At 62.6% G+C, this 57,671-nt stretch carries 51 protein-coding genes (1 of these 51 cut by a window edge); 35 read left to right on the forward strand and 16 right to left on the reverse strand.

Annotated features, from left to right (window positions below; all coding sequences use genetic code 11):
* Window positions 1–45 precede the first annotated feature (45 nt).
* The 3 genes from AC50X9_RS05425 (at window position 46) to AC50X9_RS05435 (ending at window position 2,909) form a co-directional block, all read left to right on the forward strand.
* Window positions 46–825: an electron transfer flavoprotein subunit beta/FixA family protein gene (locus AC50X9_RS05425; RefSeq protein ID WP_494891075.1), complete on the forward strand. Its 780-nt coding sequence runs from the start codon at window positions 46–48 to the stop codon at window positions 823–825.
* A 15-nt stretch (window positions 826–840) separates the two neighbouring features.
* The gene (locus tag AC50X9_RS05430) at window positions 841–1,809 is read left to right on the forward strand and encodes an electron transfer flavoprotein subunit alpha/FixB family protein (RefSeq protein ID WP_494891077.1); all 969 of its coding nucleotides are present in this window, start codon (window positions 841–843) and stop codon (window positions 1,807–1,809) included.
* Between the two features lie 158 nt (window positions 1,810–1,967).
* The gene (locus AC50X9_RS05435; protein ID WP_494891079.1) at window positions 1,968–2,909 is read left to right on the forward strand and encodes a cytochrome b/b6 domain-containing protein; all 942 of its coding nucleotides are present in this window, start codon (window positions 1,968–1,970) and stop codon (window positions 2,907–2,909) included.
* A gap of 165 nt (window positions 2,910–3,074) precedes the next feature.
* On the opposite strand, the gene fgd is transcribed toward AC50X9_RS05435, so the two are convergent.
* Window positions 3,075–4,106, reverse strand: coding sequence for a glucose-6-phosphate dehydrogenase (coenzyme-F420) (gene fgd, locus AC50X9_RS05440; RefSeq protein WP_494891081.1), 1,032 nt, complete (start codon window positions 4,104–4,106; stop codon window positions 3,075–3,077).
* A 329-nt stretch (window positions 4,107–4,435) separates the two neighbouring features.
* Between fgd and AC50X9_RS05445 the strand changes: the two genes are divergently transcribed.
* Window positions 4,436–7,027 (forward strand): bifunctional FO biosynthesis protein CofGH, encoded by a 2,592-nt coding sequence (locus AC50X9_RS05445; protein WP_494891083.1) that lies wholly within the window; start codon window positions 4,436–4,438, stop codon window positions 7,025–7,027.
* Window positions 7,028–7,165: 138 nt separating this feature from the next.
* Here AC50X9_RS05445 and AC50X9_RS05450 read toward each other — a convergent pair whose 3' ends face one another.
* From AC50X9_RS05450 to AC50X9_RS05465, 4 genes are read right to left on the reverse strand one after another with little or no spacing between them, the layout of a single operon-like run.
* Entirely contained in the window at window positions 7,166–7,936 is a 771-nt protein-coding gene (locus AC50X9_RS05450; RefSeq protein WP_494891085.1) for an SDR family NAD(P)-dependent oxidoreductase, read from the reverse strand.
* Between the two features lie 39 nt (window positions 7,937–7,975).
* On the reverse strand, window positions 7,976–8,989 hold the full coding sequence (locus AC50X9_RS05455) for an LLM class flavin-dependent oxidoreductase (protein WP_494891090.1): 1,014 nt from the start codon (window positions 8,987–8,989) through the stop codon (window positions 7,976–7,978).
* Between the two features lie 12 nt (window positions 8,990–9,001).
* Window positions 9,002–11,164: an acetate--CoA ligase family protein gene (locus AC50X9_RS05460; RefSeq protein WP_494891093.1), complete on the reverse strand. Its 2,163-nt coding sequence runs from the start codon at window positions 11,162–11,164 to the stop codon at window positions 9,002–9,004.
* Between the two features lie 41 nt (window positions 11,165–11,205).
* Window positions 11,206–13,185, reverse strand: a complete 1,980-nt coding sequence (locus AC50X9_RS05465) for an oxidoreductase (protein ID WP_494891095.1) — start codon at window positions 13,183–13,185, stop codon at window positions 11,206–11,208.
* 243 nt (window positions 13,186–13,428) lie between these two features.
* On the opposite strand from AC50X9_RS05465, the gene AC50X9_RS05470 reads away from it, so the two are divergent.
* The 17 genes from AC50X9_RS05470 (at window position 13,429) to AC50X9_RS05550 (ending at window position 33,343) form a co-directional block, all read left to right on the forward strand.
* Window positions 13,429–14,235: an enoyl-CoA hydratase/isomerase family protein gene (locus tag AC50X9_RS05470; RefSeq protein WP_494891097.1), complete on the forward strand. Its 807-nt coding sequence runs from the start codon at window positions 13,429–13,431 to the stop codon at window positions 14,233–14,235.
* Between the two features lie 250 nt (window positions 14,236–14,485).
* Window positions 14,486–15,646, forward strand: a complete 1,161-nt coding sequence (locus tag AC50X9_RS05475; RefSeq protein ID WP_494891099.1) for an acyl-CoA dehydrogenase family protein — start codon at window positions 14,486–14,488, stop codon at window positions 15,644–15,646.
* Between the two features lie 73 nt (window positions 15,647–15,719).
* On the forward strand, window positions 15,720–16,889 hold the full coding sequence (locus AC50X9_RS05480) for an acyl-CoA dehydrogenase family protein (RefSeq protein WP_494891101.1): 1,170 nt from the start codon (window positions 15,720–15,722) through the stop codon (window positions 16,887–16,889).
* On the forward strand, window positions 16,889–17,692 hold the full coding sequence (locus tag AC50X9_RS05485; RefSeq protein ID WP_494891103.1) for an amidohydrolase family protein: 804 nt from the start codon (window positions 16,889–16,891) through the stop codon (window positions 17,690–17,692). The genes AC50X9_RS05480 and AC50X9_RS05485 overlap by 1 nt, the downstream gene beginning before the upstream one ends.
* A gap of 296 nt (window positions 17,693–17,988) precedes the next feature.
* Window positions 17,989–18,906, forward strand: a complete 918-nt coding sequence (locus AC50X9_RS05490; RefSeq protein ID WP_494891105.1) for an SDR family NAD(P)-dependent oxidoreductase — start codon at window positions 17,989–17,991, stop codon at window positions 18,904–18,906.
* Window positions 18,907–18,949: 43 nt separating this feature from the next.
* Window positions 18,950–19,993 (forward strand): ABC transporter substrate-binding protein, encoded by a 1,044-nt coding sequence (locus tag AC50X9_RS05495; RefSeq protein WP_494891107.1) that lies wholly within the window; start codon window positions 18,950–18,952, stop codon window positions 19,991–19,993.
* 36 nt (window positions 19,994–20,029) lie between these two features.
* Window positions 20,030–21,202: an ABC transporter ATP-binding protein gene (locus tag AC50X9_RS05500; protein WP_494891109.1), complete on the forward strand. Its 1,173-nt coding sequence runs from the start codon at window positions 20,030–20,032 to the stop codon at window positions 21,200–21,202.
* Window positions 21,189–22,940, forward strand: coding sequence for an ABC transporter permease (locus tag AC50X9_RS05505; protein ID WP_494891111.1), 1,752 nt, complete (start codon window positions 21,189–21,191; stop codon window positions 22,938–22,940). Before AC50X9_RS05500 ends, AC50X9_RS05505 begins: the two co-directional genes overlap by 14 nt.
* Window positions 22,941–22,981: 41 nt before the next feature.
* A complete protein-coding gene (locus AC50X9_RS05510) occupies window positions 22,982–23,485 on the forward strand; it encodes a pyridoxamine 5'-phosphate oxidase family protein (RefSeq protein ID WP_494891113.1) in 504 nt (167 codons plus the stop codon).
* A 311-nt stretch (window positions 23,486–23,796) separates the two neighbouring features.
* The gene (locus AC50X9_RS05515) at window positions 23,797–24,606 is read left to right on the forward strand and encodes an SDR family NAD(P)-dependent oxidoreductase (RefSeq protein WP_494891115.1); all 810 of its coding nucleotides are present in this window, start codon (window positions 23,797–23,799) and stop codon (window positions 24,604–24,606) included.
* Window positions 24,607–24,670: 64 nt separating this feature from the next.
* A complete protein-coding gene (locus AC50X9_RS05520) occupies window positions 24,671–25,723 on the forward strand; it encodes an LLM class flavin-dependent oxidoreductase (protein WP_494891121.1) in 1,053 nt (350 codons plus the stop codon).
* The gene (locus AC50X9_RS05525) at window positions 25,720–27,378 is read left to right on the forward strand and encodes an AMP-binding protein (protein WP_494891126.1); all 1,659 of its coding nucleotides are present in this window, start codon (window positions 25,720–25,722) and stop codon (window positions 27,376–27,378) included. Before AC50X9_RS05520 ends, AC50X9_RS05525 begins: the two co-directional genes overlap by 4 nt.
* A 31-nt stretch (window positions 27,379–27,409) precedes the next feature.
* Window positions 27,410–28,576 (forward strand): acyl-CoA dehydrogenase family protein, encoded by a 1,167-nt coding sequence (locus AC50X9_RS05530; RefSeq protein ID WP_494891128.1) that lies wholly within the window; start codon window positions 27,410–27,412, stop codon window positions 28,574–28,576.
* Window positions 28,576–29,466 carry an HpcH/HpaI aldolase/citrate lyase family protein gene (locus tag AC50X9_RS05535; protein ID WP_494891130.1) on the forward strand — a complete coding sequence of 297 codons (891 nt, stop codon included), beginning with the start codon at window positions 28,576–28,578 and terminating at the stop codon, window positions 29,464–29,466. Before AC50X9_RS05530 ends, AC50X9_RS05535 begins: the two co-directional genes overlap by 1 nt.
* Window positions 29,463–29,936 (forward strand): MaoC family dehydratase, encoded by a 474-nt coding sequence (locus AC50X9_RS05540; RefSeq protein ID WP_494891132.1) that lies wholly within the window; start codon window positions 29,463–29,465, stop codon window positions 29,934–29,936. The genes AC50X9_RS05535 and AC50X9_RS05540 overlap by 4 nt, the downstream gene beginning before the upstream one ends.
* On the forward strand, window positions 29,933–31,420 hold the full coding sequence (locus tag AC50X9_RS05545; RefSeq protein ID WP_494891136.1) for an aldehyde dehydrogenase family protein: 1,488 nt from the start codon (window positions 29,933–29,935) through the stop codon (window positions 31,418–31,420). The genes AC50X9_RS05540 and AC50X9_RS05545 overlap by 4 nt, the downstream gene beginning before the upstream one ends.
* Window positions 31,421–31,642: 222 nt before the next feature.
* Window positions 31,643–33,343, forward strand: a complete 1,701-nt coding sequence (locus AC50X9_RS05550) for an FAD-dependent oxidoreductase (protein WP_494891139.1) — start codon at window positions 31,643–31,645, stop codon at window positions 33,341–33,343.
* A gap of 93 nt (window positions 33,344–33,436) precedes the next feature.
* Here the strand turns inward: AC50X9_RS05550 and AC50X9_RS05555 are convergent, their stop codons facing one another.
* Window positions 33,437–35,053, reverse strand: a complete 1,617-nt coding sequence (locus AC50X9_RS05555) for an FAD-dependent oxidoreductase (RefSeq protein ID WP_494891142.1) — start codon at window positions 35,051–35,053, stop codon at window positions 33,437–33,439.
* 355 nt (window positions 35,054–35,408) lie between these two features.
* Here AC50X9_RS05555 and AC50X9_RS05560 point away from each other — a divergent pair, with 355 nt between their 5' ends.
* The 6 genes from AC50X9_RS05560 (at window position 35,409) to AC50X9_RS05585 (ending at window position 40,622) form a co-directional block, all read left to right on the forward strand.
* Window positions 35,409–36,608, forward strand: a complete 1,200-nt coding sequence (locus tag AC50X9_RS05560; protein WP_494891144.1) for an ABC transporter substrate-binding protein — start codon at window positions 35,409–35,411, stop codon at window positions 36,606–36,608.
* A 115-nt stretch (window positions 36,609–36,723) separates the two neighbouring features.
* Window positions 36,724–37,611, forward strand: coding sequence for a branched-chain amino acid ABC transporter permease (locus AC50X9_RS05565; RefSeq protein ID WP_494891146.1), 888 nt, complete (start codon window positions 36,724–36,726; stop codon window positions 37,609–37,611).
* A complete protein-coding gene (locus AC50X9_RS05570; RefSeq protein WP_494891148.1) occupies window positions 37,608–38,564 on the forward strand; it encodes a branched-chain amino acid ABC transporter permease in 957 nt (318 codons plus the stop codon). The genes AC50X9_RS05565 and AC50X9_RS05570 overlap by 4 nt, the downstream gene beginning before the upstream one ends.
* Window positions 38,561–39,355, forward strand: a complete 795-nt coding sequence (locus AC50X9_RS05575) for an ABC transporter ATP-binding protein (RefSeq protein ID WP_494891150.1) — start codon at window positions 38,561–38,563, stop codon at window positions 39,353–39,355. The genes AC50X9_RS05570 and AC50X9_RS05575 overlap by 4 nt, the downstream gene beginning before the upstream one ends.
* Complete coding sequence (locus AC50X9_RS05580; RefSeq protein ID WP_494891152.1) at window positions 39,348–40,073, forward strand: ABC transporter ATP-binding protein; 726 nt, start codon at window positions 39,348–39,350, stop codon at window positions 40,071–40,073. Before AC50X9_RS05575 ends, AC50X9_RS05580 begins: the two co-directional genes overlap by 8 nt.
* Window positions 40,074–40,163: 90 nt before the next feature.
* Entirely contained in the window at window positions 40,164–40,622 is a 459-nt protein-coding gene (locus tag AC50X9_RS05585; protein ID WP_494891154.1) for a nuclear transport factor 2 family protein, read from the forward strand.
* 239 nt (window positions 40,623–40,861) lie between these two features.
* On the opposite strand, the gene AC50X9_RS05590 is transcribed toward AC50X9_RS05585, so the two are convergent.
* Window positions 40,862–41,059, reverse strand: coding sequence for a ferredoxin (locus AC50X9_RS05590; protein WP_494891156.1), 198 nt, complete (start codon window positions 41,057–41,059; stop codon window positions 40,862–40,864).
* Window positions 41,060–41,269: 210 nt separating this feature from the next.
* On the opposite strand from AC50X9_RS05590, the gene AC50X9_RS05595 reads away from it, so the two are divergent.
* The 5 genes from AC50X9_RS05595 to AC50X9_RS05615 all read left to right on the forward strand — a co-directional run bounded on the left by AC50X9_RS05595 (window position 41,270) and on the right by AC50X9_RS05615 (window position 45,717).
* Complete coding sequence (locus AC50X9_RS05595; protein ID WP_494891158.1) at window positions 41,270–42,535, forward strand: cytochrome P450; 1,266 nt, start codon at window positions 41,270–41,272, stop codon at window positions 42,533–42,535.
* 105 nt (window positions 42,536–42,640) lie between these two features.
* A complete protein-coding gene (locus AC50X9_RS05600) occupies window positions 42,641–43,159 on the forward strand; it encodes an HtaA domain-containing protein (RefSeq protein WP_494891160.1) in 519 nt (172 codons plus the stop codon).
* Window positions 43,160–43,273: 114 nt separating this feature from the next.
* Window positions 43,274–43,594: a 2Fe-2S iron-sulfur cluster-binding protein gene (locus tag AC50X9_RS05605; protein ID WP_494891162.1), complete on the forward strand. Its 321-nt coding sequence runs from the start codon at window positions 43,274–43,276 to the stop codon at window positions 43,592–43,594.
* A 6-nt stretch (window positions 43,595–43,600) separates the two neighbouring features.
* Window positions 43,601–44,869 (forward strand): NAD(P)/FAD-dependent oxidoreductase, encoded by a 1,269-nt coding sequence (locus tag AC50X9_RS05610; RefSeq protein ID WP_494891164.1) that lies wholly within the window; start codon window positions 43,601–43,603, stop codon window positions 44,867–44,869.
* 110 nt (window positions 44,870–44,979) lie between these two features.
* The gene (locus AC50X9_RS05615) at window positions 44,980–45,717 is read left to right on the forward strand and encodes a FadR/GntR family transcriptional regulator (protein WP_494891166.1); all 738 of its coding nucleotides are present in this window, start codon (window positions 44,980–44,982) and stop codon (window positions 45,715–45,717) included.
* A gap of 57 nt (window positions 45,718–45,774) precedes the next feature.
* Here the strand turns inward: AC50X9_RS05615 and AC50X9_RS05620 are convergent, their stop codons facing one another.
* From AC50X9_RS05620 to AC50X9_RS05650, 7 genes are all read right to left on the reverse strand, one after another.
* A complete protein-coding gene (locus AC50X9_RS05620) occupies window positions 45,775–46,548 on the reverse strand; it encodes a crotonase/enoyl-CoA hydratase family protein (RefSeq protein ID WP_494891168.1) in 774 nt (257 codons plus the stop codon).
* Window positions 46,549–46,590: 42 nt separating this feature from the next.
* Window positions 46,591–47,349 carry an SDR family NAD(P)-dependent oxidoreductase gene (locus AC50X9_RS05625; RefSeq protein ID WP_494891170.1) on the reverse strand — a complete coding sequence of 253 codons (759 nt, stop codon included), beginning with the start codon at window positions 47,347–47,349 and terminating at the stop codon, window positions 46,591–46,593.
* Between the two features lie 23 nt (window positions 47,350–47,372).
* Window positions 47,373–48,551, reverse strand: coding sequence for a thiolase family protein (locus AC50X9_RS05630; RefSeq protein ID WP_494891172.1), 1,179 nt, complete (start codon window positions 48,549–48,551; stop codon window positions 47,373–47,375).
* Between the two features lie 71 nt (window positions 48,552–48,622).
* Complete coding sequence (locus AC50X9_RS05635) at window positions 48,623–49,309, reverse strand: nitroreductase (RefSeq protein WP_494891174.1); 687 nt, start codon at window positions 49,307–49,309, stop codon at window positions 48,623–48,625.
* Entirely contained in the window at window positions 49,299–50,279 is a 981-nt protein-coding gene (locus AC50X9_RS05640; protein WP_494891176.1) for an acyl-CoA thioesterase, read from the reverse strand. Before AC50X9_RS05640 ends, AC50X9_RS05635 begins: the two co-directional genes overlap by 11 nt.
* Window positions 50,280–50,323: 44 nt before the next feature.
* Complete coding sequence (locus AC50X9_RS05645) at window positions 50,324–51,079, reverse strand: FadR/GntR family transcriptional regulator (protein WP_494891178.1); 756 nt, start codon at window positions 51,077–51,079, stop codon at window positions 50,324–50,326.
* Between the two features lie 52 nt (window positions 51,080–51,131).
* Complete coding sequence (locus AC50X9_RS05650; RefSeq protein WP_494891180.1) at window positions 51,132–52,385, reverse strand: CaiB/BaiF CoA transferase family protein; 1,254 nt, start codon at window positions 52,383–52,385, stop codon at window positions 51,132–51,134.
* Window positions 52,386–52,623: 238 nt separating this feature from the next.
* Between AC50X9_RS05650 and AC50X9_RS05655 the strand changes: the two genes are divergently transcribed.
* The 3 genes from AC50X9_RS05655 to AC50X9_RS05665 all read left to right on the forward strand — a co-directional run bounded on the left by AC50X9_RS05655 (window position 52,624) and on the right by AC50X9_RS05665 (window position 56,425).
* Window positions 52,624–53,346: an SDR family NAD(P)-dependent oxidoreductase gene (locus AC50X9_RS05655; RefSeq protein WP_494891182.1), complete on the forward strand. Its 723-nt coding sequence runs from the start codon at window positions 52,624–52,626 to the stop codon at window positions 53,344–53,346.
* Between the two features lie 136 nt (window positions 53,347–53,482).
* Window positions 53,483–55,486, forward strand: a complete 2,004-nt coding sequence (locus tag AC50X9_RS05660; protein ID WP_494891184.1) for an oxidoreductase — start codon at window positions 53,483–53,485, stop codon at window positions 55,484–55,486.
* A gap of 105 nt (window positions 55,487–55,591) precedes the next feature.
* Window positions 55,592–56,425, forward strand: coding sequence for an enoyl-CoA hydratase/isomerase family protein (locus AC50X9_RS05665; protein ID WP_494891186.1), 834 nt, complete (start codon window positions 55,592–55,594; stop codon window positions 56,423–56,425).
* 64 nt (window positions 56,426–56,489) lie between these two features.
* Here the strand turns inward: AC50X9_RS05665 and cofE are convergent, their stop codons facing one another.
* The gene (gene cofE / locus AC50X9_RS05670) at window positions 56,490–57,311 is read right to left on the reverse strand and encodes a coenzyme F420-0:L-glutamate ligase (protein WP_494891188.1); all 822 of its coding nucleotides are present in this window, start codon (window positions 57,309–57,311) and stop codon (window positions 56,490–56,492) included.
* A 276-nt stretch (window positions 57,312–57,587) separates the two neighbouring features.
* Window positions 57,588–57,671, reverse strand: partial view of a 3-hydroxyacyl-CoA dehydrogenase family protein gene (locus AC50X9_RS05675; RefSeq protein WP_494891190.1) — the 3' end only. It continues 798 nt past the right edge of the window; only the last 84 of its 882 coding nucleotides appear in the window; its start codon lies beyond the right edge, outside the window — the gene reads right to left on this strand; its stop codon occupies window positions 57,588–57,590.

A 57,671-nucleotide genomic window follows, 5' to 3' on the forward strand; every position in this document is an offset into this window, starting at 1 on the left:
CTCAAGGGTCCAGTTCGAGGCTGATGTAGCAAGAGGAGCGAAGCAATGAAGATCATCGTGCTTGTGAAGCAGGTGCCAGACACCGAGTGGGAAAGGAAGCTTGACCCGGCGACGGGCCTGCTCGACCGCTTGACGGGTGAAAACGTCGCCGACGAGATCAATGAGCGGGCATTGGAAGTGGCGCTGCGCTATAAGGATTCACACAAAGGGACCGAGGTCGTGGTTCTTTCCATGGGTCCGGCGTCCACAACCAAAGCGTTGCGCAAAGCGCTGTCGATGGGGGCGGATTCCGCGGTACACATCCTCGACGACGCGCTGGCCGGGTCAGATGTGGGGTGGACCGCGGAGGTCCTCGCTGCGGCCCTGAAGAATTCGAGCTTCGATCTTGTTATTGCGGGTAATGAGTCCACCGACGGCCGGGGCGGCGTGGTACCGGCAATGGTGGCCGAGCACTTGAGCCTGCCGTTCCTTGGCTCCCTAAACTCTGCGGAAATCTCGGAGCAAGCTGTCAGTGGCGAGCGTAGGGAAGAAGTCGGAACGTTGACCGCACATGCCTCGCTGCCCGCAGTGGTCTCGGTGACCGAGCGTTCGGCCGAGGCCCGGTTTGCGAATTTTAAAGGCATCATGATGGCCAAACGGAAGCCCCTGGTGACCGTATCGCTTCGCGATCTCGGTGTCGACCCGTCGGCCCTCGCCGGTACGGGTCGTTCGGTTGTCGTGACCACGAGCCAGCGCCCGGCCCGTACGGCCGGTAAGAAGATCATCGATGAGGGGAACGCAGGTAATGAGCTTGCGGAGTTCCTCGTTGCCGGCCGCCTGATCTGACGCAAGGAAACTAAAATGTCAAATGTACTGGTATTCATCGAAACCTCAAGCACAGGCAAGATCAGCAACACCGCACCTGCGTTGCTTGCCGCGGCCGCGAAGCTCGGCACTCCGGTGGCCGTTGTTGCCACGGCGCCCGGTGTCGGGGCCGGGCTCGTCGACGAGCTTGGATCGCTCGGCGCCGCCCGGATCTATGTCGGCGAGAGCGATGCGGTCGGAACACTGCTGGTGACCCCGCAGCTGGAGGCGCTCGGTGCCGCAGTGGCGGCGCTCGAGCCGGCCGCGGTTCTCGTCTCGAACTCTGTGGAGGGTCGAGAAGTCGCCGCCCGCCTGGCGGTCCGCACGCGTGGCGGACTCATTGCCGACGCCGTCGACGTGTGCTTCGATGGCGGGAGGATTATCGCCACCCACTCGGCGTTCGGCGGCGCCTATGCCGTTGAGTCAACCGTTGAGGCTGGCCTGCCGATCCTGACTGTTCGACAGGGGGCGATCGAGGACCGGGCGCCCGCAGCGGCACCGGACGTCACCACCGTGTCCGTGGCAATCGCCCGCAATTCCGCTGTAATCGACGGGGTTAGCGAACCCGTCAGGGATTCGGAGCGGCCGGAACTTCGCGGCGCGGCGAAAGTCGTCTCAGGGGGCCGCGGTCTGGGTTCCAAGGAGAAATTCGTGCTGGTCGAGCGGCTCGCCGATGCCCTCGGCGCGGCTGTGGGCGCATCCCGAGCTGCGGTGGATGCCGGCTACGTGCCGCAGGCCTCGCAGGTCGGCCAGACCGGCGTGACCGTCTCGCCGCAACTCTACGTCGCACTGGGCATTTCCGGCGCGATCCAGCACCGGGCGGGAATGCAGACGGCAAAGACGATCGTCGCAATCAACAAAGATGCTGACGCCCCGATTTTCGATGTCGCGGACTTCGGCATCGTTGGCGACGTCTTCACCGTTGTGCCGCAACTGATCGATGCGATCGAAGCGCGTGCCAACTGACATAGGCACTCCGCCTTCGCCTTCGCCTGCTCCGGCCGGAGCAGGCGAGGGCGTGAGTCCCCTTCGCCAGTGGAAAGAAAACGCACCCCGGTGCCACTCCACCAAACGACGCCCCCATTCAATGCTGCACTGATAATTCTCGAGAGGAATGTTGCTCGATGTCCACACCAACGAAACTGTCCGGGGTCACGAAGAGCAAGAAAAGCAAGTGGTCCCAGCTCATCTGGATTGTGCCCCTTGCCCTCGTGGCTCTGCTGCTTGTAGTGCTCCTGGCCAAGTGGCTCAGGGGCCTTCCGGAGGTGCAGTCGTTCATGGCAGACTTTCCCGGCCACACGGAACTGCCTGAGGGCGCGCCGGTCGGGTTTCCCGCTTGGCTGGGTTGGCAGCACTTCCTCAACGCGTTCTTCATCCTCCTGATCATCCGGTCCGGCTGGCAGGTCCGGACCACGACCCGTCCGAAGGCGTATTGGACGAGGAATAACAAGGGCCTGGTCCGGACGAAGAACCCGCCGGCGAAGATCAGCCTTGACCTGTGGTTCCACCTCAGCCTCGACGCGCTCTGGGTCCTCAACGGGATCGTCTTCTTCATACTGCTTTTAGCCACCGGACAGTGGACGCGCATCGTCCCAACGAGCTGGGACGCGTTCCCTAACGCGGTCTCGACGGCGATCCAGTACGCCTCGCTGAACTGGCCGACCGAGAACGGCTGGGTCAACTACAACAGTCTTCAGCTCTTTGCCTACTTTGCCACCGTTTTTATTGCTGCTCCGCTCGCGTTGATCACCGGCCTCAGAATGTCGCCCGCGTGGCCAAAGCGAGCCGAGAAGCTCAACAAGATCTATCCGATCGAGGCGGCCCGGGCGGTCCATCTGCCGGTCATGGTCTATTTCGTGTTGTTCGTCATCGTCCACGTGACCCTGGTGCTGGCGACCGGGGCGTTGCGGAACCTGAACCACATGTATGCCTCCAGCGACGACGGGGGCTGGGCGGGATTCCTGATCTTCGCCGCCTCCCTTGTCGTCATGATCGCAGCCTGGGTCCTCGCACGGCCGCTCTTCCTTCGTCCGATCGCTTCCCTCACCGGCTCCGTCAGCCGCTGAATGAGTACGCCCCAGTCCGGCCTGGCTGTACAAGGTCGGACTGGGGCGTTTCCTGAATTGATTCATGGGCACCACAGCAAAAGGAGGGGCGGGTAGAGGAAGACCTCTACCCGCCCGTCCTTTGAAGAGCCTGCACTTCCCGCGACGTGGTCTGCCGTCGGCCGTTCAGCCGAAGGCGCGGAGGCGCGGTTCGAGGTCGCGGGCGAAAAGCTCCAGGAAGCGGCGCTGATCATGTCCCGGTGCGTGGAAGACCAAATGGTTAAGTCCCGCATCGAGGTACTGCTTGATTTGTACGACGACCTCGTCGGGGTCCGACGCCACGATCCAGCGTTTGGCGACCTGCTCGATCGGCAGTTCATTGGCGAGGCGTTCCATCTCCTGGGGGGAGTCGACGGAGTGCTTCTGTTCCGGCGTAAGCGACAGCGGGGCCCAGAAACGGGTGTTTTCCAACGCGCGATCGGCGTCAGTGTCATAGGAGAGCTTGATCTCGATCATCCGGTCCACTGAGGCGACGTCGCGTTCTGCCTGAGCGGCGCCTTCCGCGACCGCGGGCATCAGCTTGTCCGTGTAGAGCTCCATACCCTTGCCAGAGGTGCAGATGAAGCCGTCGCCGGCGCGTCCCGCGTACCGGGCGACAACCGGACCGCCGGCAGCAATGTATACGGGGATTCCTCCGTCGGGAACATCGTAGATCGAGGCTCCGCGGGTACTGTAGTAGTCGCCGTCGAAGTCCGTGGTCTCGCCGGTCCACAGTTCTCGCATCAGGCTGACTGCTTCGCGTAAGCGGGCGAACCGCTCCTTGAACTCTGGCCATTCTCCCTTGTGGCCGGTGGCAACCTCGTTGAGTGCCTCTCCGGTGCCCACACCAAGCATGATGCGTCCGGGGTAGAGGCAGCCCAGGGTGGCGAACGCCTGGGCGATCACGGCCGGGTTGTAACGGAAAGTGGGCGTCATGACCGAGGTGCCAATCTGAACACGCTTCGTGCGCTCGCCCACTGCGGCCATCCAGGCCAGCGAGAACGGAGCGTGACCGCCCTCATGACGCCAGGGTTGGAAGTGGTCCGATACTGTTACGGAATCCATGCCGGCGACTTCGGCGGCAACGGCTAGCTCAACGAGTTCGCGCGGGGCAAACTGTTCAGCCGACGCCTTATAACCGAGCCGGAGACGTCCGGCCAAGGTCTGCTGCTGGGACATATCTTCCTCCTTAGTGCGGCGGGGACCGGCTCAGCGGGCACTTTGGGGAAGCCCAGGACCGCCGTTGCTGATCCGCTATCATAAACATGGTAACCGTTATTAGAGATTAGTGCCGGGGGCGCCACGCTGGATGGGTCTTCGCGCCGCCAGCCCCGGACGACTCTTGACAAGGAAGTCTGGGCTCTCAAGAATAAAGGTGAATTATTATCATAATAACGGCTAGTAGAAGTGCAGGTTTCACGGCTAATGACAGGTGGTTCCCTCCGGAGACCTCCTGCGCCGCGGATCCCCGCATCGGAGGTTAGATAGTGTCTGAATCGGAATCATTCGTGCCGACCACAACTGCGATCCGGCGGGCACTCCGGCGGGCCGATGACGGAGTGGTGCTGAACGCTGTCGAAGCCGAGACGCTGCTCCATGCCCGCGGCGAGGACTTGGATCGATTGCTGACGGCGGCCTCCCGCGTCCGCGATGCGGGTCTGGAGAAGGCTGGACGCCCGGGGGTGATCACCTATTCACGCAAGGTGTTTATCCCGCTGACGCATCTTTGCCGGGACCGCTGCCACTACTGCACCTTCGTGACCACACCGGGACAACTGGCGAAAGCAGGGAAGGCGCCCTTCCTGTCTCCGGACGAGGTGCTTGACATTGCTCGCCAAGGAGCGGCGTTGGGCTGCAAGGAGGCCCTGTTCACACTTGGCGATAGGCCGGAAGACCGCTGGCCCGTTGCCCGTGAGTGGCTTGATGCGCACGGCTACGATTCCACGATCGACTACCTTCGTGCCATGGCGATCCGGGTCCTCGAGGAGACTGGTCTCTTGCCCCATCTGAACCCCGGGGTCATGACCTGGGAGGAGATCCAGCGGCTCAAGCCGGTGGCCCCTTCGATGGGCATGATGCTTGAGACCACGGCGGCACGCCTTTGGTCGGAGAAGGGCGGTCCGCATTACGGATCCCCTGACAAGGACCCTGCGGTGCGCTTGAGGGTGCTCGAGGATGCGGGCCGTTCGAACGTACCCTTCACGACCGGAGTACTGCTCGGTATCGGCGAGACGTACGCGGAAAGGGTGGACGCAATATTCGCGATCAGGGCGGCCAGCCGCCGTCATGGCCATGTCCAAGAAGTCATCGTTCAGAATTTCCGGGCCAAGCCGGCGACGGCAATGATGCGGGCAACGGATCTGGAAACGATGGAGTACGCGGCGGCGGTGGCGGTCACACGGCTGGTTCTCGGACCGCAGGCCCGGCTGCAGGCGCCGCCGAATCTCACCGACGGGCACGAGCTGTCCCTGTTGGTGAGGGCCGGGATCGATGACTGGGGCGGGGTTAGCCCGCTTACCCCGGACCACGTCAACCCCGAGCGTCCCTGGCCGCATATCGAGGACCTGACCAGGCTGACCGCGGACGCTGGATTCACTTTGCGCGAGCGGCTTACCGCCCACCCCCATTTCGTGCGCACCGAAGAACCGTGGATTGACCCCAGGGTCCTCCCGCATGTCCGCGCCCTCGCTGATTCCGAGGGGCTGGCTGTTGAAGGCAGACTGCCGGTCGGGCTACCGTGGCAGGAACCGGACCCGGACTGGGCAGAGACCGGCGTCGGCAGGGTGAACCTGCACACCGAGATCGATACGACCGGACGCACCGGTGACCGCCGGAGCGACTTCGATGATGTGTACGGGGACTGGTCGGCGCTGCGGGAGGAGGTCCTTGCCTCGAAGCCTGCCAAGGTCGGCAGCAGCAACGCGGAAATCCGTTCAGCGCTTCGGCGGGCGGAGAATGATCCTGCGGGTTTGTCTGACGCGGACTATCTTGCGTTGCTGACTGCGGACGGTGCGGAGTTGGATGCCCTTGCGCTACTGGCGGACCAGATCCGCTTTGAGAGCGTCGGGGACGATATCGGCTACGTCGTCAACCGCAATATCAACTTCACCAATGTCTGCTACACGGGCTGCCGTTTCTGCGCCTTTGCCCAGCGCAAAACGGACGCGGACGCGTTCACGCTGTCGATGAAGCAGGTCGGCGATCGCGTGGATGAGGCGTGGTCCATCGGCGCCACGGAAATCTGCATGCAGGGCGGCATCCACCCGGATCTTCCCGGTACGGCCTACTTCGATCTTGCCAGGACTGTCAAGGAACGGCAGCCGGATATCCACCTTCACGCGTTCAGCCCCATGGAAATTGTGAACGGCGCCTCGCGGACCGGCCTATCGTTCGAGGACTTCCTGCTGGAAGCGAAGGCGGCCGGCCTCGACACGATTCCGGGCACGGCCGCTGAGATTCTGGACGATGAGGTGAGATGGATATTGACTAAGGGGAAGCTGCCCGCCGCAACCTGGATCGACATCGTCAAGACCGCGCACCGGATCGGCATCCGAAGTAGTTCCACCATGATGTACGGCCATGTCGACAACCCGTCGCACTGGGTCGGGCATCTGCGGACCCTGTCCCGTCTGCAGGACGAAACCGGTGGCTTTACCGAATTCGTGCTGCTGCCCTTCGTGCATACGAACTCGCCGGTCTATCTCGCTGGTGTTGCACGGCCCGGGCCCACAATGCAGGAAAACAGGGCTGTCCACGCCGTATCGCGCCTGATGCTGCACGGCCGGATCAACCATATTCAAACATCCTGGGTGAAGCTCGGCGTTGAGGGCACACAGTTGATGCTGCGCGGCGGCGCGGACGACCTTGGCGGAACGCTGATGGAGGAGACGATCAGCCGGATGGCAGGCGCTGACAACGGTTCGGAAAAGACCGTCTCCGAACTGGAGGACATGGTCAGGGCCATTGGACGCAATCCGCGGCAGCGGACCACCACCTACGGGACGCCGTCCGGGGAACGTGCCGCCGTCGCCCGTGAGAACGCCGCTGTCGGTTTTGGAGCGACAGGTAAGACCTTACGATTGCTGCCCATGGCGCTTTGACTTATGCGTCCACACCCCTGCGGAGAGTGGTCGGGCCACTCATAGGGCGGTGCGGCCACGGAAAATCCTGCCCCCGCTTCCGTGCGGACCGCACGGAAGCGGGGGCAAGATCCGTCTGAGAGGCAGGATCCGCGCGGATCAGCTACTGGTGTAGCCGGCGTCGGCGTGAATCACGCTCCCGGTGACATAGGAGGATTGATCGGAGGCCAGCCAGAGGCTTGCCTGGGCCACCTCATCGGCCCGGCCGATCCGGTTCAGCATGCTCATCTGGGGCGCAAAGTCGGCTTCGGTCTGCCCTCTTCGTTCCAACGAAGCCCGCAGCATCGGCGTGTCGATGGCGCCAGGGGCGACGGAGTTTACCCGGATGTTCTGTCCGCCATGTTCGAGGGCTGCCACCTTTGTCAGCCCGATGACGCCGTGCTTGGCTGCGACGTAGGCGGCCGCATTGGCGGCAGCACGGAATCCTCTGACCGAGGAAATATTGATGATGGATCCGCCGCTGCCCTGCCTGGTGAACTGCTGGAGTTCGTACTTGAGGGAGAGCGCGACCCCCTTGAGGTTGACGGACATCAGCCTGTCCCAGTAGTCCTCATCGAGGTCTTGAATCGGTCTGGTGTCGGGGGTCAGCGCCGCGTTGTTCACAGCCACATCTAGCCGGCCAAATCTGGCGACAGTGCTCTCCACCATTGCTTGGACCTGTCCGGACTTGGAAACGTCAACCTTGACAAAAAACGCTTCCCCTCCTGCGGCCTCGATCTCGGCGGCAGTCTGCCGTCCTTGGTCTTCGCTGAAGTCAGCGACCACCACCTGGGCGCCGGCTGCGGCGAATAGCTTGGCCGTAGCCGCCCCCATTCCCATGGCAGCGCCGGTAACGATGGCAACTTTGTCCTTCAGGACGGGATAGATCATGGTAAGTCCTTCATGTTCGGGATGTAGCAGGCGGGTAGATCAGCGAAAGGACGGCAGGACTTCGTTCTTGAACAGTTCCAGTGTCTTGAGGACCTGCTCCTGGCCGAGCTGGTACCACTGCATGCGCAGAGCGATGTAGGTCATTCCCTGCGCCTCAAGCGCTTTCAGCGCGACGACGGCGGTCGCCGGATCAGTAAACAGATACGATGCGTCTGCGGTCTCGGTCGCCGCCTGGTCCGTGGCCAGATGGGCATAGTTTCCGGTCTTGTCGGGAGCGTTGTACTTGGCGTACTCGCGGGAAAGGGAATTACGCGCCTCGATGCCGACGGCCCGTGCACGCTCGGCATCCGGGTCCAGCACCAGTTCGCGCCGCACCACGAACTCGGAGGCTTCGCCCCGGTTAAGTCGTTCGCGCTCGGCACGGTAGTGGCCCAGAACTACCTGTAGTTTTTCCGGCGTGACATGAGGGGGAACAATCCACGCGTCGCCCAGCCGGGCAGCGCGCTCGGCCCCCGTGCGGTGCGCCCCGGCGCCGATCCAGATCGGCGGGCCTCCTTGCTGCACGGGCACCAGGCTGATGCTCTCGTCCTCGAGCTGGAAATGCTCGCCCCGGAACGTTGTTGGGTCACCGGTCCAAAGCTGGCGTACCAGCCGAACACTTTCCTCAAAACGCCCGATTCGCTCATCCATTGGTACGCCAAACGACTTGAATTCATTCTCCCGGTAGCCCATGCCGAAACCGGCGATTGCGTTGCCGCCGGAGATGTGGTCCAACGTCGAAAATTCCTCCGCTGCGCCGACCGGGTGACGCAGCGGAAGGATGTACATGTTGGTGCCGAGCTTCATCTCGCCAGCATCCTGGGCAAGCGCAGAAAGCAGGTGCACCGGCTGAAGCGTGGGCATCCCGCCGAGATAGTGTTGCAGGACCCAGACTGAATCGATCCCGGCATCGCGGGCGGCCCGGACCTGCTCGCGCAGCATGGGAATGCGGTCCGCCGGCACTATGCCCTGCGGGAAATCGTTCATCAGGGCGAGCCCGAATTTGAGTGTCATTTTCTATCTCCTTCAGACTGCGGGTGCCAGGACGAGGGCGGCATCGACAATGACAGCCCCGCCCTGCCCTTTGGATGAAACCATGACCGGGTTAAGGTCGGCCTGAAGCAGCCAGGGAGAGGCGGCAAAGATCTGCGAGAACCGCGAAATCATTTCGACCAGCGATTCCACGTCGCATTCAGCGCCCCGGTAGCCGTGCAGCACCTGTCCGATTGCCAGTTGGCCGAGGGCTTCGCGTGCCTCGTCAACATCAATGGGGCACTGCCGGAATACGACGTCGTTCATCAGTTCGGCGAGGACACCTCCTGCTCCGATCATCACCAGGGGACCGAAAGCCGGGTCCCGGACTCCGCCGATGATTACTTCGGTGCCTGTCCTGAGCTCGGTCAGGAGCAATCCTTGCGATTCCAGTCCGTGTTCAGCCGTTATCGTGGCGAAATCCTCGATGACCCGGGCGAGTTCGGCTTCGTCACGCAGGCCGACCCGGACAAGCCCCAGCTCGGATTTGTGCACCACATTGGTGCACAGCTGCTTCGCCACCAAGGGCCAGCCGAGGTCCGCTGCGCGCTTGGGCGCCTCCGCCGGGTCCTTGAGCAGGACCTCCCGCGAAACCGCGAGGCCGTGCAGTGCCAGGAAAGCCTTGGACTGGTTCTCCGTGGGGATATCTCCGGTCAGGGCGGCCGGGCGGGGCAACGGCACGCCGGCGCCGTCGCCGCCGGGCTGCCAGTCCCGCCGCAGGCGGGCCAGGCGGGCCAGGCCGGCGAGGGCCTCGAGGGCAGCGTCGACGGAGCCGAAATGGGCCGTCTGGCTTGCGGCGAGTAATTCTTCGGCCCGTTCCGTCAGATGGGCCGCCGTCCAGGACGAAATTACGGTTGGTTTCGTGCTGGCCTCGGCCGCCGTTACGAAATGCGTCAACAGCCGTTCGCTGTCCTGCGGACCCCAGGTCGGGATGGCATAGAGGACCATATCGAATTCCGGGGCGCCCTCCAGCTCGCCCAGAACCTTCAGCAGGAATTCAGGATCCCCAATGACCTGACCGGTCAGGTCGAACGGATTACTGGGAGTGCCGAAGCGCATGGTCCGCGAGAGCTCATCGGCGGTGGCGCTGGAAAGAGGGAGCACGGAAAGCCCGAGCTCGGTGGCGCGGTCCGCCGCGTAGCTACATTCACCGCCAGACGGCGAAACTATCAGCAGGCGGTTGGAAGCCGGCAGCCCCACCCTGGTGAGGAGCTCGGCAGTATCCATGAGCGCATCGACCGAATCGATCTCAAGGACTCCCAACTGGTGCATGACGTTCCGGAAGACGGCGTGGGAGCCAGCCAGTGCACCCGTGTGGCTCAATGAGCTCCGCTGGCCTGCATCGGAGCGCCCTACCTTGAGCGCGAGAACAGGCTTCCCCGCCCGGTGTGATTTGGCCACTGCAGCCTTGAACGCGGCAATGTCGCGCAGTTCCTCCACGAATAGCGCGATCACTTTGGTCTCCGGATCATCGGCCAAAGCATCGATAAGTTCGGCGACGTTGATATCGCACTCGTTACCCACACTGACAAACCCGCGGATGCCGATCCCGCGTCCCTGGGCCCTGTTAAAGAGATTCACGGCCATCCCGCCACTCTGGCTTATGATGCTGATGTTCCCAGCGGTATAGGCGTCCGTGATGTTCGACGTCGGACAGCCCACAACGTTATCCGTCACGCTGACCGCTCCGATGCAATTGGGCCCGATCACCCGGCTGCCCCTTGCTTTGGCGATCGCAGCAAGCTCCTGCTGCCGTGCACGTCCCGCGTCGCCGTCGTCTGCGAATCCCGCGGAACACACCGTGATGACTTTGACCCCGGCGTCGGCGCATTCACGCACGGCATCTGCCACGAGTTCGGCCCGGACCAGCACGTACGCGGCGTCAATGGGCTGGCCAATCCCGGCAACAGTCGGATAGCACCGGTACCCCTCGAGCTCCTCGTAGCGCGGGTTGACCGGAAAAATCCTGCCGTTGTAGCCCGTCCGGACCAAGTTTGCCAGTGATCGTCCGGAGTACCCGTAGCCGTTCCCCGAGGCGCCGATGATCGCAATGGAGCGCGGAGCCAGTAGCGCATCAAGATCCAGAGGCAGGTGCCCAACGGTGGCGTCGCTGCCGGCCGGGAGGCCCGCCGCCCCGGGCAGGGTTTCTTCACTCAACGGCTTTTCCTATCGGTTTGAGGAGCATGGAAAGGGGCTGTTTAGAGCAGTTTTGCCAGCGCATAAGCCTGCCTGGTAGCGAAGACCAGCCGGCGCGGCGCGAATGCGTCGCCGAGGAGATGCACGTTGTCCCGGCTTCCGTGGAGAGTTTCGAAGAGGGCGCTCTCAGATGTGCCGCCGCAGGCCAGCACGACGGAATCGAAGCCGCCGAGGCTTTCCTCGACGCCGGAGTACACATTGCGAGTCTTAACGGTTCCGGCATTGATGGCCGTGACTTCCTCCATGAACCGGAATTGGACCTTCTGCGTGCTGAGTCTGCCGAGGATACCGCCGACAATATAGCGTCCGAGCAGCTGCGCCGGACCCGCCGTCGCGTAAATGACTTTCACCTGGTGGCCGCGTGAACTCAGATAGTCCGCAAGCGCCAGCGGCGGCATATGGTCATCCTGGGCCACGATGATGACACGCTTACCGACAGCGACTTTGCCGTTGAGGACATCGCGGATTTCCAGCACGGACTCACTCTGTGCCCCCGCGATCGGCGGACGCCGCGCCGCAGCGCCGGTGGCGACGGCCACGATGTCGGCGTCCTCTGCAAGGACGTCTTCGGCGGTACCCGTCTGGCCGAGACGGATCTTGACGCCAAGATTCTGGAGCCGGTTCTGCTGCCAATCCAGATACGTCCCGAATCGTTCATGCTTCGGGGCGGCAACGGCGATGCGCAGCTGGCCGCCAAGTTGTTCCTGTGCCTCCCAGAGATCCACGGTGTGGCCGCTCTCGGCTGCGAGTCCGGCCAGCTCCAGTCCGGCCGGGCCGCCGCCGATGATCAGCAAACGCTTCGGGGTGGCCGAGCGGAACCATGGCCCCTCGACTTCCTTGCTGGCATGGGGATTGACGGCGCAGCCGAAGGGTAGCCCGTCCACGTAGCGGCGGTTGATGCATTCATTGCCCCCGACGCACGGCCGGATCTCCTCCGTGCGCCCTTCCGCGGCCTTGATGAGAATCTCGGGATCTGCGATGTAGGCCCTGGCCATCCCCACGACGTCGGCAGTGCCCGAGGCCAGGATTCGTTCCGCGAGTTCCGGCGTGTTGATCAGCCCGGTATGCACCACGGGCAGGGACACGGCGCGCTTGAGGTCTCCGGCCAAATCCGACCATTGCCCGGCGTCGAAGAAGTGCGGCTGGATGTAGCTCGGGTTCCCCCATGGCGTGCCGACTACCGCGTGGATGAAATCAATCAGCCCGGTGGACTCGAGGTATTGGGCAATTTCGATGCCGCCTGCAGCGTCATACCCGCCCGGAACCTCCTCCTTGAGGTTCAACCTGACGCCGACCGCCATCGAACTGCCCACGGCCTCGCGGATGGCGGTGAGGACCTCCACGACGAATCGGGCGCGGTTCTCCAGCGATCCGCCGTAGGCATCCTCGCGGACGTTTGTCAGGGGCGAAAGGAACCATTCCAACATGTCGTCATGGTTGATATGTAGTTCGATGCCGTCGAGCCCCGCGAGCTGAGCCTGGCCGGCGGAGAACTTGTACTCCTGCACGAACCACGCGATTTCCCTGACGGTGAGCACGTGTGGCATGACGTTGTTCACCGGGGAGCTTACGCGGGCCGAGGGGGCGTGCGGAAACCCGCCAATCATGGTCATTTGGCACGTGACGACCGCCCCGGCAGCATGCAGCGTCTCCGTGACTTTCTGCACCCGGTCTACGAAGTAGGGGAGCCTGAAGTAGCCCTTGGTCTCGGCGCTGACGCCCGACGGCTCAAAGCCGGGAATGAACTGGTTCTGGATGCGTCCGGTGACCCCGCCGACCCACGCCACACCGGCCTTGGCCCGTGACTCCAAATAGGCTATCGCCCGCGCCGCATCATTCTCATCCGTGCCCCAGAGATTGCCGATGGCGGAATTGTGGGGAGGCATCATGACCCTGTTGCGCAGCTTCATCGGACCAAGCTGAATCGGTGAAAACAGATGCGGAAAGCGAGTCTCCTTCAGAAATCGATGGTCATGATTCATATAGTTAACTTAGAACCGGCGGCCAGCTCCGTCAAGGGCAGGACCCGCGAGCCAGGGGCTCCCAGGCCGACCCTTCAGGTGGGCTAGCCGGGACGGAAGGCCGATTGCTTCCCACGCCAAGAATGGGAAGAAACTGCCTACAATGGCCGCGAAGCGTAATTCATGCGCATAGACTCTTGACAGGCCGATCATTCAGACAAATGATGAGGGCCTGGCCCCACCCCTACGAAGTTTGGAGTTCCCATGTCGGCATCCGGTATCAACGTCGAGGAGTACAGGGGAGTCGTCCGCATCACGATTGAGCGGCCTGAACGGCGCAATGCGTACGACCTCGAGATGGCGAATGCGATGATTGCGGGGCTTCACGGGGCTTCCGGTGCGGAGGCTGTGGTCATTACCGGTAGCGGCGGGTCTTTCTGCGCGGGTGGCGCCCTTGGCCAACTCAGCAATCCGGATCCAGGCCAGTTGCGTGAGCTTTTCACGACGTCGCTGCGGCTTGTGGACGCCATCCGAGCCTGTCCGAGGCCCGTTATTGCGGCCGTGGACGGCCCTGCTGCCGGTGGAGGCAATGAACTCGTTATTGCCTGCGATTTTGCCATCGCCACCGAGCGGTCGACTTTTGGCCAGACCGGGCCGAGGGTCGGATCCGCCCCGGTCCTTGGCGCGACTAATCTTGCGGCAGTTCAAATAGGTGAAAAGCGTGCGAAGGAGATGTCCCTCATGTGCCGGCGCTACACCGCGGAGCAGGCCTATTCGATGGGCCTCATCAATGAAGTTGTGGCGGACGGCGAACTGGATGCGGGCGTTGATCGATGGCTTGCGGAGATCCACGATTTGAGCCCCCGCTATCTTGAAATTGCCAAGGTGAGTTCGAATCTCTGGTGGAACGCCTCGAAGGACAATATGCAGGCGGGCCTCGAGTCCCTGATCCAGGCCATTGGCAGTGATGATATGCGTGAGGGTGCCCAGGCATTCATCGAAAAACGCAAGCCCAACTTCCGCGGGACAGCAGCCCAAACAGCGCGCGAGGGTGTGGCGCAGACCGTCTGACTTCTCGGTTCCAAGCGGAAGTCCCGGGTCCCACAGCGGCGGAGCCCGGGACTTCCGTGTGTCGGTGCGGACAGTGGCCAATATGCCTCATGTTGGGGCCTTCCATGCCGGGGCTTTCCAATTCGGAAATAATCTAGGATAATGAATACAACTAACGTGCTTATCTCGCGGACCGGCACCTTGCCGGGCCCGGCGCGGTGGCTGCGACAGATAGATGTACTGACCGACCGACTGAGTGGAGGTGGGGACCGTGACGGTTTCCGTAGTGGATGAGCATTCCGAGATTCGTGAGCTGGCGGCGCAGGTGGCCGCCGGGGTGTATGGCCCGATGGCAGAGGAACTGGATGTGACGCGGACGCCCATTTCTGTCGTGGAGCGGCGGCGGTTGGGTGAACTGGGGTTCCTTGGCATTACGCATCCGGAGCGGTTCGGCGGTGCTGGCGCGCCGCTGTCACAGGCGCTGACTGTCATCGAAGAATTTGCAAAGGTGTGCCGGCCGGCGGCGTTCCAGATTTTTGAGTCAAATACGGGTCCGGCCCAGGTAGTGAACCATCTGGGCACGGAGGAGCAGCGAGAACGATGGTTGCCCGATATTGTCTCGGGGGAGCGGACGATGGCTGTAGCCATTTCAGAGCCCGACGCGGGGTCTGCGGCGACGGATGCGAAGACTACGGCTCGGGCAGTGGGCGAAGGGTTCGTGGTGAACGGCGCCAAGCGGTGGATTTCCAACGGCGGGGAGGCCGATCATTACCTGGTCTATGCCCGTCTTTCGGATGCTCCGGGAGCTAAGGGGATCGGCGCGATCGTCGTCGACAAGTCCATGCCGGGGGTCAGCTTCGGAGCTCCGGAGCGATTGATGGGCTTTCGTGGCATTCCCTCCGCCGATGTGATCTTTGATGACGTGCTGGTCCCGCGGGAGAACGTGGTGGTGCCGGCCGGTGAATTCAGTTCCCTGTTCGGGGCTTTCTCGATCGAACGGATGGGGAACGCAACGATGTCGTTGGCAATCGGCCAGGCGGCGTTGGATAAAACGCTGGTCTATGTGCAGGAGCGCTTCCAGTTCGGTAAACCGCTGGTGGAGTTCCAGTCGATTCAGATGATGGTGGCGGACATGGTGCTACAGGTCGAAGCCGCCCGGCTGCTGGTGGAACGTGCCGCCGGCAGCGGGAAGGACGGTTTGCCGGATGCGCTGCAGGTATCTCTGGCCAAGTGCACGGCAAATGAAATGGCGAAAAAGGTCACCGATCTGGCGATCCAGGTCCATGGCGGGAACGGCTACACCGAGGAATACGGCCTGGAGCGGCTGCACCGCGATGCCCATGGCTGGGCCATTGCCGGCGGCACGCCGTCGATGCAGCGGATCCGTATCGTCTCGGAAATGCTCGGGCGCCGCTTCGACCAGCGCCGCTAAATGCCGCACCCGGCATGGCCGGTGGATCATTGTGTTTTGAATTCAGTTGGTAACAAAGTCAGGATGGATTGATATGGACGTGGATACGCGAGTTGATCTGGATGTTGCGGGCCCAGCATTTGACCTGGGGGAGCACCATCTGAAGATCCAGGCGGAGGCTCGCGCGTTGACGGCGCAGGTTGGCGCGATGGCGCACGAGGCCGATGCCTCGTCGGTGCTGCACCAAGGTATGGCGGCGGCCTTGCGGGACTCCGGGCTGGTGGGGCACGCGGTTCCGGCAGCCTACGGGGGCTATTCGGAGACGTTGGATCCGTTGGCGATAACCGTAATCCGGGAAGCATTGATGTATGGGTCGGCGCATCTGGATTCACTGTTCGGAGTCCAAGGCATCGGCTCATACACCCTGGCGGTGGGCGGCCGCGAGGAGCTGAAGGAATACTGGTTGCCGCGGGTTGTCTCGCTGGAAGCAATCGCGGCAATTGCCTTGACTGAGCCTGGAGTCGGCTCGGATCTGCGGGCGGTTACCACCGTGATTGAGCAGGTGGCAGGCGGATTGCGCGTACGGGGACGTAAGTCGTTCATTACGAACGGCGGAGCGGCGTCGTTCTATTGTGTGTTGGGCCGGGAAGGCGACGGATACTCGATGGTTCTGGTCCCGGCCGATGCGCCTGGCCTGCGGGTCCGGGCCGGGGACGACCTGATAGCCCCCCATATCCTCGGCGAACTGGAGTTTGATGATGTCATCGTTCCCGACAGCCACCGGCTGGGGGTTCCGGGGAAGGCCTTTTCCTTGATGCTGCAGGCTCTGGCCGTGTTCCGGGTTTCGGTGGCTGGGTCCGCAGTGGGTCTTGCGCAGGCAGCGCTGGACGAGGCCTTGGCGCATGCGCGCACCAGGGAACAGTTTGGCGCGCCCCTGATTGAGCTTGGTTCCGTATCCCAAGCCCTGGCACTGTGCTGGGCCGAAGTTGAAACGGCACGGGCGATGGCGTACCGGGCGGCGTCCCTGGCCCGAACTGATCCGCTGGCGCATCTGGATCTTTCCTCCATCGCGAAGATCAGTGCGACAGAGACCGCGGGCAGGGTCGTGGACCGGTGTGTCCAGGTCATGGGCCGCTTCGGCCTGGTCCGAGGTTCCAAGATCGAGCGGCTATACCGCAATGCCAGGCCGTTGCGGATCTATGAAGGGGCAACCGAGGTGCTGCTGGATTCCCTGGCCCGGCGGCTGCGCAAGGGGCCGAAGTGATGAGTGATGTGATCATTGACGCCCATACCCATGTCTGGCCCGATAGGATTGCCGGGCTCGCTCTGCACTCAAACCCCGTGCCGGGGCTCAGCCCCCGGGGGGACGGGACTGTGGACGGGCTGAATGCCGCGATGGAAGCGGATGGAGTCGACGTCAGCTGCTGCCTGGGCATCGCGAACGAGGCTCGGCACGTGGACTCGGTGAACCGGTTCGTCGCTTCGCTGCGTAGTGAGCGCCGGCATCCGGTGGGCACTGTCCATGTCGATCTGAGCGTTGCGGAGAACATGGAAAGCCTGCGCCGCCACGGGATCAGGACCGTGAAACTGCATCCGTTGTTTCAGAACTTCGCGCTTAACGATCCGCGGCTTTGGAACATTCTGGAGGCCTTTGGGAGCGACATTGCGGTGATTACGCACGTTGGGGGCGGCGGCAATGCGCATACCAACGCGCTTTCCAGTCCGAAAATGATTGCGGACATTGCCCGGCAGTTCAAGGATCTGACCCTGATGGCCTGCCACTTCGGCGGCTACAAGATCTTCGACGACGCCGAGGATGTGCTCTCCGGGGCCGACGTCATCCTGGAAACCTCGTGGCCTCCGACCCTTGCCACCCTTGCCCCCGAACGAGTCAAGGCACTTATCCGCCACCACGGTGCTGAACGCATCATCTTCGGTTCCGACTGGCCTATGACCAGCCCCGCCGAGGAAATAACCGCAATCCAGCGTCTCGGCCTCACCGATAGCGAAACCGCCCAGATCCTCGGTGGGAATTTGAGCAGGATCCTGGGCCTTTCCACCGGCTGAAATCCACGTTCCGGCGCTACAACCGAGGACTCGGCTGTAGCGGGCTCAAGCTGCGCAACCTCCTAGACGGGTAATGTGCGGGCGGGGTTTGGCTGTTGGTCGGTCGTGGCCCCTAGACTCAACCCCAGCAGTGCGCGACACACGTCACAATCTGATTTCCCTTCTAGATCTCTTCTTACAAGGAAAAAAATCTAGTATAACTATACTAATCAAGTTTCGGAATTGCGGTGAGATCAGCTGGTGGCCAACGAGGGTCGCCGGCACTGCGATCCGCCGACGCCGACTGCGATCTGCCGATGCCGGCACTGCGATCTGCCGATGCCGACTGCGATCTGCCGATGCCGGCACTGCGATCTGCCGATGCCGGTACCTCAGGACGAGGCGCGCGGATGTATTTCAGCAAGATTCTTTCCATTAGATATGAATTCCAAGGAGAAAGGACCCGGATCATGGGCCTGACTGGACGTATTGCATTGATTACCGCTTCAGGATCGGGAATGGGGCGCGCAGTCGCCCGCCGGCTCGCTGCCGACGGCGCCCATGTGATTGCAGCCGATATCAACGACGTTGGCGTCAAGGAAACCATTCAACTGATCGAAGATGCCGGCGGCAGCGGTGAGACGGCAGTAGGGGACGCGTCAAACGTCCAGTACCTGACTGACCTTATCGAGGGCATCGACGCACGGCACGGCAAACTTGATATTCTGCACAACCATCTTGGAATGCCTGGGCCCGGCGGTGTCACTGTCTCGGAAGCTGAATGGGACAAGAACATCACCATCAACATGAAATCGGCATTCTTCACGTCCGGCCTGGCGATGCCTCTGCTGAAGAAGAGTGGCAAGGGCTCGGTAATTTTCACGGCCTCCACCTCGGCCATTGTCGGCTCCCCGTTTTCGCCGCTGTATTCAATGACCAAAGGCGCCATTGTTTCCTACGCCCGTGCGCTGGCCTTGGCCGGGGCGCCGGACAACATCCGCGTCAACTCGATTTGTCCCGGATCGGTTGACACCCCGATGCTGCCGACCTTCTTTGGCCGCGAGGCAGGAGCAAGCATCGAGGACTTGATGTCCAATTTCATCGCCCTCATCCCTCTTGGTAGGCCGGCCCAGCCGGAGGAGATCGCTTCGGTCGTCGCCTTCCTTGCCGGTGACGATTCCAGTTTCGTGACCGGAGTGAATATTCCGATCGACGGCGGCTTGACCGCCAAGTAGTAGCAGCCTGTCTTTTTTGATCTGGTCCATAAGGAGTTCTACCGTGCGGAATTATCGTGGAGCCATTGCCGCTCTTGCCGTCTCTGTCCTGTTTCTCTCGGCCTGTGGGGGGACCGGGGTGGCGGAAACAGGAAATACCACCTCGGCCAGTTCCGTCGATGAAGCCTCGCGGGAGTTGATTGATGCGGCGAAGACCGAAGGCAGCGTCGTATGGTATTCGTCGATTCCGCAGGCTCCGACGGAGGCGGCCGCATCCGCATTCGAAAAGAAGTACGGTGTCACGGTCGAGGTTGTCCGGGCCTCATCGGAAATCCTCGAACAGCGCTATTCAACGGAGCGCGACACCGCAAAAGTCGTCGGAGACGTCCTGACTGTTCCTGAGTCGTATATCCTTTCGGACTATCTCAAGAAGTCGTGGCTGGCTCCTTTTGACAGCAAGACGATGCCGGCCTTGAACCAGTGGCCCAGTAAATATCTCTACGAAGATTCTTACGCCCTGGTGAATGTTCAGCCGATCGGTGTCGCCTACAACACCGATCTGGTCAAGGGGGACGAGCTCAAGAGCTGGGAATCGGTCCTCGACGCAAAGTACAAGGGCAAGATTGTCCTGGCGGATCCTGGGGCTATTGTGCCGTGGACCGAACTGCTGCGGCTCCTGAAAAACACCTACGGCGAGAAATACCTTACCGATTTCAAGGACCAGAAGTTCCAGCTTCAGCCCTCGGCTGTGCCTGGCACTCAGCAGGTTGCCGCCGGGGAGTCCGCGCTGGCTTTCCCCTCGCTGTATTCAGTAGTAAATCCGCTCAAGGAAAAGGGGGCTCCGATCGACATCAAGTTCTTTTCTCCCACGTCGGGCGTCCAGCAGTTCACTGCGATGAGCAAGGGCAGCTCGCATCCGAAGGCTTCGGCTCTGTTTGTGAACTACCTTCTTTCGACCGAGGGCCAGAGCGTGCTTAACCAGGGCGTCGCTGCATCGGTGCTTCCTGACGTGCCCGGCACCGTGGCATTGCCCAGCGATTACCAGCTGCCGGATCTGCTCAAGGCCAAAGATGAGCAGAAGGCCCTGCTTTCCCTTCTTGGACTCTAAGATCCACGCACTTTCCGATAGACAAGGAACCATCCCATGACCGAGACTCTGGTCAATCAAGACCTCGAAGCCCCAGCCGGGACCCGTCTCGGAGTGGAGATCTCCGGGCTGCGGAAGCACTTCCACGATCCCCATTCGGCTGCAATGGTCGCCGCCGTCGACGACGTCCAGCTGAGCATTCCCGAAGGGCAGTTCTGCGTCCTTCTGGGGCCCAGCGGCTGCGGCAAGACCACTCTTCTGCGTTGCATCGCGGGTCTTGAACAGCCCTCAATGGGGTCCATCATCGTAGACGGCGTAACGGTGTTCAACGGGGCAAAAATCGATCTGGAACCACAGCAACGCCCCATCGGGATGGTGTTCCAGAACTACGCGCTCTGGCCTCACATGGACGTGGCCGCGAATGTGGCGTTCCCGCTGCAGTCCGGGCCACGCTCCGAGCGCCTGTCGAAAGAAGAGATTGCGGACAGGGTCAAGCATGTCCTTGAGGTCATGGGGATCGGCGGTCTGGGCAAGCGCCGGATCGGTCAGCTCTCCGGCGGCCAGCAGCAGCGCGTCGCCCTGGCGCGTGCCGTTGCAGCGGGGAACAAGGTGGTCCTCTTCGACGAACCACTGTCGAATATCGACGCGAAGGTGCGTGAGCAGTTGCGCCGGGAACTCCGCACCATGCAGCGGGAACTTGGATTCACCGCCGTTTACGTAACGCATGATCAGGCGGAGGCCATGGAGATGGCCGATATCGTCGCCGTGATGAGGGAGGGACGCGTAGCGCAGCTCGGAACCCCCGAAGAAATCTACTTCCATCCCAAGACCCGCTATGTGGCGCAGTTCATCGGCGCCACGAATATCGTTCCGGTGACGGACCGGACGCCGGCCGGGCTTCCAGCAGGGAGGGTGGGGACCGAAATCGGTGAATTCACTGTGGCAGAGCGGCAGGCGCCTAACACCGCTGCGCAAAAAACCGTGGTGATCTCGAAGGCCCAGCACTGGTGGATAGCCCCGGACGCCGATACCGACGCGGGGGCCAACGCCTGGGTGGGGACCCTGGAATCAACCAGCTTTATGGGAACCCACACCGAGTATGCGGTACTGGTCAAGGGTCACCATCTCCGGGTCTGGGGCAACGGCTCCTTCTCCGGGGTCATTGGCGATCAGGTGGCGGTGGGCGTCGCACCCGAGCACGCTGAGGTGGTTATCGATGACTCTCATTGAGGCACGTCCGCAGGAGACTGCGCGGCAGGCCAGCGTCGGGAAGCCGTCCGGTCCGAAGAAAAAGTTCTCCCTGTTCAACGGCTTCGGCTGGTTGGTAACGGCATTGCTGTGCTTCTTCATCGTCTATCCGCTGGTCAGAACCCTTATGAGGGTCCTGGGCTTTGATAACGGATGGCAGTTGCCGCAGCTTCTGGCGGTGTGGACCAGGCCCGAGACCCTTCAATCCTTGGGCAACCTGCTGATCGCCGTCGGTATTGGTGGATCACTGGCCATGGTGGTCGGATCGTTCCTGGCATGGCTTAATGTCCGTTCGGATGCAAGGATCGGATGGGCAGCGGATGCTTTGCCGCTGGTATCCCTCTTTGTGCCGGCAATCGCCAGCGCCGTGGGCTGGGTTTTTCTGGCCAGCCCGCAGGCGGGATTCCTGAATGTGGTTATTCGGGGGTTACTGTCCTGGTTCGGCGTCGAGCAGACGCAGGGGCCGATTAACATCTTCACGTGGCCCGGGCTGGTCTTTGTCTACGTTCTCTTTCTTACGCCATATGCTTATCTGGCCGTCTCGACCGGGCTGCAGTCCTTGGACCCGGCCTTGGAGGAGGCTTCCCGCATGTCAGGGCACGGGCCGTTCGCCACGGTATTCAAGGTAGCCCTGCCGAATCTGGTGCCGGCACTCGGAGCGGCTGCCGTCCAAGTGCTCACCATCGGGTTCGCGCTGTTTGCGGCACCCGTCGTAATCGGGACAGCGGCAGGAATCGAGGTGCTCCCGGTATCGATCGTCTACGCCCTGACACGGGAATATCCGCCGGACCTCTACTCCGCGGTAGGGATGTCATTGGTTCTGGTCTTCCTCGTCGTGATGGCTTCCCGGTCACTGAAGAAGCTCACAGAGAAAGGCAATTACGCCAAGATCGGTGGCCGGGGCGCCCGCCACAACCTTGTGAAACTTGGAAAGTGGAAATGGCCGGCACGCGCCGTAATGGTGGGTTACCTGGCGCTGACTTCATTGCTGCCCTTCGTCGGTCTGCTGTTTGTTTCTCTGCAAGGTTTTTGGAGCGCGAAAGTCAATTGGAACACGCTCAGCTTCGATAACTACGCTGCCATCGGCAAGCAGGCTCTCCTGAAGCAGGGCCTGACCAACTCTTTGCTGCTGGGCCTGGGCGTGGCCACAGTCACCGTTCTGATCACTGCCATCACCGCGCATTTGATCCACCGGCGCAACAACCGGCTCAACCGCGCCATCGATGCCGTCCTGAAAGTCCCGGCTGCGATTTCGCATATCGTCGTTGGCATCGCCTTCCTTGTGGCTTTCAGCGGAGAGCCTTTCAAGCTCAATGGCACGCTGCTGCTGCTGCTGCTCGCCTACGTGGTCATTTTCGTTCCCCAGGCATCGCTGTACGCCAACTCAGCCGTTCAGCAGATCAGCAAGGAAATGGTGGAGGCCGCTGAAGTGTCGGGGGCCCGGCCGGGGCGGATTTTCTTCAAGGTTGTCCTGCCCCTGATGCTGCCCTCACTCGTTGCGGCCTGGGCGCTGTTGTTTGTCCTCGCAGCCAGCGAGGTAAATGCTTCTTCCCTGCTGTCCGGCCCGGGAGCACCTGTGGTCGGCATGGCAATCCTCGACCTTTTCAGCAACGGTACCTATCCGCGGCTCGCGGCGTTGGGCGTCGTCATCTCCCTGATTTCCAGTGTCGTGGTCATTTCCGTGCTTGTCATCGGCCGACGCGGCAACCGCAGGTCCTAGTAGGCCCGCGGCAGGATATCCCCAAATGAACGGAGCTCGACATGCGTCAGGTTGGAGTAGACGACCTTGAGGATCTGCGCGGGGTAGCGCTGGGCCGGGGCGAGCAGTCGGAACTGCTCTCCACCCAGACAGAGTGCACCTTTGTCTTTACCAACGCGACCGGATGGCCCAGCGGGGTGGTGATGAGCTTCGTGGAGATCGATGGAGGGTTCTGGCTCACGGCGGTCGAAGGCAGGGCCCATGTGCGTGCCATGGCCTCGGAGCCCCGGGTCAGCCTGGTCGTTTCCAATGCCGGGACGCCGCTGCCGGGGCGCCGGATGCTCGCTTTGCGGGGAGTAGCTACCGTCCACCGTGATGCGGATACAAAAGCCTGGTTCCTCAAGCGCTTCGCTGCACGGCAGCAGCCGGAGGACCCCGCGGGTTTCGTCAGGCTGCTGGACAGCCCCAACCGGATAGTTATCGAGGTCCGCCCTACGGCAGTTGCGGTCAGCCATGACTCCAGCAAGATCGCCGGCAACGGGCGGGGGGGCCAGCCCAGCATCTGAGGCTTTCGGGCACTCCCGTCAGATCCTGCCGCAGCCCGGGCCCTTCTACTCTGAAGGACGCGGGCTGCCGCCGGGAGCGGGGCCAACGGCCCGGGCAAAGTGGCCCTGCCGCGGGGGCTCCGCGTCTTGGAGATGCTGGAGATCTGGCCCTAGCGGCGCGAAGTGATCTTCAAACCCCAGTCTCTATTCTAGGCGCATCATTGTCAGAGTCCCGCGAATGATGTTACCGTTCATAAGTGTTACCGCCGCCACAAATCCGGGCGACGGCTCCGCATGGGCCGTTGTCTTTGACCGCCTTTGGAGGCACTGCAATGACCCAGATCGACATCGCTGTCGAAACTGCCACCTACCGGACAGCAACCGCTGGCCGCGGCGTGGTGGTGACGGGCGCCGCCCGCGGGCTGGGCAAAGCCATCGCCGAGCGGTTCGCGGCAGACGGTTCCGCCGTCGTCGCCGTGGACCTGGCCGGGGAGGCGCTGGAGCGCACGGTGGGCCAGCTTGGAACCGGGCATGCAGCCATCGTCGGAGACGCTGGGGATCCGGCTGTACTCGCAGCAGCCTGCCTGGAGGCGGAGCGCCTCGGCGGCGGGCTGAAGGCTTTCATCATCAACGCCGGCATTGCGCTGCCGGGGGACACCCTGGATTTCCCGCTGGAGGATTGGGACCGGGTTCTGTCTGTCAACCTGCGTGCGGCCTTCCTGGGCGCCCAGGCCGCGGGAGCCCGGATGGGACCGGGCGGAAGCATCGTCATGCTTTCCTCGATTTGCGCCACACAGGGTTTCGCGGCCCGCGCTGCCTACTGCGCCTCAAAAGCAGGTATCGAGGGACTGGTCAGATCCCTGGCCACGGAATGGGGCCCCCGCGGGATCCGCGTGAATGCCGTGGCACCGGGCACAATTACCACCGAGATGCAGGCGTCCATGGTCGCCAGCGGCAGAGTGTCGCTGGAAACCTACCTGGAACGGATCCCGATGGGGCGGATCGGCCATCCGGGAGAAATTGCCGATGCCGTCGCCTACCTGGCCTCGGAACAGGCCGGTTACATCAGTGGAGTAGTACTCCCCGTCGACGGCGGCTGGGCAGGCTCGGGGCTGCGCAGCACAACGAGTGAAATTTTCTAATAACTGATGCCGTCCAACGGGACGGCATCTGCCCCTATCAGGTGCCTACAGATGAGGTTCAGCAATGGTTCAAGTTGGTTTGCTGCTAAGTGATGTGCCAAAGACGGTGTCCCCCGCCCAGCAGTTCAAGGATGTCCTGCGTATCGTGGAGGCCGCCCAGAACAACGGGTTCACCTACATCGCCATCGGTCAGCATTTCCTCTACGGAGAACTCCGGTGGCTGCAGCCGGTCCCGCTGCTGGCGCGTTTGGCAGCCGAAGTAGATCCGCATGTGAAGCTCGTGACCCAGATCATGATCGCCCCCTTGTACCACCCGGTCATGCTGGCTGAAGAGATTGCCACCCTGGACGTGGTGACCGAAGGCCGGCTGATCTTCGGTGCGGGGCTGGGCTACCGTCCGGAGGAATTCGACTATTTGGGCGTTCCCTACAAGGAACGTGCCGGCCGCTTCGACGAGTCCCTGGAGCTGATGAAGAAGCTCTGGACCGAGGAAACGGTGAACCACTCCGGCAAATACTGGCAGTTGGAGAATGTCCGTCCGCACTTGTTCCCGGTGCAGCAGCCGCATCCGCCGATCTGGATCGGGGCACACGCCATGGCCGGTGTGCGGAGGGCTGCGAAATACGGCGACGCCTATGCCTGCCCGCCGGAGACACCGAAGCATGAGGTTGCCGAGCGGTTCGCTGTTGTGCGCGATGGATTCATCGAGCGCGGCAAGGAGTTCACCCCGCAGCCACTGCGGCGCAACTGTCTTGTCGCCGACACCCGCGAGCAGGCCATGGTCGAGTATGCGCGCGTTGCGCAGGGACGCTACCTGACCTATGCGCAGAAGGGCCTTAGCGTCATGCAGGATACGGACCTTCAAAACGAGTTCGCGAAGGCAGTGTCCGGCCACGCCGTCATCGGGTCCCCCGAGGAGGTAGTCGCCGAGCTGACCGACCTGGTGGAGACACTGCCGGTGGATCCGCTGCTGCTGCGCCCCCAGTGGCCGACGATGAGCGCGGACGAGACCATTGCGGCCATTTCCCGACTGGGCCGAGAGGTCGTGCCGGCGATGAACGCACTCACCGCCCGCACCGACATTCCCGAGGCATCTTTCGCCGGAGGTGCCCGATGAGCGCCCAACGGCAGGTCTACACCGACCTGGTGCCAACGTTCCCGGACCCGGAAACCTGGACTTTGGACCAGGTGCTGCGGCATCATGCCAGCGTACGCGCGGACACCGTCTGCCTTGACGCGCCGGTGGAGGATGCGCGCTGGACTTATGGCGAGGCGCTTTCCAGTGCCGAACGCATTGCCGGAACCTGGCTTACCGCCGGCGGTAAGGCGGGGGACCGCATCGCGATTATGGCCATGAATTCCTCGCAGCTTGTGCGTTCCTGGTGGGGCGCGGCGGTGGGCAACCTCGTCGAAGTGCCGATCAACACGAACTACGAGGGTGAATTCCTGCGGCACCAGCTCGCCGTCGTCGACGCCCGTTTCGCCGTCATCGATGACATCTTCGCCGACCGGTTTGTTTCCATCTCCCAGCACGCCCGCGGCATTGAGCGTTTCTGGGTGATCGATTCAGGTACCGGCGTCCGTGACGCTGCCATCGAACTCTTGCGCCTGAACGGCTGGAATGCGGCGCCGTGGGAGGAACTCGAAGACGGTCCCGTCGTCGACATGGTGCCGCCCCGGCCCCAGGACCTTGGCGCGATCTTCTTCACCTCCGGTACCACCGGTCCCTCCAAAGGCGTTTCGATGCCGCACTCCCAGCTGTACTTCTTCGCGCAGGAAGTAGTGTGCCTGACCAGGCTGACGCCTTCGGACACTTACCTGACGACGACGCCGCTGTTCCATGGCAACGCACAGTTCATGGCGGTCTATCCGGTTATCATTGCCGGCGGCCGCGCCGTCATCCGGCCCAAGTTCAGCGCCAGCCGCTGGATTGACCATGTCCGTGACTCCGGAGTCACGGTTACGAACTTCGTCGGCGTGATGATGGATTTCGCCTGGAAGCAGCCGCCGCGTGACAACGACAGCGACAATGTGCTTCGTGCGGTCTACGCGGCACCAACTGCCAGCACCATCGTGGAGCAGTTCAAGGAACGCTACGGCATCGAAGCTTTCCTTGACGCCTTCGGGCTGACCGAAACCTGCGCGCCGATCCTTTCCCCCTACGGGGTGCCCCGCCCGGCCGGCGCTGCGGGTCTTGCGGCGGCCGAGTGGTTCGATATCCGGCTTGTCGATCCCGAGACGGACCGTGAGGTTCCGGTTGGCACGGTCGGCGAGCTCGTCGTCCGTCCGCGCCAGCCCTGGACCTGCAGCAACGGCTACTACGGCATGCCGGAAAAGACGCTCGAAGCATGGCGCAACCTCTGGTTCCACACCGGGGATGCACTTCGCCAGGACGAGGACGGCTGGTTCTACTTTGTCGACCGCTACAAGGATGCGCTGCGACGCCGGGGCGAGAACATCAGCTCCTACGAAATCGAGCAGGCAATACTCGGTCACCCCGCTGTCCTCGAATGCGCAGTAATCGGCGTGCCGGCGGATGTCGAGGCGGGGGAGGACGAGGTCCTGGCCGTCGTCGTCGTCAGCCAGGCAGTGGCCCCCGGCGACATCCTTGACTGGTGTGCTGGCAGGATTCCGGCTTTTGCAATTCCCCGTTTTGTTCGCGTAGTTGACGAACTGCCGAAGACACCTTCGCAGAAGGTGCGCAAGGCGGTGCTGCGCGAGTACGGCATCACCGACCAGACGCACGACCGCTCGGCCACTCCCGTAGCCTGACGACCTCCCAAAGACGAGAAAAGAGAGACCAATGGATTTCAGCATCGATCCCATGCACGAGGACATCCGACAGTCGGTGCGGGCACTGTGCAAGGAGTTTCCCGACGAATACTGGATGGAACACGACGAATCCAAGGTGTTTCCTTGGGAGTTCTACAACGCTGTAGCCGACGCGGGATGGCTCGGACTCACCATCCCTGAGGAGTACGGCGGCGGCGGTCTGGGTGTGACGGAGGCCGCCATCGTCGAGCAGGAAATCGCCGCGTCTGGCGCCGGAATGGGCGGCTGCAGCGCCGTCCACATCGGCATCTTCGGTTTCGAACCGATCATCCACCACGGCAGCAAAGACCTGAAGGACCGCTTCCTCAAGCGCGTTGTCACCGGTGAACTCCATACCTCGTTCGCCGTGACGGAGCCCGACGCCGGCACCGACACCACCAACATCTCCACTTTCGCCAAGAAAGTCGAGGGCGGCTACCTCGTGTCCGGCCAGAAGGTCTGGATCACCAAGGCACAGGAAGCAGAGCGCATGCTGCTGCTCGTACGCACCAGCCCGCGTGACCCGAACGGCAAGCGCAGCGCCGGAATGACGCTGATGTTCGCGGAAATGGACCCCGAGAAGGTATCCATCCGGCCGATCCCCAAGATGGGCCGGAATGCCGTGGATACGAACGAGCTGTTCATCGACGAACTGTTCGTTGCTGACGAGGACGTTGTCGGAGAAGTAGGCCACGGATTCCGTGCAATTCTGGGCGGCCTGAACGCCGAGCGCGTGATCTCCGCCAACGCCGCACTCGGCATCGGAAAGGCGGCTCTCCGCCGGGGCGTGCGTTATGCGAACGAACGCGAAGTCTTCGGCCGCCCCATCGGAAAGAACCAGGGCATCTCTTTCCAGCTTGCAGAGGCCCAGATCCGTCTGGACGCCGCTGAGGCCGTGGTGCAGAAAGCTGCCTGGATGGTCGATAACGGCATCCCGTGCGGCCGTGAGGCGAATGCCGCCAAATTCCTTTGTGCCGAGGCTGGCTTCTTCGCCGCCGACGTGGCGCTTCAGGTCCACGGCGGGTTCGGCTACGGCAAGGAGTTCCACGTGGAGCGCTACTTCCGCGAGGCCCGCCTCATGCGGATTGCGCCGATCAGCCAGGAAATGGTGCTGAACTACTTTGCCGAGCACGTCCTCGAGCTGCCGAGGAGCTACTGATGCAGGCGTACCGTTCCATCCTGTTCGTCCCGGGCCACCGTCCGACTTGGGCCGATAAAGCCGCCGCGTCGGGCGCGGACTGCGTTGTGCTCGACCTTGAGGATTCGGTCCCGGCGGGGGAGAAGGCTGCTGCCCGTATGGTGGTTGCCGAGTCGATCCGCCGGATCCGACAGTCCAATTCCGGAATAGGGATCTTCGTCCGCGTCAATCCGCTCGCGACCAGGCTCACTGGCGGCGACCTCGAGGCGGTGGTGGTCCCCGGGCTGACGGGCATCTTTGCCCCGAAGGTCGAGTGTGCCACCGACGTACTTCAATACGACGCCCTGCTGGACCACTTCGAAGAGCGCAACGGTGTCGCGGGCCTGGAATACATCGTGCCCGTCGAGACTGTGCAGGCCATCCAGAACTGCCGGGAGGTGGCTTTGAGCTCGCCCCGCGTGGGTGCCATGATCGGACCGAGCGCGGAGCACGCCGACATCGCCCGGGCCGTCGGCTACGAATGGACCCCGGAAGGACTTGAGACGCTCTACCTGCGCAGCAGAGTGCTGCTGGCCTGCCGCGAGGCCGGCATCCACGCGTTGACCGGTCTCTGGGAGGATCTGGAGAACCTGGAAGGACTGCGGGAGTTCGCGGGCCGCGGCCGGCAGCTCGGCTTCCGCGGCATGATAGCGATCCATCCCTCGCACGTAGCCACGCTCAACGACGTGTTCTCGGCGTCGGCGGAGGACATCGCCTTCTATGAGGGCCTGGCTAAGGCCTACGAGGCGGCTGCGGCTGACGGAACCGGGGCGTTGCGTTACCGCGGGCTCCATATCGACAAAGCGCACTATGACAAGGCCGTGGAATGGCTCGACCGAGCAGCCCGGAACACTACAGGAGGAAACCGATGACGATGCGTGGACTGTGGTTCGAGGAATTTGAAGAGGGCACGCATTACAAGCATGCCCTGACCCGGACCATTACCGAGATGGACAACGTGATGTTTACGTCACTGACGATGAACCTGCAGCCTCTGCATCTGGATGAGGAGTTTTCGAAGAAGTCCATCCATGGGCAGCGGGTCCTTAATAGTCTCTTTACGGTTGCGCTGATCGGAGCCTTCCACGTTCCGGAGTTGACCATGGGCACTACCTTGGGCAATCTCGGCTACGACTCCATCAAGTTCCCCCACCCGGTGTTCCATGGCGACACACTGCGTGCCGAGACCACGATTGTAAAGAAGCGTGAATCCAAGACCCGCAACGACTCCGGAATCGTCTGGTTCGAGCACATTGGGCTGAACCAGCGGGATGAGATCGTCTGCGAGATGACCCGTGTCGGCCTGATGGCGAAGCGACCCATCGAGGAGAATGCGTCATGACCGTAAGCACTGAAGTTGCAGAAAATCCGCTCAAGGACTGGGTCCCCGAAACGCGCACCCTGTTGGTCGGCGGTGCCCAGATCCAGCCCGAAGGCGAAACTTGGGACGTGTTCAACCCGGCTACCGAAGCAGTCATCGGAACCGTTGGCGGCGCTTCAAGCCAGCAGGTCGACGCCGCGGTGGCAGCCGCCAGATCGGCTTTCCCCGGCTGGGCAGCCCTCTCCGGAGAGGAACGTTCGCGCCACATCCACCGGCTTGCCGACGTGCTCGAAGCCGCAGCGGACCGGCTGCTGCCTTCCATCGTCAACGAGGTGGGAACGCCTGTGGCGCTCGCCGAATATCTCCAGGTCAAGATGGCCGTCGAGGAGCACCTCCGCTGGGCCGCGGAGGCTGCCAAGGTGGACCGCAGCCAGCACCTGGGCGGCTACGACAAGCCGCACCCGACAATGAGCGACGTGGTGCATCAGCCGGTCGGCGTGGTGGCCGCGATCACCGGATACAATTACCCGCTGAACCTGGCCATCTTCAAATTCGGTGCGGCGCTGGCGGCCGGCTGCACCGTGGTGCTGCTGCCTTCGCCGCGCACACCGCTGACCACGTTGTTCCTCGGCGATCTGGTCCGCGAAGCCGGCCTGCCGCCGGGAGTCATGAACGTCATTATCGGCGGGGCGGATGTGGGCCAGCAGCTCTCATCGCACCCCGGCGTCGACCGGGTCTCCTTCACGGGGTCCGACGGCGTCGGTGCCAAGATCATGGAACAGGCCGCCGCCAACCTGACCGGCGTCACCCTTGAATTGGGCGGCAAGTCGCCGTCGCTGGTCCTCCCCGGTGTCGACGTCCAGAAGATCGCCGTCGAGATGCACTTGCGCTGGGCGCGCAACGGCGGTCAGGGCTGCGCTGCGCTGGCGCGGATCCTGGTCCACGACAGCCTGTATGAGGAATTCCTTGAAGCAGGCGCTGCGGCGTTTGACCAGATGGTCGTGGGTGATCCTTGGGACCGCGCCACCAATGTCGGTCCGATGATCCGTCCCGATCACCAGGCACGGGTGCGCGGTTTCATTGACGGATCGGTAGCGGAGGGAGGCAGGAAGCTCCTGGAGGTTACCAAGCCGCTGCCCGAGAAGGGCTGGTACGTCAACCCGGTGCTGCTGGGCGGTCTGCCGCACAGCGCGCGCGCCGTACAGGAAGAAATCTTCGGTCCAGTCGCGGTGATCCTGCCGTTCAAGGACACCGAGGAAGCCATCCGGCTCGCCAACGACACTCCCTATGGTTTGGCCGCTAACGTCTGGTGCGGCGATAACCTCGCTGAGGGGCGTCGTGTCGCCGAGCAGATCCGCGCTGGCACTGTCTGGATCAACGGCGGCGGCGCAATGCGTCCGGACGCACCATTCGGCGGCTATGGCCGGTCCGGTCTGGGCCGGGAGTTCGGCGAGTGGGGGATGCGCGAGTATCTGGAGGTCAAGCACATCCAGTGGCGTGTGTGAGGGACATATTTCAACATCGCTGAGTGGTATCTCTGAATGTCTCAGGGGGTCCGGCGCCGGGCTTGGCCGATCGCCGGACCCCCTGTTTGTGCCCTCGCAACTGCCCCACCAGCCACGCCCGTGGTGACTGGACCGCTCCATCGTGTCAGCCGAAATCCGTGGTGGAATCCCCGCGGCTGGCAGCCCCCAGCACACTTCCGAGTCCGATAAAAGGAGCAAAACATGACAAGAGGAAACAGCCCTAGCGAGACCCCCGAAGAGACCGTAATCGTAGTTGGGGCCGGCCTTTCCGGACTGGCCACAGCGCTCGGAGCGGCACTGCATGGGAGGTCAGTGACCGTTTTTGAGGCCGCTGATCTGGTCGGCGGGGCCGCGGCTTACTCTGGAGGGCAGGTCTGGGTCGGGGCTAATCATGTCGCCGAGCGGGAAGGTATTGAGGATAATCTCGACCTGGCCGAGCGCTACATTCGGTCCATTGCCCACAACCAGCCGGAGCTTCTCGATGAAGCGGCCATGCACCGCTGGCTGCAGACTTCTCCGGTTGCGATGAAGTACTGGGAAGAAGTGGGTGCGATCAAGTGGACGGTAATTCCTGGCCTGGCGGACTACCATAACGAGGCCGATGGGGCACTTCCCGCCGGCCGGTACCTGACCAACCAAGTGATCGATGGCAGTGCGCTTGGCTCGTGGCGTGAAAAGCTTAGAGTCAGCCCTTATTTTCCGGTCGGCACCACCTATGCCGACATGTTCGTGAAAGGCCGCCGCCTGACCTATGTCGACGACAACGACTCCGGCGGCGAACACGCAGGCGTCCAGGGCTTTGGGCTTCCGGAGAACAGGGAGGGCTGGTCCGGAGCTGAGGACGGAAGTGACGCCCTAACTTTTGGAACCGGTGTTGTTGCAAGCTTCCTGGCACGGGTCCTGCAGGAGGAGAATGTGGTGATTCATCCCTCGCACCGGGTCACTGAGCTGCTGACCGACGACGACGGCAAGGTAGTGGGTATGCGGGCACAGGGCCCTGATGGAACGGTCGAACGCCGCGGCCCTGTTGTTCTGGCAACCAGCACTTATGACTGGGACCCCGAGCTTGTCCAGGAGATGGTTGGTCTTGGGCCGGAGGATTTCGGCAGTGTAGCCCCGGAGAGCCTGCGCGGAGACGGCATTAAGCTTGCCCGGGCCGTGGGTGGCGCCGTGGCCAAGATCCCGGCTACATCGGTGCCGATGTTGCCGGGCTGGAAATCCGATCTCGGCTCAGGGTTCGCTTACGGGCCGGACTATGCAATGCCGCATGCCATGATCGTGGATAAGACGGGCAAACGGTATTGCGACGACTCCTACTGGGTGGATATCGTCGCAAAGACAATGGACCCCGAGGACAAGCACCTGCCCTTCTTCCTGATCTTCGATGAACAGCACCATCAAAAGTACGGTTTGGGCATTACGCCCCCCGGCGGGACCTATCCCGAGGGATTGGTGACTTCGGCCCCCACGCTGAGCGCCCTGGCGGGGGCGCTGGGAATAGACGGGGGGCAACTCACCGAGACTGCCGCCAAATTCAGTGAGAACGCCCTCCGAGGTGAGGATCCTGAATTTGGACGCGGAACCGTAACCTATGTTCGACAATTCGCCGGGGATCCGTCGAATACGCCGAATCCTGTGCTGGGTCCCATCACCGAAGCGCCGTTCCACGGGTTCCGCCTGCGCTTCGTCGGGACCGGAATCGGCTCCAGCGGCATCCATGCCGATGGTGACGGGCACGTGCTTGATGAGTCGGGGCAGCCTATTTCCGGCCTGTATGCGGTGGGTTCGTGTGCGGCGCTTACCACCACGGGTACAGGGTATAATAGCGGCATTGCGCTTGGCCGGGGGCTGACGGTCGCCTACCTGGTCAGCAACGAGCTCGGAGGAGCAACCGTGGTCTAATCAGCCGCCAACGCAGGCAGTTTCAGGTTCATCAACGCAAGAAGCGGGTCCGGAGATTGAACCGGACCCGCTTCTTTGTCTTGTGGATCAGTATCAGCCCTTTGCGGCGCGTCGTCCCGCGCGGTAGCCGAAGACGAGGGCCGGTCCGAGCGTGCCTCCTGCTCCTCCGTAGACCATCCCGGTGGGGCCGGCCATGACGTTTCCTGCGGCGAAGAGTCCCGGGATGGTGTTCCCATCCACATCGAGCACGGCGCCGTCTATGTCGGTCCGAGGTCCGCCCTTGGTCCCGAGCGTCGAGCCGATGAGCTCCACCGCGTAGTACGGACCGGTGTTCAGCGGACCAAGCGTTGCTCCAGTTCCCGGGTACGCCGAGCGGTCGCCGCACCACCCGTCATAGGCGCTGTCTCCCCGACGGAAGTCGTCGTCGTGGCCGGCGGCGACGAGTTCGTTCCAGCGGCTGACTGTGGCTTCGAGGGCGTCGGCGGGAACCCCGATGCTTGCCGCCAGGCCGGGCAGGTCGTCCGCTCTGGTGATCCATTCGGGGACCCGTCCGCCCGCGGGTACACCGAAGCCCCCATATTGCTCCACGAAGCCCTGGTCGAACACCAGCCAGCTGGGCTGGTTGACATACTCGAATGCCGTGGCGTCGAGCTGGTGGAAGGCTCCGCCCAGGGCATTGTAGTTGGCGGCTTCGTTGGTGAAGCGCATTCCGTGGCGGTTGACGACGATCGAGCGGGGCAGGGTCCGTTCCCGCAGAATCAGGAGCACATTGTTTCCCCCGTCAGCGCGTTGGCCCGGCAGCTCGATCACAGGAACCCACCACGCTTCACGCATGTTGCCCAGCTGCGCTCCGATGCGCATTGCCATCCGCAGACCGTCGCCGGTATTGCTCGGTACACCGGCCGGGAGACGCACGGGACCGCGCAGGAAGTCCCGCACCAGCGCCTGATCGGACTCGAAACCACCAGTGGCCAGGATGACCGCCCCGGCGCTGATCTCGCGGATCCCTTCCGCCGTTTCCAGCTCGACGCCCGTGACAGCACCGTCCCGGATCACCAGTTTCCGCGCCCGTGCACCGGTGACAGGTATCACCCCGTGGTCCAGGCAACCACGCAGTAGCGCTCCGACCATAGCCCGGCCCAGTCCTTCGACCGAGGCTTCGCGCCGCGAGGCCTCGACCTCCGGGTCCAAGATGCCGGTGCCGCCGCCGATGGGCGTTTCGGTCACGCGCATGGGGCGGGGGCTGCCGACCATCTGACTTCCCCAACCATCGATCCGGTCGAAGGAGAAGAGCTCGGGCTCCAACGAACGGCCGCCCAGAGTCTTCCCGCCAGGGTGTTCGGGGTGATAGTCGGGGAAGCCAGGCACAAGCCGGAGCTTAAGTGGGGTGGAATCCTCCAGCCATTCGATCAGCTCACTGCCGCTGTCAACGAAGGCCTCGGCCAGCTCGGGCAGTATCATCCCGTGCGAGAGGGACTCGAGGTACGCCAGAGCCTCGTCCCGGGAGTCTTCGACGCCGTCCGCGGCGGCGTACTTGTTGTTGGGGAGCCACACGACTCCGCTGGAGAGTGCCGTGGTACCGCCGACGACGTCCGCCTTTTCGAAGAGGCCAACCGAGGCCCCGGAGGTGGCTGCAGCCAGGGCCGCGGTCAGACCGGCAGCGCCGGTCCCCAGGACGACGACATCGTAGTGGCTTCGAATTTCATTCATAACGGGTTCCTTTCAGACAGCGGACAGCTGGGACGTTCGGGTGAATCGGGCCCCAGGCCTTCGGTTCCAGGCGAATCAGTCCGCTGGCGGGGAACGGACTGGAAGCTTCCGAGTGCCGGCATTGGCTGTCGGCAGAGACGTCACGTGTACCAAAATTCATGATGATGGTTAACATACACTCAACTTCGCTTTCCGCGAATCTCTTGCCCGCCGGCCGCGGTGCCGGATGGGTCTTAAGTGTGAGGTGGATAGGGAGATTTACATCGGCCGGGGATCTTTACAAAGCCGCCAGCGTCGCCTTACTCTGATGAGCAACATATGAATGATAATCATCATCTCAATGAGGAGAACTACGATGGTCAGTAATGTTTTTCGAGGACCGATGCGTCTGGCCCAGGCGACTGTGGTCGTGGCCGGCCTGTTGAGTGTTGCCGCCTGCGGCAGCGCTAGCGGAAACGTTAATACGGGCAGCACGGCCGCGGGCAGCCTGCCGGCTGTGGTCAATGTGGTCAGCAGCAATCCGTTGGTTGGTTCCGTGGGCGCGGTCGGAATCTCGGCGAACAAGGGCTACGAACTGGCGGCCAAGGAGATCAACGAATCGAAGTTCCTCGGCGAGACGAAGATTGCGCTGAAGACCGTCGATACGGGTGCCAACGCGCAGACGGCTGCCAGCCAAGTGACGCAGGCCATCGCCGATAAGAGTGTCTCGGCCATCTTCGGTTCGGTAATGAGCGCAGAAGCGGTCGCCCAGGCTCCCATCGCACAGAAGAGCAAGGTGCCGATCATCTTCACCCAAGCGGGCAGCAAGGGTGTTGTTGTTGGCGACTACACTTACCGGCTTACGCCGCTCATGACGGCTTACTACCCCATCATCAAGAAGTTCGTCCAGGATCAGAACTGGAAATCCCTTGGCATTCTCTACACCGCGGCAAGCCCGACACTGGTAGCCGTCGCGGAGCAGACCATCCCGGCTATCGCCGCCGAGCTGGGCATCAAGATCACTGCAAGCGTGTCCACGCAGGCAACCACGCAGGACTTCAACGCGCCGGTATCCAACATCCTCAAGTCTAATCCTGATGGAGTGGCGATCATCCAGATTGGTGCTGCCAATCCGTCAGCGATGAAGGCCTTGCGCCAGGCTGGCTACAAGGGCGCCGTTATCGGCAACTCAGGGGCCGGCTTCAAGAGCCTGGCACCCGCAGGTGATGATGGGGCAGGCATGGCCTGGCCGGTGGACTTCAGCCCCATGATGGCGGGCAGCGCCGCGAAGAAGTTTGTTGAGGCGTATACGGCGGCATACGGTGAGACGCCGATGAACTACGCGGCCGAGTCTTACGATGCAATGTGGTTCATGGCCAGATCCCTCAAGGCTGCCAACAGTGCCGATCGGACCAAGCTACAGGCCGGCATGGATGAAGTCGCCGCGAAACCGTTCACTGGAGCGCTGGGTGAAAATCTCAACTTCAAGGACCGCGATCTTGAGGTTCCTGGCGTGGTCGTCCAGTGGGATGGAACCAAAGAGGTGTTCCTTTACCCGGCGTCCGACGTCAAGTAATTTCCCTCGGGCAATTCACCGCCACGCCGCGGTGCCGTGTGGTGGAACGACCGTAAGAACCGCTCCATCACACGGCGCCGTTCGGCATCGACAAGCTGCAGGGAAGTGAACCGCTTTGCAAGACATCATCAGCGCAGTGTCACTGGGCTCAATCTATCTTCTGTTTGCGCTAGGGATGAGCCTGGTGTGGGGAACGATTGGTATTTTGAATTTTGCCCACGGATCAATCTTTATGTTTTCGGCATTCACGGGCTATCTCCTCGTCACCGTAGTCCAGCTGCCTTTGGTGGCACTCATCGTGATCGGCGTCGTCGTCGGCGTGGCACTCTCTCTCTTCATCCAGGTCGCCGTATTTGAACAGATTCAAAAACGGACGAAGAATCCCAAGATGGCGGAGATGCAGATGCTGATCGGTGGCGTTGGTCTGGCCGGTATTCCTCTGGCGATCGCACAGATAGCTACCATGAGCAATCCTTTTGGATTCTCGAACAGCACCTTCCAGGTCGAGACCTACTCGGCTGGGGGCCTGCGAATCACCAACATCGAAATCATCACCATTGTTGCGGCGGTCGGGCTCGGTGCTGTGGTAGCCAGGTGGCTGCATAAGTCACGCCAGGGACTTGCCCTCCGTTCAATCGGCGTGGATGCGGAGGTCTCCTCGATGATGGGCATAGACCGCCGCCGGCTCGGATTGGGAATCATGGCCGTGGCAGGGGGACTGGCAGGACTTGCAGGGGTCCTGTTCACCTTCAGCATCGGTGCAATTACACCGGAGAGCGGCGAGACGCTGCTGATCAAGGCCTTTGCCGTCATCATCCTAGGCGGCGTCGGGAGCACCCTCGGAGTGGTCGTCGGATCATTTATCCTGGCGTTTTCGGAAACCTATGTGCTCATCTACACCAGCGGAACATGGGTTGAAGCGATCTCGTTCGGGCTGATATTCGCCGTTCTGCTGCTGAAGCCCACCGGACTATTCGGCAAAAAGGAGGTGCGTCGGACATGACGGACTGGTACACATCGAACCTTATCCTGGTCCAGGCCACGTTCACCGGACTCCTGCTCGCCCTGAGCGTGCAGCTGCCCATGCGGACAGGCGTTTTCTCCTTCGCCGGAGTTGGCGCATACGGCCTCGGCAGCTATTTCGCCGCCATCCTGGTGCTGCAGTATGAGATGGATGCGATCACCGCGATAGCCATTGCCACAATTGCCGCAGGTATCATAGGCCTGTTCCTGGGCATCCTGTTGCAGAAGCTCGACGGGCTCTACCTGGCCATGGCAACGATGGCCTTTTGCCTAGTCATTGGCGTGCTCGTCATCAATGGCGGCGATCTGACCGGCGGCTCAACCGGACTGTTTGGCGTGCTCTCCGATTTCACCAGCCTGCAGCTATACGTGATCGCGATCATTGGTCTGGTCCTGGTAGCCCTCACGGAGCGCGGCCGTATCGGCCGCCGGATTGATGCAGTGCGGGAGGATCCCGAATTGGCCGCGTCGATGGGCATCAACGTCCGCCGTTACCGCGTCAACGTTTTTGCGGCCAGTGCCATGCTCGGCGGCTGTGCTGGAGCAATGAACGTGCTGGTGCGCACTACCGTCAGCTCAATGGACATTGGTTTCCCGCTTATCGTCCTGGCGCTGACCATGATCATCGTGGGTGGGACCCGTTCCTGGAAAGGCGCGGTGATCGGCGCGTTGATCTTCACCTGGCTCCGGTACTTCCTTGAAGTAACGGGGCACTGGCAGCACATCGTCTACGGCGTCATCGTGGTGGCGGCGGCGGTGTGGATCCCAGGCGGGCTGCACGGTGTTGCATCCGATGCATGGCGTCGATCCCAGCGACGACGCAGGACGGGTACCGGCGTCCTGGCACAGGTTGAACCCGAAACGGCTCTGGACGAGGAACTGATGGCGATCCGAAACTTGGCGTCGGACGAGGCGAAGGAGCCGCAGAAATGACAACCGAGGCAGCCGTAAGGCCAGAGGGCGTGGTTCTTGAGGTGCGCGATCTCGCCATCCATTTCAGCGGTGTAAAGGCCGTGGACGGGCTGAACCTGACGCTCACCGAAAACAAGATATTCGGGATCATCGGGCCCAACGGCTCAGGCAAGAGTACGCTTCTGGCTGCCCTTACGAGGCTCATACCGTTGACCCGGGGCGAGATGTTTTTCGAAAAGACGGAGTACCATCAGGCGCCGGCATCCACGGTGGCCAAACGCGGGATTTCCCGCACCTTTCAGACGGTACGGCTGTTGCCGGATCTCACCGTTCGGCAGAATATCCAGCTCGGTGCCGACGTCGGGTTTCCTGAGGGCCAGGCAAGGACAAATCCCTTCCGGCGCACCTTCAGCAATGCGACATCGCCGGCAGTCGAAGAAGCCATAGAGCGAACCGGGCTGAGAGGCTTCGAGGATTTCCGCCCGGCCGAGATGTCCTATGGCACGCAGCGCCGGGTGGAAATTGCCCGGGCCATCTCAATGAATCCCCGGCTGCTGCTGTTGGATGAGCCCACAGCGGGCATGAACCAGCAGGAACGTACCGATATCTCCCAGTTGCTGCGGGACCTGCGTTCGGAGGGCCTGGCGCAGCTGCTCGTGGAGCACGACGTGCAGATGATGCTCGATACCTGTGACTACCTTTTTGCTATGAACGCAGGGGTGCTCATTGCCGAGGGGCTGCCGCATGATGTCGTGCGAAACCCCGCGGTCCAGGAGGCATACCTTGGAAAGAAATGGCGGGAAAATGCTTGAGATTCGTGATCTGTTCGCCAGCTACGGAAAAATTACGGCCGTTAGAGGGGTCGGGCTTGAGGTCCGCGCCGGCAGCGTCACCCTTGTCCTGGGGGCCAACGGCGCAGGCAAGAGCACAACCTTGCGTACGATCGCAGGGCTTCATTCACCGGATTCAGGGCAAGTGATACTCAAAGGCCAGGACGTATCCGGATTGCCGTCCTACAAAATGGTTCGACGGGGAGTGGTGTTGGTGCCCGAAGGGCGCCGGGTTTTTGCCCCGCTGACCATCGAGGAGAATCTCCGCCTGGGCGCCTATACGGCTTCGAAAGCGAACTACGAGAAGAACCTGCACCAGGTCTATGAAATGTTTCCGATTCTGGGCCAGCGGCGCAAAGGCATGGCCGGTCTTCTCAGCGGCGGTGAGCAGCAGATGCTCGCCTTCGGCCGGGCTCTGATGTCGGAGCCCACGGTCATGCTGATGGACGAGCCGTCAATGGGTCTTGCCCCCGCGGTGGTGGACTCCGTCCTTGCGAATGTGCGGATCATGGCGGATTCCGGAATCGGCATCCTGATGGTGGAGCAGAACGCCGAAGCAGGTCTCGAAGTCGCGGATGAGGTTGTGGCCGTTGCCCGGGGAGAGGTCGTCTTCAGCGGCAAGGCCACAGAAGCACGGTCGAACAAGTCCGTACTTCGCGCATTCCTTGGCGAGGCGGCGCTGGAAGACGAAGAAGTCTGACACTGCGGAACATCACCCGTGGATGCGCTCGATCACCGACGAGGCCGCGCCAAGCGGCGGACCACGCACTACCGGCTGCAGGAGAACATAATGTACAGCACTGAGAACCAGACGGAACTGAGCATGCGCGCGGCAAGGCTCCTCTACCACTATGCCCTGGCCGTGGACACCGGGGACCTTAAGGCGCTACGCGCCATGGTCACCGAAGACATACAAATTACCCGGGCAGAGGGAACACGGTCGGGAATGGAGCCCTTTCTGGACGTCTATCGGGCGCAATTTGCCTCGAAGACCGAGGGCCTGAAGCATGTGGTCACGAACGTCCTTGCCGATCGTCTGCCGGATGGCAGCATCCAAACGCAGGCCTACTTCGAAGCGACCATGTTTGAGTCGCAGGCGACAAGACGTGTTATCGGTTCCTACCAGGACATCCTTCGAGAAGTTGACGGTGTGCTGAAACTGGCGCACAAGAAGATTGCAGTCCAGCGGGTACTCCAGCTGCCGCAGGCCACTGAGGCATGGACGGGGGCCGGAGTGGCTGCTTCCTAGAATTGCCAGGGCCGGCACCGTTCGGTACCTGCAGCCCTCGGTTTCGTCGGCATCCGGCGTACCGAGCAACATCACAGGAAATAGCAGCGGAACCGACATCAGTCGGTTCCGCTGCTATTTCCTGTCTTGCTGGTCCCGGTTGCCGCCGGGCGGCCCACCTCGCGCCACCCGGGCCCCGGGTATCAGTGCCCCGGTTTGGTTGGATGCTGTTGCCCGGATGGCGGCAAGCCAGGCGGGTATCAGCCCTCGACGAGACTAATGGCGCGCTCCGGACAGTTGTTTACAGCAAGGATGGCCTGATCATGAAGCTCTTCAGGGACCGGATCCACTGAAACGTAGGCCAGGCCGTCCTCATCTGAGAGTTCAAAGAGGGTCACTGCCGTCATCTGGCACACACCGTGCCCTTGGCAGACTTTCCGATCGATATTGATGCGCATCAGTTCTCCTACTGGTTGTGGTGCCTGAATCGGGGGACCCTCGTGGCCGCTGGTAGTGCAGTGGATTCTTGAAGAATCACTCCGGCTATAGACGGTCGATGCAACCTATTCTAGTATAATAGTTAGTAGATACAAGGATGTATTTCGCAGACCGCATGGTGCGCATGCGCCCATTTGGTCTAGAGCCTGTAGCAGCAAAGGAGAAATGCCATGACAGAGCAGACGGCGGAACTGACCGTAGGGCAGGACGTTCGACCCGTGGTCGACTTTGACCACAACTCGGCGGAACACAGTGCGGATCCGGTGGCCAGCTACCGCTCCCTACGGGAGAAGCACCCGGTGGCCTGGAGCGAGTCATGGGACGGCTATTGGGTCCTCAGTGGCTACGAGGCCGTTTTCGACGCCGCACGGGATGACGATGTTTTTTCTTCCCGGCGGACCACGTATGGGGGGGAGGGGCAGGAAATTACCATCCCCAAGCGGCCGATGACTGAACATTTTCCGATTGAGCTCGACCCGCCCGCCTCCATGAAGTACCGCAGGATCATGAACGCCCTGCTGTCCCCGTCTGCCGTCAAGGCGATGCAGCCCATGGTGGAGAAGTACACGGCCTTGTTCATCGACGACATTATTGAGTCCGGCGAGGCGGATTTTGCTACGCTAACCGGCATCCCGGCCATCATCACTATCGATTGGCTGACGCTGCCGCTTGAGGACTGGCGCCGACATGCCTTTGCGCATCGGAAGGTTTTGTCGGCGCAGGTCGGTAGCCCGGATTACATCCAGGCAACCGAGGTTGAGATTCCTTATCTGACGGACGTGATCAGGAGAACTATTTCGGAGCGCCGTCGGAATCCAGGTGACGACCCGATCAGTTTCATCCTTAGCCATGAAATTGACGGTCAGCCGATCACCGAAGAAGATGCGCTGTGCATGATTGAGCTGATTGTCTCCGGCGGTGTGGGTACCGTGGCCTCGTTGTCTGGCCAGGCAATACTCTGGCTGTCCCAGAATACGGATGTGCGTCAGCGGTTGATTGACCAACCTGAACTCATGCAGAACGCGGTGGAGGAGTTCCTGCGTTATTTCTCGCCGACCCAGGCCCTGGCCCGCACGGTGGCCCAGGATGTTGACTTCCACGGCGTGCACATGAAGACGGGGGACCGGGTGCTTCTGGCCTGGGGTTCCGGTAGCCGCGATGAAGCGGCGGGATTTGTGAACCCCGATGTGCTCGATATCGAGCGTTCGCCGAACCGCCATCTTTCCTTTGGAGTGGGAAGCCATCGATGCGCCGGCTCGCACTTGGGCCGGTTGATGGCTCGCACCATCCTGACGGAAATCCTCCAGCGTATGCCCGACTACAAGGTGGACGAGGAAAGCGTCGTCCGCTACCCGCAGCAGGGCGTCAATACCGGCTTTGACAAGCTGCCGGCAACGTTTACGCCGGGCAAGCGCCGCCTGGAAGAGCGCCTCTGATACTGCGCCACGGGCTTCGATATTTCGGAGCTAACCAAGGATCCGGACTGCCGCCCCTGCACGGCGGCAGTCCGGCCGTTCTTAAATCCACGGAGGACCAGCAATATGAGAAATTCGACGTCGAACGCGGACTCGAATCCGGAGCGGACCAGGCCTGGGTTGTCATGGGGGGTCAAGCGCAGTTTCGCGCGCTATATCGATGCCATGCCTGATGGCAGGCGCGGGGCCGGGCATGGCGCGACGGAGACGGAGCGTGGAGTGTACTTTTTCGAGCTGGACGACGCTTCGGACTACGACCCCGTCTCCGGCGAGGGAGTCATCAGGTATCGCGGCGACGTTCGTTATGCCGGTCATGCGGGAATGCTTTTTGTCATGATCGTGGACCCGTGGATCGAATTCAAGGGTTCGACGGCGGTGCTCACTGTGCTGGATGCCGAGCGCTGGCCCAAGCGCGAGTGCAGAATCGAGTTGGCCACGCTGGCCCTCGATGAAACCGCGACGCAGCAACTGCCGGAAGGTTGGGCGCATCTGACCGCCCGGCTGACCCCCGGGGGATCCACAGTATTCAACGACGTCTATCCTGTCGGCGAAATCCTGGAGCCGGTCAGATACTGCGCAACTTGAGCCCGGGCTCCGGCCCGCACCTCCCTTCCGGCCCGTGTTGCGGCTCATAAGAAAATAGTTACAATCATAAGCATAGATGGAGGATCTGTCCGTCTGAAGCGAAAGGGAACGATCATGCCAAAGGTGACCTACACCTCAGCAGCAGGCGGCGTCGATGTGCTCGAAGGCAACGCCGGAGACTCCGTCATGGAAATTGCGGTCCGCAATGGGGTTCGAGGCATTGTGGCCGAATGCGGGGGATCCCTGGCCTGCTCCACCTGCCATGTTTTCGTCCGGGGCGAAGATTTCGACCGACTTGACCCAATGAGCGAGCTAGAAGACGAAATGCTGGACGGCACGACAGAGGAGCGGCGGGAACATTCAAGGCTTTCCTGCCAGATTAAGTTGGCCGACGGCGTCCATCTGTACGTACATACCCCGGAAAGCCAGGTTTAGCCCGCCATGCAAGAGAACCACGGAACCTTAATCGTCGGCGCGTCGCAGGCAGGCGTGCAGTTGGCTAGTTCGCTGCGGGAGCTCGGTTACACCGAACCCATTACCATTGTTGGCGCGGAGCAACACTCCCCGTATCAGCGCCCACCACTGTCGAAGGCCTTCCTGCAGGGTACCGTAACGGCGGAAACACTGACGTTCCGCTCCCCGGAGTTTTACGACAAGAACAATATCGAGCTGGTTGTCAACGAACGCATTGTGGCGATCGAAAAGAACGACGACGGCGCAGGAGTCGCCACCTCCGCCTCAGGGCGGACGTTTGCCTTCAGCCGGCTGGCGCTGACGGTGGGGGCGCGGCCCCGCAAACTGGCGCTGGACGGCGCCGAACTCGACGGCGTACTTTACCTGCGCGATGCCGATGATGCCGCAGGTCTCAAGGCGCGGTTGGAGACGGCCCGGAACGTCGTCATCGTCGGCGGCGGGTTCGTGGGGCTGGAAGCCGCCGCCAGCGCCAGGAAACTCGGTAAGAGTGTCACTGTGCTTGAGGTCGCCCCGCGCCTGATCGGCCGCGCCGTGGGTGAAGTCACCTCCGATTTCTTCCTGAACGCCCATTTAGGTCGCGGATTGGAGATCGCTCTCGAGGCGAAGATCGCCCGGTTTATCGACGATGGTCAGGGTCATGTCAGCGGCGTGGAGCTTGAGGGCGGGCGCATTGTGCCGGCCGAGATCGTGCTGGTCGGCATCGGGGTGGTTCCGCGGACCGAACTAGCCGAACAGCTCGGGCTCGCGTGCGGCAATGGAATCATCGTGGACGAATTCTCCACTGCGTCAGACGGCACTACGGTTGTCGCCGGCGACTGCGCCGACCTGCCCAATCCGCTGCCGCGGATCGGAGGACTGGACCGGGTGCGGCTGGAGAGCGTCAACAACGCCGTCGAACAGGCCCGCAATGCCGCCGCCACGCTGGCGGGTCGCCGGGTTCCCTACCGGATGGTGCCATGGTTCTGGTCGGACCAGGGGGACCTCAAACTCCAGATGGCGGGTCTGTCGGCAGGATTCGATCAAGTCGTCACGCGCGGGCAACCGGCTAGTGAGAAGTTCTCGGTGCTGTATTACCAGGGTGGCGAGCTGATAGGGGTGGACTGCATCAACAATCCGGTGGATTTCATGGCCGTCAAGACGGCCCTTGCCCAGGGGCTGACTATCCCCGCCGACCAGGCCGCTGATACGACCGTGCCGCTGAAGAAGATGACCGTGGAGCTGGAGCAGGCCATCTGACAGCTCCTCCGGATCGCCGGGGCACCATCTGCTATTGAGTCGGACTATACTTATGATCTGACTTATAGGGTGCCGCAACGCGGTAGACCCCGGCGACCGGAGGACTTTCCATGACGCAGGCTTCACTTCGCCCCCAGAAAACGGCCGTGCTTGTCGCTCAGCGGATCGTTTCTGATATCCAGCGCCGGGGCAACAAGGTTGGTGACCGGTTGCCGCCCGAGCGCGTGATGCTTGAGGAGTACAGCGTCGGGCGTGGCACCCTGCGGGAGTCGCTGCGCTTCCTGGAGCTGCACGGCGTTCTCTCACTCAAGCCGGGCCCCGGTGGCGGCCCCGTGGTGCAGCAGCCGGACGGCAGCGGCCTGGCGACGGCACTGACGCTGCTGCTGCAGTTCGAGAATGCCCCGTTCCGCACTATCTCGGAGGCCCGGACGGCGCTGGAGCCCATGATGGCGCAACTGGCAGCCGCGCGGATGACCGATGGTCAGCTGGCGGAACTCAAATACAGTGTCGACCATATGTTGGACCACGTCGGGGACGAGGCTGAGTTCCTGAAGATGAACAAGAGCTTCCACGACATCATTGCGCACGGTTCTGGCAACTCGATGTTCGGCTATCTCATTGATGCGCTGCTGGACATGCTGGACGGCAGTGCGATCGGTATCGACTACCCCGAGCACCGCCGGCTTGCCGTGCACAAGGCCCACGTGAGCATTTACAACGCAATTGCCGCCCGGGATCCAAAGCTTGCCGAAGCCGCGATGATGGACCATATTTCGCAGTATGCACAGTATGTGGAACGCAAGTTCCCGAATCTGCTCGACGCACCGGTTTCCTGGACAGGCGCGTAGCAGGACCACTGCGAGACGGCCCTGCCATCTTGGGCGTCACCGGGACTTAGCCCTGCCCTATCGTCCGATCCACTGCGGGGCGCGCTTTTCCACAAATGCGCGGGCACCCTCCGCGGCGTCGCTGGATTTGCGGATCGGGTCCACATGGTTGTGCTGGCGGGAGAACTTTTCATCCAGCGACCAGTCGGTCGACTCCACCATCACCTGTTTGGAGACGGCCAGGGCCAGAGGTGCGTTCTTTGCGATCTCGTCGGCCAGGCGGAGCGCCTCCTCCAGCGCTCCGCCTGGCTCGGTGAGCCTGTTCACCAGGTGCAGTTCGGCAGCCTCCGTTGCCGGCAGCATCCTGCCCGTGAGAATGAGCTCCATGGCGTAGTGGTAGGGGATACGGTGCTGCAGGCGGAGAAGTCCGCCTGCATTGGCAGTGAGACCGCGTTTTACTTCTGGCAGGCCGAAAGTGGCGTTATCGGCTGCGACGATAAGGTCGCTGGCGAGGGCGATCTCGAACCCGCCTCCGAGCGCATAGCCTTCGACGGCCGCGATGAGCGGCTTCCGGGGCGGGCGCTGGACGAGCCCGGCGAAGCCGCGGTCGGGGACAATGGGGATTTCACCGCGGGCAAAGCCCTTCAGGTCCATACCGGCGCAGAAACTGCCACCGCTGCCGGTGATGACGGCAACGCTGAGGTCGCTACGGCGGTCCAGGACATCAAACGCGTCGGCCAATTCCTCGGAGAGCTGCAGGGACATGGCGTTCTTGGCATGCGGCCGATTCAGCGTCAGTATCAGGACGCGCCCGCGTTCCTCAACGAGCAGGGGCTGTTCTTCACGAGTCATTTGTTCTCTCCTCAGCGGATTGTGCCCGCTACTACGGTTTAGCTAGCGCGGGCCCATGCGGATGGCGCCATCGAGCCTGATGGTTTCACCATTGAGCATCGGGTTGGCGATAATATGCTGGGCCAGCGAGGCGTATTCCTCGGGTTCACCGAGCCGGCTCGGATTCGGGACGCTCTGCGCCAGCGAATCGCGGACCTTCTCTGGCAGTCGGGCCAGGATGGGCGTATCGAACAGACCCGGAGCGATCGTCATGACGCGGATACGCTTGCTGGCCAGGTCGCGGGCGGCGACCAGGGTCATGCCGACGATACCGGCCTTGGCCGAGGCATACGGGATCTGGCCGATCTGGCCTTCGTACGCGGCGACCGAGGCGGTGAGGATGCAGACGCCGCGTTCGCCGTCGAGCTCTTCGTTCCGGGCCATCCGTGCCGCGGCCAGGCTCAGGACGTTGAAGGTTCCGATGAGGTTGGTTCGGACTACGCCCTCGTAAACTTCCAGGGAACCTGGGTTCCCGTCGCGGTCGACCAGGCGCAGCGCACCGCCGCGGCCTGCGCAGTGCACCAGGGCACGCAGGGGGGCAAGATCTTCCGCGGCGTCGAGCGCGGCATTGACCGACTCCGGGTCCGTGACGTCAGCGGGCACGAAGGTAGCGCCCAGTTCGGCGGCCACGTCGACACCGGCGGACGTGGGCAGATCCAGGATAACGACCTTCGCGCCGTCGTCGGTGAGGCGGCGGGCCGTGGCCGCCCCGAGGCCCGAGGCGCCACCGGTGACGACGACGGATGCTCCGTTAATGTTCATAGCTCTTCTCTCCTGCGGGGTTGTTAGAGACGTTCGATGATGGTCGCGTTCGCCATGCCGCCGGCCTCGCACATGAGCAGGAGGCCGTAGCGCTGCTGGTTGTCTTCCAGCGCGTGGAGCATGGTGGTCATAAGCCGGGTCCCTGAAGCGCCGAGCGGATGGCCCAGGGCGATGGCGCCGCCGCGTGGGTTGATCTTCTCCAGATCGGCATTGAAGTGGCTTTGCCAGGCGAGCGGAACGGGGGCGAAGGCTTCATTGACCTCGATGTGGTCCATCTGCTCCAGCGTCAGTCCCGAACGGGCGAAGATCTTTTCGGTGGCCGGGATCGGGGCCGTGAGCATCAGCAGGGGATCATCCCCAACAGCGGTCATGGCGTGCACCCGGGCGCGGGGAGTGATCCCAAGTTCGCGTGCCTTGCGTTCGCTCATGAGCAGGACGAGCGTCGCGGAGTCGGCAAGCTGGGAGGAGTTTCCGGCGGTGACGGACCAGCCGATCTGCGGGAAGCGGCCGCTCAGTTCCGGGGTCTCGAAGACGGGGTTCAGGCTGGCGAGGCGTTCGGCGGTGGTGCCGGGTCGCGGTGTCTCGTCCGCGGTGACGATGGTGCCGTCCGCAGTGGTGACCGGAATGATCTCGCGCTCGAAGGCGACGGCGGACTCGACAGCCAGCCGGTGGGAGCGCACGGAATACTCATCCTGGGCTTCGCGGCTCACTCCGTACTTGGCGGCCACCAGCTCCGCGGCGACACCCTGGGAGACCAGGCCCGGGGCGAAGCGGGCGGCAATGCCGGCCCCGTAGGGATCCGCGCCGGCGCGGGCGGAGCCCATGGGGACCCGGCTCATCGACTCCAAGCCGCCGGCGATCACGATGTCATAGGCGCCGGCGAGGATGCCCTGCGCGGCGAAGTGGACTGCCTGCTGGGAGGATCCGCACTTGCGGTCGATGGTGGTGGCCGGAACATGGGCCGGGTAGCCGGCAGCAAGCCAGGCCATGCGCCCCGGAGTGGCCGATTGTTCTCCCGTTTGGGAGACACAGCCTATGATCACATCGTCCACGGTACTCGGGTCGATGCCGGTCCGCTCGAGAAGCGCAGTCAGCGCCTGGGCTAGCAGATCCACTGGATGGATTCCGGCAAGGGCTCCGCTGGGGCGTCCGCGGCCGGTGGGCGTACGCAGTGCGTCGACGATCAAGGCGTCAGTGTTCATGGGTATAACCTCCTCCTATTGCTTATCATGATTGTCATCATGAAGGCAATCATTTTAGCCAATGGGGAGGGTTATGAAGCAATAATCCGCACGGCCTCGGATAACTCGGCGCGACTGGTGCGCAGAGCGTTGGCCGGACGTTCCGGATCCTCGAAGCCGAAGGACATGGCGCAGACCACCAGGCGGTCCTCCGGAAGGTCCAGGAAGGAGCGGACATAGTCGGAGTACATGGCTATCGAAGCCTGCGCGACGGTGGCTACACCAAGTGACTGCGCCGCGAGCAGCAGCGTGGCGGCGTACCCGCCGCAGTCAATGGCACCGTAGACGCCCTGCGCCTTGTCCGTGGTGATGACCGCGGTATGCGGGGCGCCGAAGAATGAGAAGTTGCGGAGAGCCTCCTCGGGCCGCCCGGCGCGGTCGCCGCGGTCGATGCCAAGGGCGTTATACAGCGCAAAACCGCTCTCGCGCCGCAGTTCCTGGTATACCCCGGCGTGGTCCGAGGGCATCGGGAGGTCCGACTGCACCGAGGAGGCCGCGGCGTGCTCGGTCAGCCCTTTGGCGAACCGGGACGTTCCTTCGCCGCTGGTCACGTGCACCTGCCACGGCTGGGTGTTGCACCAGGACGCCGTCCGCTGCGCCAGGTCAAAGATCCTGGTGATGGTCTCCGCCGGCACCTGGTCGGGTAGGAACCCGCGGCAGCTGTGCCGCTGATCCAGCAGCTCTTCCAGGCCGGCGACGTTTCGATTGCTACCGCGCACAGCTCTTTTTCGGCTTCGCAAATCCGCACGTGCCGGACGCAGCTTCGCCGGCTCTTGCCGCGCTGGCGGTCGGCACTCCGACCCGTAAGGATCCCTGCTGCGCCACCGTGCACAGCAGGGATCCGCTGCGCGTGAACATATCGGCAATCGCCAGGCCCCGGCCGTCACGCAGCGCCGGCGAGCGTTGGTCCAGAAGGATCCATTCGTCCGTCCGCGCGGGGGCGTGGAACCACATGGAGTGGTCCATTGAAAACCCGGTGGCGCTGCCGCCGCCCCACCACAAGCCATGCGGCTTCAGCAGGGGATCGAGCATGCACATGTCGCTGGCATAGGCCAGCAGTGCCGCGCTGAGGGCTCTATCGTCCGGATCCGTGCCCATGGCCCGGATCCATACCGCCGACTGCGGCTGCGCGTCGGCGGCGTCGTCCGCGGCGAGCCGCGGCGGATTGGTGACGTAGCGCAGGTCGAATGCGGACTCTTCATTCCAGTAATCGTGGACGTCGTCGAAGCCTGCCAGGGCGGTGCCGACGTTCAGGCATTGCTCCGGCGCCGGCACCGGCGGCATCGGGGTCTGGTGCGCCGGCCCGGTGGCATCCCGGGAAAAAGTGAGCTCGGCCGTGAGCAGTAGGCGCTCGTCCTGCATCACGTGCACGGAGCGCCAGCAGGTGGAACGGCCGTTTCGGACAGGAATGACGTCGAGCCTCACATTACGGCTCGGTGCGCCGGCGTCGACGAAATAGGCATGCAGGCTCCGTATCCAGAATCCCTCCGGCACGCTCGCCGCCGCGGCGGCGAGTGCCTGCGCAACAAGCAGCCCGCCGTAGGGCACGCCCCACGTTACGGACGGGGTTCCGCCGATGTACTTGCCGCCGCCGCTTGGCACTGGACGAAGCAGCGTGCAGACCTCTTCGAAGGCCTCCTCCGCGGTCTGGGCCAGGCGTCGCGGCCCGCTTCTCGTTGTATTCGGCATCACACGGGTCCTGTCTTGTCCGTCCTGTTCTGCTGCCGGAGTCTTCAGCGTGCGGACCAGGAGATCGGGGTGTCGAGCAGCTCCGGAAACTTGCGCTCCGCATAGCGCGCATAGGCGGCGATGTGCTCGTGCATGGCCGTGGCGGAGGCCTCCGGGTCGCGGGCGGCAATGGCGGCGTAGATACTCGCGTGGGCCTTATGGACGGCGCTGCGCCGGTGCTCGGGGTAATCGATGCCGATGGCACTGCCATCAAGCATCCCGAGCAGCGACTCCACGAGGTAGCCGAACATCACATTGCCGGAACCGTGCGCAATGATGTCGTGGAAGCGCTTGTTCATTTCGAGGAACTCGGCTTCGTCCCCGAGATGTTCCCCCATGTGGTCCACGCTGTACTTCAGCTCCGCAAGCTGCTCTTCACTCATCCGCGACGCAGCCAGCTGGGCCATCATCGGCTCCAGCCCGGAGCGGGATTCGGCAATCGTGCGGAACGGGGCATTCTCGAACTGCAGCAGCAGCGTGAGGGCCGTCGCCAGCCCGCTACCGTCCGGCTGCTGTACCACGGGGCCACCGCCGGGGCCCGGCCGGAGGGCAATAACGCCCTGCAGCTCCAGGAAACGCAGCGACTCCCGCAGGGTGCCACGCCCGATACTGTACTCCTCAAGCATCACCCGCTCCGGCGGCAGCCGGTCACCAACGGTATTGCCGCGGCGCTGGATATCCGCCACGATTCGCTTGGCGACGAGCATGGCTGTCTTCTGGGGGCGTAACGATGCCGCACTCATATGGGTTCCTTCACTCACCGTCCCCAGATCCTTGGGTCGGTAAATCATTAGTATGGTTAGAAGAAATATCTTACTCCGAAATTGAAACGAGTCCGTCGGGGTTGTGGATCTGGGTGCTGGAGACCACGCCATCGGCAACGAGTCTAGCCAAGGCCGCTGCCCCGAGTCCCAGCCCGCCAAGGATTTCTACGGTGTGCTCGCCAATCTCCGGCACCCCAATATAAAGCGGTTCCGTGCTTCCCTCGATGTGCAGGATGGGGCCGGGCATCATGGCGGATCCCAGTACGGTACCGGCAAGCCCGACGAGCGTGCGCTCCAGGAAGTGGGGATCCTGCACTATGTCACTCGAATCATTGACCGCCGCGGCGACGACTTCGTAGGCTTCGAGGGTGTCAAGAACCTTGGCGCGAGGCATTGAACCGACCCATGCCTTAACAATCTCCTGCAGTTCAGCGTTGTTGGCCATGCGGGCCTCATTGGTGGCATAGCGTTCGTCGGCCTTCAGGTCCGGCCGCCCCATCGCATCGAACAGCCGCATGGCGATGGTCTGAGCTGAGGCTGCGATCGAAAGCCAAGCCCCATCTCCGGCCTGGTAGATCCCCCGTGGGGAAGCGGATCCGGAAGTGTTGCCCACGCGGGTCATGATCGTTCCGGTGGAGGTGTAATTCAGGATCGCGTCCCCAAGGATGAACATCAACGGTTCATAGAGGGCAACATCCACCACGGAGCCGGCTCCGCTGAGTTCGCGCCGGTACAGTGCCATCGCTGTTCCGAAGGCCGCTGAAATGCCCGCGATGGAATCTGCGAACCCAAACGGGGGGGAGGTCGGCGGCGTGTCCGGCCAGCCGTTCAGGAACGCATAGCCGCTCGCCGTCTCGGCGACGGTGCCAAAGCCCGGGCGCCCGCTGTACGGGCCACTCTGCCCGAACCCGCTTACCCGCGTCAGGATCAAGCCAGGATTTTCCTTGGACATTACGTCGTAGCCCATTCCCCAGGCCTCAAGGCGTCCGGGGCGGAAGGATTCAATCACGACATCGGCGTTCCGGATCAGATCGAGGGCGATCCGGCGTCCCTCGGGCTTCCTCAGGTCAACGCCAACCGAGCGCTTCCCGGAATTCAGTCGGGCGAACCCGAGGGCCAGCCCGTCCTTCTGGGGCTGCCACTGCCGCGCAAAGTCCCCGCTGACGGGGTCCTCGACCTTGATGACATCGGCGCCGAAATCGCGGAGCATGCGTCCCGCGGTGGGGGCTGCATACATGGAACCCAGTTCCACAACCCGTACTCCGTGGAGCAGTCCTGGTGTAACTGTGCTGGGCTGGTTCATGGCAGCCTCACCCGCTTTCATCGAATCACTGGCTGTAAGATAATAATGGTAGTAAGAGATTAGCAGAGCCGTCGGCTTGTTTGCAGGTCCGACGGAGTTTCAGGCACCGTAGTGAATAGTTATGCCATTGGCCAGGGAGAGGCCCGGAAGGGTAACCACAGCAGTGGAACCTGGGCATCTATATAAAAGGGGAAACATGTCGACGGAGATTTCGAGTCCTTTTGATCTTAGGGGCAGGGTGGCGCTGGTTACCGGCGGCAGCCGCGGCCTGGGCCGCGCGATGTCGCTCGGACTTGCCAGGGCTGGTGCCGACGTAATTATTGCCAGCCGCAACGGCGATGCCTGCGCTGCATTCGCCGCAGAGTTGGAGGCGGAAACGGGGCGGAATGCTATGGGATACGGCGTGCACGTCGGTCAATGGGACCAGCTTGAGCCCCTGGTGGATGCTTGCTACGCGAGATTCGGAAAGGTGGACATTCTGATCAATAACGCGGGCATGTCCCCGCTCTATGATTCGGTCGATTCCGTGAGCGAGGAACTCTTCGATAAGGTGCTCGATGTCAATCTCAAGGGACCCTTCCGGCTCGCAGCCCTCGTCGGCACTCGCATGGCTGCCGGCGACGGCGGTTCCATCATCAATATTTCCAGTGCCGCTTCGGTCCATCCCAAGCCCCACGTGCTCCCGTATGCGGCGGCAAAGGCCGGGCTTAATGCCCTCACCATCGGCCTGGCCCACAGCTTTGGCCCGACCGTACGCTGCAATGCCATTATGGCTGGCACCTTCCTGACAGACGTCAGCAAGTCTTGGGATGAGGAAGCGTTTGCCGAGCGCGCCCGGACATTCGCGCTCGGACGTGGCGGCCGGCCCGAAGAGATTGTCGGCACCGCGCTCTACCTGGCGAGCGATGCGTCCACCTACACCACCGGAGCCATCATTTCGGTCGACGGGGGGCAGCCCTGACGCAGCTGCAGGCAAGAACGCCGCCTCCGGAGACGGGCGAAACGTTCCGAAATCTCTGGTGATGATATGCAGTGTTATGTTACGTTCGTCGTAAAGCGCAGATGTAGCAGGCTGACGATCCTCAGAAGGCGGGAACATGACCACGACGCAGGGCCTTACCGGAGCCGAGGAAAGACTCGATGCCAACCCGGCATTTCCGAACCTCTTTTCCCCGATCCGGATCGGGACCATGAAGCTGCGCAACAGAGTCATGTTGCCGCCCCACGGGTCTGCCATCGGCAATATCTTCGGTACACAGGCGGAAGCCGACCGCAATATTGCATACTGGGAGGCTCGGGCCAAGGCCGGCGCCGCCTGGATTGACGGCATATCCGGTCACATTGCCAACTCCTTCATTCCCGGCTTCGAGCCGACCGGCGTGGGGGCGGCGAACGAAGGCTTCTACCGGCTTCCGCACTTCGTCGAACGGATCCAGCAGTTCTCCGACACGATGCATGCGGCCGGGGCAACGGCTACCGCCCAGATGGTCCATCAGGGCGGCATGCCGCATGGCCCCTCATCGATCATGAGCTCGCCTGTCATCAATCTGGCGCCGCATGTCCTGGACCGTGACGAGATAGCTGGTTTCATCGAGGAATACCGGTTCTCCGCCAAGCAGGCCCAGGCTGGCAGGCTTGACGGCATCGAGCTCCACCTCAACCATGACGACATTCTTGAATGGTTCCTGTCGCCGCTGACCAACCATCGTGATGATGAATACGGCGGTTCGATTGAGAACCGTGCAAGGTTCACCATTCGGGCGCTCGAGGCAATCCGCGAGGCTGTAGGCAGCAGCATGACGGTCGGTGTCCGGCTTAATCTGCGTGAGGAAGTTCCCGGCGGCTACGACGCGGCCGAGGGGATCCTTATCGCACAGCACCTGGAGTCGAGCGGGCTGATCGACTATTTCCACGTCGTTGTCGGAACGCCATGGGGCAATCCCAGCTATATCCAGCCAACCTACTTCGACGATGCGCAGTGGGCGGACCTGTCCGGAGCATTCAGGCGAGCTGTTTCGCTGCCCGTTGTGCACACGGGCAGAGTGAACAGCCCGGAGGTTGCCGAACGTGTTCTCGCTGCGGGCAACGCCGACGTCGTCGGCATGGCGCGCGCCCACATTGCCGATGGCGAGCTGCTGCTCAAGGCCCGCGAAGGACGTACGCAGGACATCCGGCCCTGCGTGGGCGGGAATGAATGTATCAGCCGCCGCTACGTGGAGGGGCTGCCGTTTGGCTGCGCGGTCAATCCGCACGCCAGCAAGGAAATCGACGGACCATGGCCCCGGGCGGCCAGGTCACAGAAGGTTCTCATCGTTGGAGGTGGTCCGGCAGGCATGGAGCTTGCCGCACTCACGCGCCAGAGCGGCCACGTCGTTGAGCTGTGGGAGGGCAGCGAGGTCCTCGGCGGCCAGCTGCGGATTGCCATCAACGCGCCGCGGCATGAAGGCTACGGACGCTACCTCGACTGGCAGGAACGACGACTCAAGCAACTCGGTGTCAAGGTTGAATTGGGGCACCGCGCGACAGCGGAGCTGGTCGAAGCGGCAGGGGCCGACATCGTCGCCATCGCCACCGGCGCAACACCTCGTACGCCGCAGATCGAGGGTGTTGATGCACCCCATGTGCATGACATCCGCGATGTGCTAACGGGTGCAGCTGTCCCAGGCCACCGGGTGCTTGTTCTGGCACAGGATGATCATGTGCCGCCGCTGTCGGTGGCGGATTATCTGGCAGAGCGGGGCCATCAGGTCACCATGGTCTATGCCACCGCGGGCCCGGCTCCGCTGCTTGGCCGATATATCGTCGGCGGCATCCTCGGCAGGCTCAGTGAGCAAGGCGTCCAGATGCGGTTTATGGAGCAGGTTGTGGGAATCGATGCCGGATCCATACGCATCCGCAACGTCTACTCCGGGAAGGAAGAGGACGTAGAGGGGGTGGACAGCGTTGTTCTGGCCTGTGCCGGAGTCTCGGACTCAGGCTTGTACGACCAGCTCAAGCACAGGCTGCCGCAGGTGCATATCCTCGGTGATGCCTACGCCCCCCGGCGTCTCGTCTTCGCTACCCGTCAGGCATTCGCACTCGCAGAGACCATAGGCAAGTAGCAGGCCAGCATCGAAGGGACAGGCAGCAGCCGCCGGCCACGGACGGGTCGGCGGGTTTTGCGGCATGTCGTTCCAAGGAAATCACTAGTCCGATAGGAGCCATTCATGGACGTCAACCAGGCAACAGCCATTCATTCGGGAAGCACAACCGGGACCGCTGGTCATCCTGGACAGGTGGTCCTCCTCCACATAGGCGATGGTTTGGCAACCGTGACGCTGAACCGTCCGGATAAACTCAACGCACTCAGCCTTGGCCTCGCCAAGGAATTCCGGCGGGCTGTCACCGAGGTTGCGGAACGAGACGACGTCGGAGTCCTCCTTGTCCAGGGGGCAGGAATCGGATTCTGCGCCGGCGGCGACGTGGGTGAGATGGCTGCCGCCGCTGACTGCGGCGACTATCTGGCCGAATTGGTAGGTGAGATGAATGAACCCCTGGCCGCACTTTCTAAGCTTCCGGTCGTTACCATCACCGCCGTCCACGGGACTGTGGCGGGCGGCGGAATCGGCCTCATGCTGGCCGGCGACATTGTCCTGGCGGCGGAAGGAACCCGTTTTACCTCGGCCTATCCCGGCGTAGGTCTCAGCCCCGACTGCGGCGCAAGCACGCTCCTGCCTGCTGTTGTCGGGCTGCGCCGGGCACTGGAGTTCACTCTCACGGGACGCATGCTGGACGCGGAGCATGCCTTGGAATGGGGGCTGATTTCCGAAGTCGTGGCCCCCGACCAACTACGCGAACGGGCAGCCGTTGTTGCCCGTGGAATCCTTGCCGGTGCCCCGCAGGCCCTGGGGGAAACCCGGCGGCTGCTCCGGGCTTCGGTCGGGCGGGGGTTTGTGGAGGGACTGCAGGATGAAATCGCTACAATTTCAATGCTCGCCCGCACTGAACTGGCCGGTAAGCGGATCACACGTTTCGCCGCTCCACGTGGCGCAGCCTCCTGACCTCTAGGGCTGTTGGACGGTGCCCGCCTTGGCGCCGGCAGATCGGCAGGGCCGATTGCCCGCTTTACTGAACGGTTGACTGAATGGGCAGGGGGAGGGCGGCCGCTGCCTGGCCGGCGGCAAATCCCTGCTCATACGCCTCATCGCTGCCGAGTCTGAACATGTCCTGGTCCGCTCGGCGGATGAGTTCCCTTGCGGTGCTGACAGGTGCGTCATCGAGGGGGTCCGCGAGGACCAGATGACGTAGCCCCCGAACCAAGGCCACGGGCCGTCCGCTGGACTTTCCCTTCACCAGATCGGCCGCACCGGAAATTTCGTCCGCCACGGCGGCAGCGGACGCCGTCAGCATGTTGCCATGAGCATCAAGACTTCCACGGTAGTCGTCGAGGACCTTTATTCCGGCTGCCCCGATGGCGGCATCGGTCTGCCCTTCACGCCACGGCCGGCCCAACGTGTCGCTGATTATTACCCCGAGGGCAACCCCGAATCTCTCCCGGAGTCCGAGGCAGAGTGCCCGTGCGGACGCGTCCGGGTCCACGGGCAACAGCAGCACTGTGCCTTCGGGCGTATTGCTGTTATCGACGCCGGCGGCAGCCAGCACCAGCCCCTGGCGGTTCTCAACGATGCGGGTCACGCCGCCGGCATGCGATCGGCTTGCCACGAGGCGGACCGTTTCGGCCGTAATGGCAGCCTCGCGGTCGGTTGCGTCAACATGGCGACCTTCGGCCTTGGATACGATCTTGCTGGTCACGACCAGAATGTCGCCGTCCTGCACACCACCCAGCGTGGGGTCGGAAGCCAGGATGTTGCCAATGAGGATTTCGAGATTGTCCCCGGTCTGGATTTCCGGCAGGCCGGCAAGAGCGCTAATAAGAAGCTGGAACATGGGAACCTTTGCAAACCTGACAAGGGACGGGTGGCCGGTCGCTACGGGCGGGAGGGTTTGCCTGTCCTACGTGCCCGGGGCTACTAAAAACTAACATAAGGATCGCTCATGTCTGCCCCGGGGAAGCATCCCGGGACTCTCACGCCGGTGTCCGGCTGCGCCACGCGGCGGCTTTCCGCGGCCGGCGTAGCCGCGGATGCAGCGCGGGCGCCGATGTCAGGCGCACTGCCCGTCAGGAACGGGCGGCGCACATTGAGCATCCGGCTAAGGTCCTTGCTATCGGGCGGGTTCCGCATGGTCGTGAAAACCCCGCACGGTCTTGCGGCCAAGATGTCCCGCTTCGACGAGCCGGCGAAGGTT

This window comes from Pseudarthrobacter sp. HLT1-3, from assembly GCF_059383535.1.

Coding starts and splice junctions, on each gene's coding strand:
- AC50X9_RS05425 (WP_494891075.1), top strand. CDS start 46: ATGAAGATCATCGTGCTTGTGAAGCAGGTGCCAGACACCGAGTGGGAA.
- AC50X9_RS05430 (WP_494891077.1), top strand. CDS start 841: ATGTCAAATGTACTGGTATTCATCGAAACCTCAAGCACAGGCAAGATC.
- AC50X9_RS05435 (WP_494891079.1), top strand. CDS start 1,968: ATGTCCACACCAACGAAACTGTCCGGGGTCACGAAGAGCAAGAAAAGC.
- fgd (WP_494891081.1), bottom strand. CDS start 4,106: ATGTCCCAGCAGCAGACCTTGGCCGGACGTCTCCGGCTCGGTTATAAG.
- AC50X9_RS05450 (WP_494891085.1), bottom strand. CDS start 7,936: ATGATCTATCCCGTCCTGAAGGACAAAGTTGCCATCGTTACCGGCGCT.
- AC50X9_RS05455 (WP_494891090.1), bottom strand. CDS start 8,989: ATGACACTCAAATTCGGGCTCGCCCTGATGAACGATTTCCCGCAGGGC.
- AC50X9_RS05465 (WP_494891095.1), bottom strand. CDS start 13,185: ATGAATCATGACCATCGATTTCTGAAGGAGACTCGCTTTCCGCATCTG.
- AC50X9_RS05470 (WP_494891097.1), top strand. CDS start 13,429: ATGTCGGCATCCGGTATCAACGTCGAGGAGTACAGGGGAGTCGTCCGC.
- AC50X9_RS05480 (WP_494891101.1), top strand. CDS start 15,720: ATGGACGTGGATACGCGAGTTGATCTGGATGTTGCGGGCCCAGCATTT.
- AC50X9_RS05485 (WP_494891103.1), top strand. CDS start 16,889: ATGAGTGATGTGATCATTGACGCCCATACCCATGTCTGGCCCGATAGG.
- AC50X9_RS05490 (WP_494891105.1), top strand. CDS start 17,989: ATGCCGGCACTGCGATCTGCCGATGCCGACTGCGATCTGCCGATGCCG.
- AC50X9_RS05500 (WP_494891109.1), top strand. CDS start 20,030: ATGACCGAGACTCTGGTCAATCAAGACCTCGAAGCCCCAGCCGGGACC.
- AC50X9_RS05505 (WP_494891111.1), top strand. CDS start 21,189: ATGACTCTCATTGAGGCACGTCCGCAGGAGACTGCGCGGCAGGCCAGC.
- AC50X9_RS05510 (WP_494891113.1), top strand. CDS start 22,982: ATGCGTCAGGTTGGAGTAGACGACCTTGAGGATCTGCGCGGGGTAGCG.
- AC50X9_RS05515 (WP_494891115.1), top strand. CDS start 23,797: ATGACCCAGATCGACATCGCTGTCGAAACTGCCACCTACCGGACAGCA.
- AC50X9_RS05520 (WP_494891121.1), top strand. CDS start 24,671: ATGGTTCAAGTTGGTTTGCTGCTAAGTGATGTGCCAAAGACGGTGTCC.
- AC50X9_RS05525 (WP_494891126.1), top strand. CDS start 25,720: ATGAGCGCCCAACGGCAGGTCTACACCGACCTGGTGCCAACGTTCCCG.
- AC50X9_RS05530 (WP_494891128.1), top strand. CDS start 27,410: ATGGATTTCAGCATCGATCCCATGCACGAGGACATCCGACAGTCGGTG.
- AC50X9_RS05535 (WP_494891130.1), top strand. CDS start 28,576: ATGCAGGCGTACCGTTCCATCCTGTTCGTCCCGGGCCACCGTCCGACT.
- AC50X9_RS05540 (WP_494891132.1), top strand. CDS start 29,463: ATGACGATGCGTGGACTGTGGTTCGAGGAATTTGAAGAGGGCACGCAT.
- AC50X9_RS05545 (WP_494891136.1), top strand. CDS start 29,933: ATGACCGTAAGCACTGAAGTTGCAGAAAATCCGCTCAAGGACTGGGTC.
- AC50X9_RS05550 (WP_494891139.1), top strand. CDS start 31,643: ATGACAAGAGGAAACAGCCCTAGCGAGACCCCCGAAGAGACCGTAATC.
- AC50X9_RS05555 (WP_494891142.1), bottom strand. CDS start 35,053: ATGAATGAAATTCGAAGCCACTACGATGTCGTCGTCCTGGGGACCGGC.
- AC50X9_RS05560 (WP_494891144.1), top strand. CDS start 35,409: ATGGTCAGTAATGTTTTTCGAGGACCGATGCGTCTGGCCCAGGCGACT.
- AC50X9_RS05570 (WP_494891148.1), top strand. CDS start 37,608: ATGACGGACTGGTACACATCGAACCTTATCCTGGTCCAGGCCACGTTC.
- AC50X9_RS05575 (WP_494891150.1), top strand. CDS start 38,561: ATGACAACCGAGGCAGCCGTAAGGCCAGAGGGCGTGGTTCTTGAGGTG.
- AC50X9_RS05580 (WP_494891152.1), top strand. CDS start 39,348: ATGCTTGAGATTCGTGATCTGTTCGCCAGCTACGGAAAAATTACGGCC.
- AC50X9_RS05585 (WP_494891154.1), top strand. CDS start 40,164: ATGTACAGCACTGAGAACCAGACGGAACTGAGCATGCGCGCGGCAAGG.
- AC50X9_RS05590 (WP_494891156.1), bottom strand. CDS start 41,059: ATGCGCATCAATATCGATCGGAAAGTCTGCCAAGGGCACGGTGTGTGC.
- AC50X9_RS05595 (WP_494891158.1), top strand. CDS start 41,270: ATGACAGAGCAGACGGCGGAACTGACCGTAGGGCAGGACGTTCGACCC.
- AC50X9_RS05600 (WP_494891160.1), top strand. CDS start 42,641: ATGAGAAATTCGACGTCGAACGCGGACTCGAATCCGGAGCGGACCAGG.
- AC50X9_RS05605 (WP_494891162.1), top strand. CDS start 43,274: ATGCCAAAGGTGACCTACACCTCAGCAGCAGGCGGCGTCGATGTGCTC.
- AC50X9_RS05610 (WP_494891164.1), top strand. CDS start 43,601: ATGCAAGAGAACCACGGAACCTTAATCGTCGGCGCGTCGCAGGCAGGC.
- AC50X9_RS05615 (WP_494891166.1), top strand. CDS start 44,980: ATGACGCAGGCTTCACTTCGCCCCCAGAAAACGGCCGTGCTTGTCGCT.
- AC50X9_RS05620 (WP_494891168.1), bottom strand. CDS start 46,548: ATGACTCGTGAAGAACAGCCCCTGCTCGTTGAGGAACGCGGGCGCGTC.
- AC50X9_RS05625 (WP_494891170.1), bottom strand. CDS start 47,349: ATGAACATTAACGGAGCATCCGTCGTCGTCACCGGTGGCGCCTCGGGC.
- AC50X9_RS05630 (WP_494891172.1), bottom strand. CDS start 48,551: ATGAACACTGACGCCTTGATCGTCGACGCACTGCGTACGCCCACCGGC.
- AC50X9_RS05640 (WP_494891176.1), bottom strand. CDS start 50,279: ATGCCGAATACAACGAGAAGCGGGCCGCGACGCCTGGCCCAGACCGCG.
- AC50X9_RS05650 (WP_494891180.1), bottom strand. CDS start 52,385: ATGAACCAGCCCAGCACAGTTACACCAGGACTGCTCCACGGAGTACGG.
- AC50X9_RS05660 (WP_494891184.1), top strand. CDS start 53,483: ATGACCACGACGCAGGGCCTTACCGGAGCCGAGGAAAGACTCGATGCC.
- AC50X9_RS05665 (WP_494891186.1), top strand. CDS start 55,592: ATGGACGTCAACCAGGCAACAGCCATTCATTCGGGAAGCACAACCGGG.
- cofE (WP_494891188.1), bottom strand. CDS start 57,311: ATGTTCCAGCTTCTTATTAGCGCTCTTGCCGGCCTGCCGGAAATCCAG.